Below are 41,129 nucleotides of genomic sequence, written 5' to 3' on the forward strand. Positions count from 1 at the left end.
TCTATACCGGAGCTCCGCTGCCTCGTCTCCACGACACGCTTGACGGCCTACCGAAACGCCTAACTGAACGGCGTTGCTTCTAGAACCCCCACCCCACCCCCGGCCCCGCCCCGTCGATCATGAAGTTGTTGCACCCTTATCGGCGTATCAGGGGCATTAACTTCATGATCGACGTCGGCGGCGGACGGGTGTGGGGATGGGGTGGGGGTGTTCTTGGGGGTGGGAAACCCGGGGGAGTTGGTTAGGCGGGGGTGCAGGTAAGGGTGGTGGTCGGGGGACTGCTTGAGGTGGTGGAGCTGAGGTAGCCCGCGGTGGTCGAGGTTCCCGGCGCGAGCTGGCCGTTGTAGGCGGCGTTCGCGACGGTCACCTGGCTACCCGACTGGGTGAGGGTGCCGTTCCAGACCTGGGACACCGTCTGCCCGCTGGCGAGCGTCCAGGTGACCCGCCAGCCGTTGAGCGCCGACGATCCGGAGTTGGTGACCGTCAGCCGTCCCTCGAACCCGCCCTGCCAGGTGTTCACCACCGTGTTGGTGACCGCGCAGGACGTCCCCGCCGGGCCCGTCGGCGTCGGCGTGGGAGTGGGGGTGGTCGTGGGCGTCGGAATGGGCGTGGGCGTCGGGTCCGCGGTCGGGCTCGGCGTCGGGGTGGGGGTCGGCGTCGGAGTGGGCGTGGTGCCGTTGGCCTGGAACTGCCACCAGTTGAGGTTGAACAGGGTGCCGCTGCCGCCGGTGAACCGCAGGTACAGGTCCTGGGTGCCGGTGGCGCCGGAGACCGGGCAGGAGACGGTCTGCCACGTCTGCCACGCACCGGTGCCGGGTACCGCGCAGCTGCCCACCCGGGTACCGGTCGGGCTACCGAGGCGCAGTTCGATGGTGCCGCCGGACGTCGCCGAGGCGACCCGCGCCGAGAAGGACGTCGCGCCCGTACCGAAGCCGACGCCCTTGACCTTGATATAGTCCCCGTTCTCGATCCACCCGACGTTCATCCCGCCCTCGCTGGCCGGCTCGGTCTCGATGCCGGAGCCCCAGGCGATGGTCTCGGCCTCCTGCCGCACGTACGGGTTCAGCGTGCCGATCTGCGGCGCGCCCGTCGTGGTCATGTTGATCGTCGGGATGGTGCCGTTGGTGTTGTACGTGAACTTCTCCACGGCCACCGAGCGGGTGTAACCGCCACCGCCCGGTAGCGCCCCGTTGTGGTAGAAGAAGTACGAGCCGCCGTTGAAGTCGATGACTCCCGGGTGGTTGGTGAAGCTCGCGCCCTGGCGGGGCATGACCGTGCCGCGATAGGTCCACGGGCCGGTCGGGCCGGTGGCGGTCGAGTATCCGATGAACTCGGAGCAGCACTCCGCCGCGAACACGTTGTAGTAGATGCCGTTGCGCTTGTAGACCCAGGGGCCCTCCTCGTAGAGGGTGGGCCGGCTCGCGTTGCCGCTGCGGGCGCCGAACCCGGCGGTGGTGAGCGGGATCTTGGTGGCGCTGCCGCTGTAGGAGATCACGTCGGCGTTCAGCCGGACGTACCACAGGTTCGGGTTGCCCCAGTACAGGTACGCCTGACCGTCGTCGTCGACGAAGACCGTGGGGTCGATCTCGCCGTTGCCCACCAGGGGACGGCCGATGGCGTCCCGGAACGGCCCGGTGGGGCTGTCGGCGACCGCGACGCCGATGGCCATCGAGTTGGTGGCCCGGGCGGTGACCGGCACGTACCAGTAGAACTTGCCGTTGCGGGCGACGACCTGACCGGCCCAGGCGTTGGCGCTCGCCCAACTGAAGGTGGCGACGCTCAACGGTGAGCGGTGGTCGGTCCAGTTGACCATGTCGGCCGACGACCACACCCGCCAGTCCTTCATGGTGAAGTACGTCGAGCCGTCCTCGTCGTGGCCGGTGTAGAGGTAGACCCGTCCGTTGTGGACCAGGGGCGCCGGATCGGCCGTGTAGATGTGTTGGACGATGGGGTTGTCCGCGCGGGCGGCCGTGGCCGGCATCAGCGTCGAGACGAGCAGCAGGCTGGCGAGCCAGGCGAGGCCGCGCCGGAGCCGGGTCTTGGTCCGCGGTGGCGGTGTGGGGCGCATCGGTACCTCCAGGGTGGGTCACGACGGGCGGGCGGCCCGCCGCGTGCGCTGGCGGCGTGTCGCGGGTGTCGTCGCGGGTCGCTCGGGTGGGCGCGGCGGCGGTGCCGCGAGCGCGGCAGGAGGGCCTCGGGTGTCCACCCTGGCTCCCGCGTGCGGCGGCCCGCCGTTGTCGACGGCGGTGGTCAACGTCCCTGAGGGGAGGCCCGGTCACCCACCAGCGGGCGTTGGTCATGCACTGCTCCATCGACCTCGGCGGATCGAGTGGAGCGGTGAAGCGTGCCCTTCGCCTCTGCGGCCCGAGGGTAGTCTGTTATCGCTAACATTCTCAAGCAATGGATGGCCCTGGATTTCTCGCCGGCGTCACGGACGGGTCGGCGTGGGGTCGCACCAGGGGTCGACGGAGCGGTCAGCGCTGCAACCGGGTGGGGCTCCCCGGTCCGCCGCGGCGCACGAGCCAGGCCTCCGTGATGTGCGTGAACATTGCCTGTGCGGCACCGTCCGGGTCGTGGGCGGCGATGCGCTCGTAGATGCGCCGGTGCCCCTGGTTCGACGCCACGCACATGGCCCGCTCGGGCTGGCCCATGTACCGGGCGGTGTTGACGACCTGACTCTCCAGGGACCGGACGACGCCCCGGGCGATGCGGTTCCCGGACGCCTGCATGACCGTGTCGTGGAAGGCACGGTCGTGCTCCTGGTAGGTGACGTGGTCGTCGACCAGCTCGTCCATGCGGTCCACCAGGGCGCGCAGTCGGTCGATGGTCGCCTCGTCGGCGAGGCGGGCGGCCAGGTTGGCCATGTCGGATTCCAGCACCCGGCGGGTGACCACCAGGTCGTCCAGGATCGCCAGGGTGTCGTCCTCGGCGATGGTCGCCGCGAGAACGAGTTCGTCGAGCATGTCCCACGACGAGGGCGGGGTGACGAGCGTTCCGCTGCCCTGGCGGACCTGCACGAGCCCCTTCTCCTGCAGGATCTTCACGGCTTCCCGGATGACGGTGCGGCTCACCGAGAAGGTCTCGCAGAGCACCGGCTCGGGGGGTAGCGGCGTGCCCGAGGGGTGTGCTCCCTGGACGATGCGGGTCACCAACTCGGCCGTGATCGCCTGGGCCAGATTCGTCGGGCGACGCGTCCAGGTCGGGGTCGCCGCGCCGTTGAGGGCCGACCGGTTCGATGTCGTCACGTTCACCTCCGCGTGGCCGCGGGAGCGGGCTCACGAGTCCGCACCAGTGTACGGGTAACCGTTGACGTCAGACGTCATACGAGTTACGTTCTCGTCAACTTTGCATCGACGGCCGTTCCCAGGCCACTCCCCATATGAAGGTGAGCAACGATGAAGCAACGAGCAGTGTGGGCCGCGGTCCTCGTTGCAGGGCTGGCCCTGACAGGCTGTGGAAGCGCGACAGGTTCGGGTTCATCCTCCGGAGGCTCGGACAAGAAGCTGGTCGTCTGGGACTGGAAGTCCGGCGAGGCCAGCTCCGCCCAGTACGTGGAGAAGGCCAAGGCCGACTTCGCCAAGAAGCACAAGGACGTGAAGGTCGAGTTCGTCGCCCAGCCGTTCGAGGAGTACTACACGCTGCTCGGCGCAGCCATCCAGTCGGGCAAGGGGCCGGACGTCATCCTGTTCAACGGCGGCGGCCAGATCCGCGACCGGGTCGACTCGCTCCAGCCACTGGACGAGTACGTCGGCGAGGACCGGCAGCGGCTGGCCGGCTGGGAGGCGTTCGCCAAGGACGGCAAGACCTACGCCGCCCCGGTGACGCTCCAGGGCCACCCGATCTACTACAACAAGACGCTCTACGAGAAGGCCGGTCTCGACCCGGCGAAGCCCGCCACGACGTGGCAGGAGTTCGTCGCCAACTGCGGTGTCATCACCAAGCAGACCGGCGCCAAGTGCTTCTCCGTCGGCAACAAGGAGGGCTACGGCATCCAGTTCTTCCTGTCGGCCATGGCATCGGGCGTGCTGACCCCGCAGGAGTACGACAACTGGATCGCCGGCAAGCGCGACTGGAACTCGCCGAACGTCAAGCGGCTCTTCGAGCTGTGGAAGGAGACCGGCACCGCCAAGCTGAACAACGACGGGGCCAACTCCACCGCCCTGTTCAACGACGCGTTCGCCGTCTTCCAGTCCGGCAAGGCCGCCCACATGATCGGCCTCATGTCGGACATCGGGCACTGGAAGGACTTCAACGAGTTCATCACGCCGGAGAAGCTGGGCGTGATGATGGCCCCGACGGTGACCAGCGGCGTGACCCCCAGCCTGCCGTACGACGGTGGCATCGGTTACGCGGTCGCCAAGTGGACCAAGGACCCGAAGGTGGCCGCCGACCTGGTGCGCTCGCTGAGCTCCACCGAGGCGCTGAAGGCGTTCTACGCCAACGCGGGCGCGATCACCGCGGACACGACCATCGACGTGTCGGCGAGCGGGCCGGCCGTCACCACAATCGTGGGCGCGCTCAAGACCGGCAAGCCGGCGGTGCACGTGGCGCTCTCCTCGAAGTCGCTCGACCTGATGGGCCGTCTCTCGCAGCAGTTGCTCAGCGGCTCGATCAGCGTGGACGAGGTCGTGAAGCAGATGGCCGCCTCGGACACGGCGGGCTGATCTCGTGACGATCGGCAAGTCGCTCCCGTCGGTCCGCTCGGCTTCGGCCGGGCGGGCCGGCGGGGTCCCGCCCTCCGTACCGCCGCGCGACCGCGCCGTCTCCCGGCGCGCCGCCGGCGGCCGTCGCGCCGAGCAGCTGGCGCCCTTCGTGCTGGTCGCCCCGGCCGTCCTGATCCTCGTGCTGCTGCGGCTGTACCCGTTGGCGCTGGGCGTCAACTTCTCGTTCACCGGCGACGGCGACCGCGACGGGGCGATGGTCGGGTTCGCCAACTACGTTGACCTGTTCCACGATCCGCTGTTCCAGCAGGCGCTGCGCAACGTGGGACTGCTGGTGCTGCTCCTGCCGGTGGCGGTGGCCATCCCGGGCCTGCTCGCCACGTTCATCTACCTGCGTGTACCGGGGCACCGCTTCTACCGCAGCGTCTACTTCTTCCCGGCCGTGCTGTCCCCGGTCATCGTCGGCGCGATCTTCAATCTGCTGCTCTCGTTTGACGGTCCTGTCAACGTTGTCCTGTCCACGGTCGGCATCGGGCCCGTGGACTGGCTCGGTGATCCCGACGTCGCCATGTTCGCGGTCGTCGGCGTCCACGTGTGGGCGACCTTCGGGATGGCTCTGGTTGTGTTCCTGGCGGGCTTCGCGACCCTGGACGCCGCCCTGCTGGACGCCGCGCGGGTGGACGGAGCGTCGCTGGCCCAGGTGATCTGGCACGTCATCATTCCGAGCCTGACCCGCACCATCCAGTTCGTCTTCGTGACCACGATGATCGGGATGCTGACGTCCATGTTCGGCCTGCTCTACGTCATGACCAGTGGCGGTCCGGAGGGCTCGACCTACCTGCCGGAGTACTACATCTGGATCCAGCAGGGGCGGATGAACCGCCCGGCGCTCGCATCGGCCGCGTCCACCGTTCTGTTCGTCATCATGCTCGTCGTCGGGCTCCTGCAGCTCAAGCTGCTCCGACGCGCGGGAAGGGAGGACTGATGTCCCGCGTCCGACTGGGCAGATGGTTGCTCGTGATCCCGATGGGGCTGCTCGCGCTCGCGACGATCTACCCCCTGCTGTTCACGGCGAACGTCGCCATGAAGACCCGCCGGGAGTACATCCTCGACCGCTTCTCACTGGCGGACTCCCTGCGCATCGAGAACATCACCACGGCGTGGACGAGCGTCGGCATGGGCCGGTACACCGTCAACTCGATCATCATCGTCGGCTGCGCGGTGTTCCTGCTGCTGCTGTTCGGGTCGATGGCCGGCTTCGCGTTGAGTCAACTGCGCTTCCGGGGCTCGACGGCACTGTTCATCGGCTGCCTCGCGGCACTCTTCATCCCGTTCCAGGTGATCATGGTGCCACTGGCCCGGGTGATGGCCGACAGCGGTCTGGTCGACACGTACCCGGGGCTGATCCTGGCGTACGTCGCGCAGTTCCTGCCCTTCACGGTCTTCCTGATGACCAGCTACTACCGGACCATCCCGGCGGAGATCGTCGACGCGGCCCGGATCGACGGCAACAGCGTGTACGGCGTGTACCGACGGATCATGCTGCCGCTGGGTGCTCCGGCGCTGCTGTCCGTGGGCATTCTCAACACGCTGTTCTGCTGGAACGACGTGCTCATCTCGCTGCTGCTGATGCCGTCGGCCGACCACCGGACCCTCATGGTCGGGGTGACCTCGCTGCGGGGTCAGTACTCCGAGGACATTCCGACCTTCGCCTCCGGGGTGCTCATCGCGGCGATCCCGGTCCTGGCGGTCTACCTGTTCCTTCAGCGCCAGATCGCCGACGGCGTCGCCGCTGGTTCCACGAAAGGCTGACATGCGCATCACCGGGTATCGAACCCTGACGACGGTCCAGGAGTGGGGCCGACCCGTTGGCGACGCCAACGGCGTGTTCCCCGACGGCGTGACGACGCTGCCGATCACCATCGTCGAGACCGACGAGGGGGTCGACGGCATCGGCCTCGGGCCGCACGTGGAGATCGACAAGATCTTCCCGGCCATCGAAGGGGAAGATCCCCGCGCGGTGTCCACCCTGTACGACCGGATGCTGCGGCAGACGTTCAAGGCCGGGCACGCCGGCCTGGTGTTCGGGACGATCGGCGCGCTGGACACCGCCCTCTGGGACATCAAGGCGAAGATGGCCGGCGAGCCGCTCTGGCGCCTGCTCGGCGGGCGGGACCGGCGCGTTCCCGCGTACGCCTCCGGTCTGGACATCGGGCTGACCGACGACGAGCTCGTCGCCGAGTACGAGGTGTACGCCGGGTACGGCCTGCGGGCCGCCAAACTCAAGGGCGGCCTCGACATCGAGCGGGACCGGCACCGACTCGGCCTGGTCCGGGAGGTGCTGACCGAGGCCGGGCACGGCCGACGGCCGGGCCTGATGCTCGACGTCAACGAGGCGTGGTCGCGCAAGCAGGCCGTCCGGCACGTGGCCGAGCTGGAACGCACCCTCGACCTGATCTGGATCGAGGAGCCGGTCCGCCGCTGGGACGCCGAGGGGCTGGCCGCCGTGGGTCGGGGCGTACGGGCCTCGATCGCCACCGGCGAGAACCTCACCGGGCTGGAGCAGTACCGCCCGCTGATCGCGGCGGGCGCGGTCGACATCGTGCAGACGGCCGCCGTCTGGGGGGTCACCCACTTCCTGCGGGTGGCGGCCCTGGCGCACGCCCACGACCTGCCGGTCAGCCCCATCGGCAACATCCCCGTCGGGCTCCTGCACGCCGCGACCTCGGTGCCCAACCACCTGGTCAGCGAGTTGCAGGATCTCCGCCCACCGAGGGGTATCGGCCTCGACCTGCACGTCGAGGACGGCGCGTTCGTCCTGGGTGAGACACCGGGCCTCGGGGTGCGGGTGGACGAGGCGGCGATCGCGGCCGCCGGACACCGTCCGGGCACCCCGACCGCCGACAGCCCGAACGTCCGGCCGGAGCGCGCCGGCAAGCGGCTGCTCGCGGTGCCCGAGCACCCGGTCGCCGCCGTGCCGGCCGGGGTCGAGGCCCTGCTCGTCGACGCGGTCACGTCCCCCAACGACGTGGCGCCGCTGCGGCACTGAGCAGGCACGGGCCGTAACCGCACTGGACCTCAATTGGTCGGATGATTACCGTGTCCGTGGCGCCGACACCGCGGACGCGGCTCCGGCCGCCCTGTCCCACGCACCGTACGTACCAACCACGTCGAGACGGAGCAGCAGTGAAGGCAGTTGTCTACAAGGGAGCACGGGACCTCGGAATCGAGGACCGCGCACCGGAACCGCCGGGCCCCGGCCAGGTACGGATCGCGGTGGCGTACACCGGGATCTGCGGTACGGACCTGCACATCTTCCACGGCGACATGGACGCCCGGGTCGGCGCGTCGGCGGTCCTGGGGCACGAGATGTCGGGGCTCGTCGCCGCGGTCGGCGACGGCGTGACCGACCTGCGGGTCGGGCAGCCCGTCACCGTCATGCCCACGCGCGCCTGCGGGCAGTGCCCGGCGTGCCGTCGCGGCCACTCGCACATCTGTCACGCGATGAACTTCCTCGGCATCGACTCGCCCGGGGCGATGCAGTCGTCCTGGACGGTGCCTGCCGACCTGGTGCTGCCGCTCCCCGACGATTTGCCGTTGGACCGCGCGGCGCTCGTCGAGCCCGTCGCCGTGGCGGTGCACGACGTCGGCCGGGCGCAGGTGGCGTCCGGTGAGCACGTGGTCGTCGTCGGCGGGGGCCCGGTGGGTGTGCTCATCGCCGCCGTCGCCCGCGAGCGGGGGGCCCAGGTCCTACTCGTCGAACCGGACGGTTTCCGGCGCGGAGTCGCGTCGGGCATCGGCATCGAGGCCCTCGACCCGGGGCCGACCGACGTGGTGGCGCTGGTCAACGAGCGCACCGGCGGCGCGGGCGCGGACGTCGCGTTCGAGGTGTCCGGTTCGGCCGCCGGCGTCGGCACGGCGGTGGACGTGCTGACCACCCGGGGCCGGCTGGTGATGGTTGCGATCCACCCGCAGCCACGTCCGGTGAACCTGCACCGCTTCTTCTGGCGGGAACTGGAGTTGCTGGGCGCGCGGCTGTACCGGCGCGAGGACGTCGTCGAGGCGATCCGGCTGGTGGCGGCGGGCGTCATCCCGGCCCAGGAGCTGATCTCCCGAGTGCTCCCGGTGGCCGGCGTCACGGACGCGTTCACGGCTCTGGAGTCCGGCGGAGGTGTCATGAAGGTGCTGCTCGACTGGCGGGAGGAGGAGCGATGAGCGTCCTGTTCGACCTGACCGGACGGACCGCTTTGGTGACCGGTGCCCGGCGGGGGATCGGCCTGGCGATGGCCGAGGCCCTGGCGTTGGCCGGCGCGGACATCATCGGGGTGTCAGCGCAGTTGGAGCCGGAGGGCAGTGAGGTCCAACGGCGCGTCGAGGCCGCCGGTCGCCGGTTCACCGGCATCCGGACCGACCTGGGCGACCGGGCCGCGGTGTACCGGCTGGCCGAGGAGGCCGAGGCGGTGGCGCCGGTGGACATCCTGGTGAACAACGGCGGCACGATCGCCCGGGCGCCGGCCGTGGAGCACCCCGACGAGATGTGGGACCGGGTGGTGCAGGTGAACCTGTCCAGCCAGTTCGTGCTGACCCGGGAGATCGGCCGGCGGATGGTCGACCGGGGTCGCGGCAAGGTCATCTTCACCGCCTCGCTACTGAGCTTCCAAGGTGGCATCAACGTCGCGAGCTACACGGCGGCCAAGTCCGGCCTCGCCGGGCTGACCAGGGCCCTGTCCAACGAGTGGGCCGGACACGGGGTCAACGTCAACGCGATCGCGCCCGGGTACATCGCCACCGACAACACCCAGGCGCTGCGCGACGACCCCGTACGCAACGACGCCATCCTGGGTCGGATCCCGGCCGGCCGGTGGGGACGCGCCGACGACCTGGCCGGCGCCACCGTGTTCCTGGCCGCCGCCGCGTCGGACTATGTGCACGGCACCGTCCTGCCCGTCGACGGCGGATGGTTGGGCCGATGACCGGGCCCACGCCGGCCGGGCGTCCCGGCATCATCGACGCGCACCACCACCTCTGGGTCCGTGCCCGGCACCCGCAACCGTGGATCGACCCGGACACGATGGCGGCGATCGACAACGACTTCACCCCGGCGGATCTCGCTCCGGCGGCGCGGGCCGCCGGGGTCACCGAGACCGTCGTCGTGCAGTCCATCGCCTCCGTGGCGGAGACGGAACACCTGCTGGGCATCGCGGCCGACGATCCCCTCATCGGCGGCGTCGTCGGCTGGGTCAACCTCACGGCCGACGACATCGACGAGCGCCTCGACCGGCTGCGCGCCACCCGCGGCGGGGATCGGTTGGTCGCCATCCGCCACCTGGTCCAGTCCGAGCCCGACCCGGCGTACCTCGACCGGCGCGACGTCCGGCGGGGCATCGCGGCCGTCGGGGCCGCCGGTCTCGCCTACGACCTGCTGGTCCGCGACCATCAACTGCCGGCGGCCACCCGGCTCGTCCGGGACCTGCCCGAGGTGTCGTTCGTCCTGGACCACCTCGCCAAGCCGGCACTCGGCAGGGGAGACCTGGGTGACTGGCCCGCCAACCTGCGGGCGCTCGCCGCCGAGCCGAACGTCACCGCGAAGCTCTCCGGCCTGGTGACCGAGGTGGACGGCTCGTCCTGGTCCGCTGCTGACCTGCGCCCCGCCATCGACCACGCGCTCGACGCGTTCGGACCGCACCGGCTCATGTTCGGCTCCGACTGGCCGGTGTGCCTGCTCGCCAGCTCCTACACCCGGTGGGTCGGCGTCCTCGCCGACCTGCTGGAACCGCTCGCCGACGAGGAGCAGGCGTCGATCTGGCGGGAGACCGCCGTCCGCGCGTACGGGTTGGGGCAGCCGTGACGGGCCGGGAACTGCCCCGGCGACCGGGCGTACGTCTCACCACGCTGGGCTTCGGCGCGGCGCAGGGCGGCAACCTGTACCGGACGACGGCGGACGACGAGTTCGCGGCCGCCGTCGACACCGCCTGGGACGCCGGCATCCGCTATTTCGACACCGCGCCGCACTACGGTCTCGGCCTGTCCGAGCGGCGGTTGGGGGCGGCGCTGCGGTCCCGGCCCCGCGACGAGTACGTGGTGTCGACCAAGGTCGGGCGGCTGCTCGTACCCTCGCCTGAGGGCGCGCGGGACCGCGACCCGGAGGGGTTCGACGTGCCGGCCGACCATCGGCGGCTCTGGGACTTCAGCCGCGACGGTGTCCTGCGGTCGTTGGAGGCCAGCCTGGAGCGCACCGGCCTGGACCGCGTGGACGTCGTCTACCTGCACGACCCGGACGAGCACTGGGAGCAGGCGGCGACCGAGGCGGTACCGGCGCTGGTCGAGCTGCGCGACCAGGGGGTCATCGGCGCGATCGGCGCCGGCATGAACCAGTCGGCGATGCTGGCCCGCTTCGTCCAGGAGACCGACATCGACGTGGTGATGTGCGCCGGCCGCTACACCCTCCTCGAACAGGGTGCGGCCGACGACCTGCTGCCGGCCGCGCAGGCCGCCGGGGTGGGCGTGGTGATCGCCGGGGTCTACAACTCCGGGCTGCTGGCCCGCGACCAGCCACCGGCCGACGCGACCTACAACTACCAGCAGGCGCCGCCCGAGGTGATCGAACGGGCCCGGCGAATCGCGGCGGCCTGTCAGGAGTACGGCGTCACGCTGCCCCAGGCGGCGCTGGCGCTCGTCCGCCGGCACCCGGTCGTGGTCTCGACGGTGGTCGGCCTGCGCGACGAGGCCCAGGTGACCGAGACCCTGCGCCGCTTCGACGCGGACGTCCCGGAGCAGCTCTGGGTGGCGCTGCGCGACGCCGGACTGCTCCGGTGACGGCACGCCGCTGAAAAGCCGGAGCGCCGGCCACCCGTCGTCAGGAGCGGGTGGCCGGCGCTTCGTTCACGCCAGGGCCGGTGGTCAGACCTGGGTGAACCGCCACTGCTGGTTGGCGGCGCTGTGGCAGCCCCACTGCAGCAGTCGGGCCCCGTCGGCGGTCGAGGCACCGTTGACGTCCAGGCAGAGCCCGCTCAGCGCGCTCTTGACCGTGTAGACACCGGTGGTGCTGGTCGCCGTCACGGTGAACTTCTGTTGGTTGGAGTTGTTGCAGGTGGTGTGTTGCAGGAAGGCGCCCTGCGCGGTCGAGCCTCCGACGACGTCGAGGCACTTACCGCTGTGCACCGCCTTGAGGTAGACGGCGCCGCCGCCGGCGTCCACCGCCTGCCACTTCTGGTTGTTGGCCCCGGTGGCCGCCCACTGCACGACCTGGGCGCCGTCGGCGGTGGAGACACCGCTGACGTCCATCAGCTTGCCGCTGTGTTGGGCCGTCAGGGTCCAGGTCTTCCCGGCCACGCCGGTGCCGGTGCCGGTGCCGGGGACCCCCACGCCGTTGCCGCCGAAGGTGAAGGCGTCGAGGTCGAACGAGTTGGACGAGCTGCTCCTGAACACCATGTAGAGGGTGTGCGTCCCGGACAGGGCCGCGACGCTCGTCGCAGCCGTGGACTGGTAGTTGTCCCAGCCTCCGGTGTTCGGCACCGACGTCGTCGCCAGCAGGGTGCCGGTCGGCGAGTCGGCCCGCAGCTCGATGCTTCCGCCGCCGCTGGGCGACGACAGCCGGTAGCTGACGGTACTGATGCCCGACAGGCTCATCGGGTTGAACGCCACCCAGTCGTTGTTGGAGATGTCGCCGACGCGCTTACCGCTCTCCGCGGCGCTCTGGTCGACGACCCGGACGCCGGACTGGCTGCTGAAGTACTCGGCCTGCTTGTGCTTCGGCTGCAGGATCGCCTGCGCGTAGCCGGTCAGCGGCGAGCCGCCACCCGAGCCGCCGTTGTCGGTGTAGCGGGCGTTGAGCACGTAGTACAGGTTCGCGCCTTCGGGGTGCCCACCGAGCAGGTCGGTGGAGATGGTCCCCGAACAGCCCGGGTACTCGGTGGTCTCGTGGGCGTGGTCGTCGTGGCCGAGGGCCGGGTTGACGAACACCTTGGTGCAGTCGATGGCCGCGCCGCCGGGGTCGGAGACACTGACCGTGTACGAGACCTTGTCGCCGAAGTTCAGCATGCCGCCGTTGGGCGGCACGTTGATGGTGACCACCGGGGCGGTGTTGCCGACCGTGATCTGCACGTTGGCGAAGCCGGTCTTGCCGGTGTTGTCGGTGACCTTCAGCTGTGCGGTGTAGTCGCCGTTGGCCGTGTAGGTGTGTGCCGGGTTGGCTGCCGTGGACGTACCACCGTCACCGAAGGTCCACTGGTAGCTGAGGGTGTTGCCGGGGTCGGGGTCGTTGGTGCCGGCGCTGCTGAACTGGACGGTCAGCGGGGCGCTGCCGCTGGTCGGCGTGCCGACGGCCTTCGCGATCGGTGACCGGCCGCCCTGGATGTAGTCGATCCGGTAGAGCCCGGAGTCGTTGTTGCCGCCGCCGAAGTTCGAGCCCCACTCCAGCAGGTACAGCGAACCGTCGGGGCCGAACTCCATGTCCATCGGCTTGTTGAAGTTGCCGCCGGGCAGGAACGGGTTGGTCCGGGTGACCGCCGTCGAGGAGTCGAAGTGCACCTCCTTGACGTAGTTGCGAGCCCACTCGTAGAAGAAGTGCACGCCGTCGTAGTACGGCGGGAACTTCGTCGCCGACGGGTTGTTCGCGTTGTACCGGTACACCGGGCCGCCCATCGGGGCCGACCCGCCGGAGCCCAGCTCCGGGAAGGTCGTCGAGGCCGGGTAGCCGTACCAGATGTTCGGCGAGACGATCGGCTTGAGGTTGACCAGGCCGGTGTTGTTGGGCGAGTTGTTGACCGGCGCGCTGCAGTTGAACTTCGCCCCGACCACACCGGTGTCCGGGTTGAACGGCGCGTACGGCTGGTTGTTGCCGTGGCAGAACGGCCAGCCGTAGTTACCGGCCGCCTTGATCACGTTCAGCTCGACGAGACCCTCCGGGCCGCGGTTGGTGGTCGGCGGATTGCGGTCCGGGCCGTAGTCGGCCAGGTAGACCCAGCCGGTGACCGGGTCGATCGAGAAGCGGAACGGGTTGCGGAAGCCCATGGCGTACACCTCGGGCTTGGTCTGCGCCGTACCCTGGGGGTAGAGGTTGCCGGACGGGATGGTGTACCCGCCGCTGGCCGAGGGCGTGATGCGCAGCAGCTTGCCGCGCAGGTCGTTGGTGTTACCGGCGGACCGGGCGGCGTCCAGGTTGGACTTGCCCGAGCGCCAGTCCAGCGGGGCGTACCCCTGCCAGTTGGGGTCGAGGTTGGGCGGCGTGTCGTCGCCGGTGCCGATGTAGAGGTTGCCGTCCGGGCCGAAGTCGATGTAGCCGCCGGTGTGCCCGGGCTCCGCGAAGGTCCGGTCCCGGTACGCGGGGATGTCGATGATCCGGGCTTCGGTGGACAGGTTGAGCGTGTCACCGGAGAGCGTGTAGCGGGACACCCGGTTGACGTCGGTCGAGCTGCTCGCGGGTGAGTGGTACAGGTAGACGTATCCGTTGCTGGCGAACGCGGGGTCTATCGCCACGCCGGTGAGGCCGTCCTCACCGCCGGTGTAGACACTCAGCGTGGCGGCGGTGACGGTGCTGTTCGTGCTCGGCTTGAAGATCTTGACCTGGCCACCCCGCTGGACGTACAGGACGCGGCCGTCCGGCAGCACGGCCAGCGCCATCGGGTCGGCGGTGTTGTCGTCGAGGGTGCGCTTCTCGAAGTTGCCCCAGACGGTGCCGCCGCAGTCGCCCGGCAGGTTGCCGGCCGCCCACTTGATGCCACCGAGGACGTGGTTGCGGAAGTTGGTCTCGCTGTAGGAGTCGATGGCGTGGCCCATCGCGGTGGCCCAGACCCGTCCGCCGCCGGTGTTGCGGCACCACGAGATCGGGTGGTCCGGACCCATCGCCCGTGAGCCCGGGTTGTAGGTGCGCTCGTCGGCCGTCACCAGCACGTGGACGTTGCCGCGCGGGTTGGTGTCGAAGTTGTACCACTCCTCGCTGCGACTCCAGCGGTCCGGCAGGCCGACCGTCGACGGGTGCTGTCTGTCGGCGACGATGGCGGTGCCCGCGAGGACTCCGGGGGAGTGCTCGGGCATGTGGGCGCCGCCGTTCATCATCTGGTCCCACCACGGGTACTCAGACTCGATGCCCATGTCGGTGGCGTTGTGCACGCCGACGATGCCCTTGCCGCTGGCGAGGTAGCCCTCGATGGCCTGGCGCTGGGAGGCCGAGGTCCAGACCATGCCGGAGGTCTGGAGCATGATGACGACGTCGAAGGTGGCGAGGTTGGTGGGCGTGAAGACGCTCGCGTCCTCGGTCGCCACCAGCTCGAAGTTGTTCGCGGCCGCCTGCTGCTGCAACATGCTGATGCCGGCGGGGATCGAGTCGTGCCGGTAGCCGGCGGTCTTGGTGAACAACAGGGCGCGGAAGGCCGGTGCGGCCGACGCCGGCGGGGCCAGGCCGAGGGCCACCAACAGGCCGACGATCAGTCCGATGATCATTGTGGGGCGACGCATGCCGTCTCCTAGGTCTGGGCGGGCAACTGGCGATTGCGAGCACGGGCCGACAGCGCGTCAGGTCGTGCCTGGGCGCGCGAGAGCCACGGGTGTGCTGGTCGCGGTCGTCGTGCCGTACGCCGAGACGGCAGTCAGCCCCGCTGGATGTCACACAGCGTGATGTGAGCTGTGATCTCGTCCAAGGTCTGCGAGGTCAGGATGAATCATCCATCGAGAACTGTCAATATAACGTCGAGCGTCTGATGTTACCCCCGGGTAGGGGCGGTCGGGCCTGACCCTTCCATGCCCGCACTCGTGCCGATCGAGTGCTGGGCCTGGCTGTCACCGCAGATCGAGGATTGCGGACCCGCATCCAAACATCTATCTTCATACGTGTGATGTTTCCTCGATGTCAAGGAAATGTTTGCACCATAAAAACGCAAGTTCTTCAGCAGGCTGCGAAAGTGCGTCACTCAGCGCGTCGAACGGCCTACCGGCGGCCGTGCTGACCTCGTCGATGACTACTATCTGTAAGGGCTATCGGGATGTCAGATCCACCACCGGCACCGCTGCTGGCCCTGCGGGGCATCGGCAAGTCCTTCCTCGGTGTACGCGTCCTCGAGGGCGTCGACCTCGACGTCGCGCCGGGCGAGGTGCACGCCGTCGTCGGTGAGAACGGCGCCGGGAAGTCGACGCTCATGAAGATCGTCTCGGGCGGGTACGCCCCGGACGGGGGCACCGTCGAGTTCGCAGGTCAACCGCGCGCGTTCCACGGCCCCCGGGACGCGCAGCGCGCCGGCGTCGGCATCATCCACCAGGAATTCAACCTGCTGCCCGAGCGCACCGTCGCGGAGAACGTCTACCTGGGCCACGAACCGGTCCGGCGTGGGTTGGTCGACCGCCGCGCGATGCTCGACCGCACCCGCGAACTCCTCACCTCGATCGGCGAGACCGCCCTGCCGGCCGACGCCCGGGTCGGGCGGCTCGGCGTCGCCCAGCAGCAGGTCGTCGAGATCGCCAAGGCGCTCGCCCTGGACGCGCGACTGCTCATCATGGACGAGCCGACGGCGGCGCTGGCCGACCAGGAGGTCGAACTGCTCTACGGGCTGGTGCGCCGTCTCCAGGAGCGCGGCATCGGTCTGCTGTACGTGTCGCACCGGCTCACCGAGGTCTTCGACCTGTCCAGCCGGATCACCGTCCTCAAGGACGGTCGCCGGGTGACCACCGTGGACACCGCGAGCACGACCGCCGACGAATTGGTCCGGCACATGGTCGGCCGCGAGCTGTCCAGCTATTACCCCGAGCGGGCCGGCCCCGACGACCGTGGGCCGGTACGGCTCACCGTCCGCGGCGGGGGTAACCGCAAGCTGCGGGGAGTGGACCTCGAGCTGCGCGCCGGCGAGGTGCTCGGCGTCGGCGGCCTCCAGGGCTCCGGACGATCCGCGCTCGCCCGGGCGCTCTTCGGCGTGGCGCCGTTCACGACCGGCTTCGTCGAGCTGGACGGCGAACCGGTGCGGCTGCGCTCGCCGCGCGCCGCCATGCGGGCCGGCATCGCGTACGTGACCGAGGACCGCAAGGGCGAGGGCATCGTGGCACGGCAGTCGGTGCTCGACAACGCTCTGCTGGCCAGCCGGGCCGCCTTCGCGACACGGTCCGGTCGCGCCGCCCGCACGGCACGGGTACGCGAACTGCTCGCCGCCGTGGAGGTCCGCGCGGCCGGCGACGACCAGGAGATCCGCTTCCTCTCCGGCGGCAATCAGCAGAAGGTCGTGCTGGCCCGGTGGCTTGCCCTGAAACCCCGGATCCTGATCTTCGACGAGCCGACCCGGGGCATTGACGTGGGGGCGAAGTCCGCCATCCACGACCTCGTCCGCCGCCTCGCCAGCGACGGCGCGGCGGTGCTGATGATCTCGTCGGAGCTGCCGGAGCTGCTCGGTATGAGCGACCGGATCGTCGTCCTCCGCGATGGTCGGATCGCGGGCGAACTGCCCGCCGGCGCGACCGAGGAGGACGTCGTCGCCCTGGCCGTCGGCACCACCACGACCACCGTCCGGGAGGCTGTCTCATGACCGCCCTGTCGCTGCGTCCCGCCCGCCGTGCCGTGCCGGGCGTGTACGTGGCCCTTGCCCTCACCCTCGTCGTCGGCTGGCTGATCGTCATGCTCGACGGCGGTCAGCTCTTCAATCAGTCGACGACGGTGAGCCTGCTGCACGTCGCCGCCGGCCTCGGGCTCGTCGCCGTCGGGCAGACCCTGGTCATCCTCGGTGGGTCGCTCGACCTCTCCGTGGCGTTCGTGATCAGCCTCAGCACCCTGGTGGCGGCCGAGGCGATGAACGGCAGCGACGGCGCCCTGCTTCCGGCGATCGGGCTGGCGCTCGCGGTCAGCGCCGGCGTCGGACTGCTCAACGGGCTGCTCGTCACCAAGCTGCGGATCAACGCGTTCATCGCGACCCTCGGCGTCGGACTGCTGCTCAAGGGCTACCTCGACAACGGCTACGACGGCCCGGCCGGCGAGAGCGCGCCCGCTCTCGTCCAGACGCTCGGCTATCAGCGGGTCGGTCCGGTGCCGGTGTCCTTCCTGCTGCTGCTCGCCGTGACCGCGGCGGCCTGGTTCGCCCTCTCGCGTACCCGGTTCGGCCACCACCTGGTGGCCGTCGGGGGCGATCCGGAGGTCGCCCGGCTCTCCGGCGTCCGCAACGACCGGGTCCTCGTCACGGCCCACGTGCTGTGTTCCCTCTGTGCCGGGCTGGCCGGCGTCTATCTGGCCAGCCGGCTCGGCTCCGGCGCCCCACGGGTGGGCACCGAAGGGCTCTACGACCTGGAGTCCATCGCCGCGGTGGTCCTCGGTGGCACCGCCCTCGCGGGCGGGCGCGGGGGCGTCCTCGGCACGATCGGCGGCGTGCTGCTGCTCGCCAGCATCGACGCGGTCTTCAACCAGCTCGAGGTCGACGCGTTCTTCAAGCAGGTGATCCGTGGCGTGATCATCATCGCCGCGGTCGCCGTCTACGCCCGACGGGCCATGCGAAAGGCGGGGTCCTGACCATGCGGGTCGCCGAGCGCCGTCCGCTCACTTTCCGGATCCGCCCCGACGGGATCGCGCCGATCGCCGCGCTCCTGGCGGTGCTGCTGATCATCATCGCGTTCGTGCAACCCGACTTCCTCGCCCCCGGGTCGCTGATGTCGTTCCTGGGTCGCTCCGCGCCGATTATCCTGCTCGCCGCCGGTCAGTACTTCGTGATCGTCAGCGGGGAGTTCGACCTCTCGGTGGGCTCCCTCGTCACGGCGCAGGTCGTCGTGGCCGCCCGCCTCATCGACAGCGACCCGTCGCGCACCTGGCCGGTGGTCGCGTTGCTGCTCGTCGGCGGCGCGTTCGTCGGGCTGGTCAACGGTCTGGTCACCACGGTGCTGCGGGTGCCCTCCTTCATCACCACCCTGGGCATGTTCCTGATCCTCGTCGGCGCCGTGTACCTGTGGTCCGACGGCGCGCCGAAGGGCGGCCTCTCCGAGGAGTTCCGCCGGTTCGGTCGACGGGCCATCGAGGACGTGCCGCTGCTCGGCCGGATCCCGTACGCGCTGCTCGTGCTGGTGGTCGTCGCCGCGATCGCCGTGGTGCTGACGCGTTCGGACTTCGGCCGCACGCTCGTCGCCGTCGGGGACAATCCGCGCACCGCCGAGTTGAGCGGCGTACGCGTCGGTCTCACCAAGACGATCGCGTTCGTGCTCAGCGGTGTCGCGGCAGCGGTCGCGGCGATCCTGCTCGGCGGGTACAGCGGTGTGTCGTTCCAGGCCGGCGTCGGCCTGGAGTTCGCCGCGATCACCGCCGTCGTGCTTGGCGGGGTCGCCCTCGGCGGCGGTCGCGGTTCGGTCGTCGGGGCGATGCTCGGCGCACTGACCCTCGAGACGCTCTTCGCGCTGATGAACTTCACCGGCGTCTCCGGTGCCCTCAGATCGACCGTCCAGGGCATCATCATCCTGCTCGCCGTGGCGGTCTCGGCTTCGCGTTCCTCCTCCTCAAGATAAAGGTGATTCGATGAGACGATCCATGACCGCCCTGGCCGCGGCCGGTGTGCTGACGCTGGCCGCCGCCGGGTGCGCCACGGACGAGCCGACCGCGTCCCCGTCCGGCAGCGCGTCCGCCGCCCCTGGGTCGGGCACCGGGGAACAGTCCAAGTTCTTCGTGCAGGCCGACTACGACAACGAGCTGGCGCTGCTCGACGCCGCCCCGACGGGCCCGGCGGACAAGCCGTGGGAGCAGGTGCTCAACCCGAAGATGGTGGACACCGCCAAATTCAAGAAGGCCGGTCCGCACAAGATCTGCTTCTCGAACGCGGCGCTGAACAACCCGTGGCGGCAGGTCGGGTTCAAGACCATGCAGGCCGAGGTCGAGGCGCAGCGTTCCCGCATCAGCGAGTTCGTGCACGTCGACGCCGAGGGCAAGGACCAGAAGCAGATCGCCGACATCAACGATCTGCTCGGCAAGAGCTGCGACGCGCTCATCGTGTCGCCGAACACCACCGCCACGCTCACCCCGGCCGTCGAGGCTGCCTGCAAGGCCGGCCTGCCGGTGGTCGTCTTCGACCGGGGCGTCAACACGACCTGCCCGGTGACGTTCATCAACCCGGTGGGTGGCTACGGCTTCGGCCACGTCGGCGCGAAGTTCGTCAGCCAGAAGATGAAGCCCGGCGGCAAGCTGCTGGCGCTGCGCATCCTGCCCGGCGTCGACGTGTTGGAGACCCGCTGGTCGGCCGCGAAGATCGCGCTGGACAAGGCGAAGGTCGACGTCGTGGGCGTGGAGTTCACCGACGGCGACCCCGCCAAGACCAAGAAGATCGTGAACGACTACATCCAGCGGTACGGCAACATCGACGGGGTCTGGATGGATGCCGGAGCGGTCGCCGTGGCGGCGGTCGAGGCGTTCCAGGACGCCGGCAAGCCCGTGCCGCCGATGAACGGCGAGGACCAGCTCGACTTCCTGAAGCTCTGGAAGGACAAGCAGCTCACCGCCATCGCGCCGACCTACCCGACGTACCAGTGGCGGACGCCGATCATCGCGGCGCTGAGCATCCTCGACGGTACCCAGGTCTCCAGCCCGTGGAAGCTGCCGCAGCCCACGATCACCCAGGACAACCTGGACCAGTACCTCGACGCGAGCATGCCGCCGCTGCACTATGCGATGTGCGGCTGCCGCGACCTGCCCGGCTATCCCCAGCGCTGGAAGTAGGTCGCGGTGTACGCCATTGGCGTCAACCCCTGGGTGTGGGCCTCGCCGGTCGACGACGAGGCCCTCGCCCGGTTGATCCCGCGGATCGCCTCGTTCGGGTTCGACGCGGTCGAACTGCCGATCGAGCAGCCCGGCGACTGGGATCCCGTCCGCACGCGGGACCTGCTGGCCGAGCACGGCCTCGCCGCGGCCGGGGTCTGCGCGGTCACCCCGCCCGGGCGGGACCTGGTGGACACTACGCCGGCCGTCGTCGAGTCGACCGTCGCGTACCTCATGGGGTGTGTGGCGAGCGCGGCGGCGGTCGGCGCGCCCTGCGTCGGCGGCCCGGTGTACGCGGCCGTCGGACGTACCTGGCGGATGTCGACGGCGGCCCGCGCGGCCTGCTACGCCGACTTCCGGCGGGCGCTCGCGCCGGTCGCGGACCGGGCCGGCGAGTGTGGCGTGAGCGTCGGTGTCGAGGCGCTGAACCGCTACGAGACGAGCGTGGTCAACACCGTCGAGCAGACGATCGAGATGATCGACGGCCTGCCCCCGAGCGTCGGCATCATGATCGATACGTACCACATGAACATTGAGGAGGCAGACCCTTACGCGGCCCTCGCGCTGGCCGGTCCGCACATCAAGCACGTCCAGGTCAGCGGTACCGATCGGGGCGCTCCCGGCACGGACCACTTCGACTGGCCCCGCTTCTTCTCCGTCCTGCGGGGCACCGCCTACCGAGGTGCGGTCTGCATCGAGTCGTTCACGGCCGACAACGCGACCATCGCCACCGCGGCGTCGATCTGGCGGCCCCTGGCCCCCACCCAGGACCGCCTCGCCGTCGACGGCCTGCACCACCTCCGCAAAGTCGTCGCCTGACCGGGCGTCGGCACGCCCATTTTGTTAGCGCTAACCCCACCACCCCACCTCTACCCCCCAGGAGACCGTCCCGTGTCCGTCTCATCCATCGCTGTGGCGCGCAGGCTCCTCGCCGGCGCCGCCACGGCGGCACTGACCGCTCTGGTCGCCATCACCGCCTCGGCCACACCGGCCGCCGCGGCGACCACCACCCTCTACGCGTCCCCGTCCGGCGGCGGCAGTACCTGCTCCGCCAGCCAGCCGTGCTCGCTGGCCGGCGCCCAGGCCGCCGTCCGGACGCTCAACAGCTCCATGTCCGGCGACATCGTCGTGGAACTGGCCGACGGCGTGTACCGGCTCACCTCGCCGCTGCGGCTGACCGCCGCCGACTCCGGCACAGGCGGCTACCAGGTGATCTGGCGGGCGGCCGCCTCGGCCCGCCCGACGATCAGCGGCGCGCGGGCGGTCACCGGCTGGTCGCTCGTCGACTCCGCGAAGAACATCTGGCGGGCCAGCGTCCCCACCGGGCTGGACAGCCGCCAGCTCTACGTCAACGGCGCCATCGCCACCCGGGCGCGTACCGCCGTCAACCGCGCCGACTTCACCTTCACCACCAGCGGCATGCGGTTCAGCAACAGCGCGCTGAGCTACCTGAACAACGTCGGTAACCAGAGCCGGGTCGAGGTGGAGAGCGTCGGCTCGTTCACCGACCGGTACTCGCCCGTGCAGAGCATCAGCGGGAACTTCCTGACGATGCAGCAGCCGGCGTGGAACAACAACACGTTCGGCTTCGACACCCTGTCCCGTCCGCACCGGGCCGGCCCGTTCTACCTGGCCAACGCGTACGAGTTCCTCGACTCGGCGGGGGAGTGGTATCTCAACCCGGGCAGCGGGCAGCTCAACTACATCCCGCTCGCCGGGCAGAACATGAACAGCGTGAGCGTGGAGCTGCCGCAGCTTCAGTCCCTGGTCAACGTGGGCGGCACGTACGACGCGCCCGCGCACCACATCTCGTTCAGCGGCATCACCTTCACCGGTACGAGCTGGCTCGGCCCGAGTAGCAGCAACGGCTTCGCCGACCAGCAGACCGGCGCCCACATCGTCGGCACCTGGGCCCGCCCGTCCGACGCGTTGACCTCCTGCCAGGAGGGTTGCCCGCTGTTCGAGGCCACCCGGCCGAGCTGGGCCCAGATGCCCGCGGCCGTGCAGGTGTCGGCCGCCAACACCATCTCCTTCAGCGACTCCCAGTTCGTCAACCTGGGTCAGACGGCCATCGGCATCGGCAACGACGCCAACGCCCACGCGAGCGGTGTCGGCCTGGGCACCAGCAACATCACGGTCACCCGTTCCGAGATCGCCCGCAACTCGGCCGGCGGCATCGTGGTCGGCGGTGTACGCGCCGACGCCCACCACCCCGGCGACCAGCGGATGGTCAACCGGAACGTCACCATCAGCAATAACCGCGTGCACGACCTGGGCGTGGAGTACCGGGGCGTGGTGTCGATCCTGACCACCTACGTCAACACCTCGCTGGTCTCGCAGAACGAGGTCTACAACATGCCGTACACCGGGCTGTCGGTCGGCTACGGCTGGGGCGCCAACGACGCCGGTGGCAGCCAGCACTACGCCAACCGGGGCCTCTACAACTACCAGCCGCGCTACTCCACGGCCACCACCGCGTCGAACAACCAGGTCATCGGCAACTACGTGCACGACGTGATGCAGCAGATGACCGACGGCGGGTGCATCTACACGCTCTCGGCGAACCCGGGCGGGACGATCAACCAGAACTACTGCCTGCGGACGAACGGCTGGTTCGGGCTCTACTTCGACGAGGGCTCGCGTTACTACACCGCCCGCAACAACGTGTTCTCCTCCACCGGCACCTGGGCCACCGCGAACTACTACTACGCGGAGAACATGGGCAACTTCACCGTCACCAACAACTGGTCGACCAACGGCAGCACCAACGTGACGAACGGCGACCGGGGCAACGTGGTCAACAGCAACGTCACGGTCTCCAACGGGAACTGGCCGTCCGGCGCGCAGTCCGTGATCGCGGCGGCCGGCGTCCAGAGTGGCGGCAGCACCGATCCGCAGAGCGGGCAGATCGTGGGCGTCCAGTCGGGCCGCTGCGCCGAGATCGGCGGATCCGTCACGACCAACGGCACGCAGGCCCAGCTCTGGGACTGCATCAGCGGGGCCACCAACCAGCGGTGGACGGTGACCGCCAGCCGGCAGCTCATGGTGTACGGCAACAAGTGCCTGGACGCCTCCGGCGCGGGCACCGCCAACGGCACCAAGGTGGTGATCTGGGACTGCAACGGCCAGGCCAACCAGCAGTGGAACGTCAACGCCAGCGGCACGATCACCGGCGTGCAGTCGGGCCTCTGCCTGGACGCGAACGGCGCCGCGACGGCGAACGGCACGAAGCTCATCCTCTGGTCGTGCAACGGCGGCACCAACCAGCAGTGGCAGTTGCGCGGCTGAACCAGGGCTCGTCCCGGCAGGCGGTCCCCGTCGGTCACCCGAGACCGACGGGGGCTGCCCCTGCCCGTCGACCGCCGGCCGAGCCCATCCTCAATACGTCGAGACATGGAAGCAGTTGAATTCGTCGAAACGGCTCCGTAATATGACCGGCGTCTGCTGTTAACGCTAACAGTGGTCGTGCTCATGACGGAGCCCGCCTCATCCGGGCGGCCGTCCTCCGTGGATGGCACTATCGAAAGGACGCTCCCGTATGAAGCGAATCCGAGCCCGTCACTGGGGGCGGGCAGCGGCGGCCGGGCTCCTCGTGGCCGCCGCCCTCGTGGGCCTGCGGGCCCCCGGGGCCCAGGCGCTGGAGAACGGCGTCGCCCGGACACCCCCGATGGGGTGGAACAGCTGGAACTCCTTCGGTTGCAACATCAACGAGGGGTTGATCCGGCAGACCGCCGACGCGATGGTCAGCAACGGAATGCGCGATCTCGGCTACCAGTACGTCGTGGTCGACGACTGCTGGTTCAACCCGAACCGCGACAGCTCCGGCAACCTCCAGGGCGACCCGACCCGCTTCCCGAGCGGAATGAAGGCGCTCGGCGACTACCTGCACGCCCGGGGGTTGAAGTTCGGCCTCTACCAGGTGCCGGTGGACAAGACCTGCGCCCAGTACTTCAACAGCTACCCCGGCGCGACCGGCAGCCAGGGTCACGAGGCGCAGGACGCCCGGCAGTTCGCCGCCTGGGGCGTCGACTTCCTCAAGTACGACTGGTGCTCGCCGAACGGCAGCATCAACGACCAGGTCACCACGTTCGCGAAGATGCGCGACGCGCTGGCCGCGACCGGCCGGCCGATCGTCTACAGCATCAACTCCAACAGCATCCACGCCAAGACCGGCCCGCAGCGCAACTGGGGCGACGTGGCGAACATGTGGCGCACCACCGAGGACATCACCAACGCGTGGGACACCGGCCAGACCAATGGCTACCCGATGGGCATCCAGAACATCATCAACGTGACCGTCCCGCTGGCCTCGTACGCGCGCCCCGGTGGATTCAACGACCCGGACATGATGGAGGTCGGCCGGGGCGGTATGAACGACACCGAGATGCGCAGCCACTTCGCGATGTGGGCGATGATGGCCTCGCCGCTGATCGCCGGCAACGACGTCCGCAACATGAACGCCGCGACGCAGACGATCCTCAAGAATGCCAACCTGATCGGCATCAACCAGGACGCCCTGGGCTTGCAGGCCGGCCAGGTGTCGTTCGACGGCACCCGTCGCGTGCTGGCCAAGCGGCTGGCCAACGGTGACGTCGCGGTCGCGCTGTTCAACCAGAGCGGTTCGACGACGACGATCTCCACGACGGCCGCCGCCGTTGGCAAGTCCGGCAGCTCCTTCACCCTGGTGGACGCCTGGAACAACACCACCAGCACGAGCACCGGCTCCATCTCCGCCAGCGTCCCGGCGCACGGCACGGTGGTGTACCGGGTCAGTGGCGGCGACACCAGCACCCCGCCGCCGACCACGCCGCCGCCGACCACCACGCCGCCGCCGACCACCTCCTTCGCGCTGGCGAGCGTTGCCTCCGGCCGCTGCCTGGACGTCCCGCAGAGCAACACCACCAACGGCACCCAGCCGGTGATCTGGGACTGCAACGGGGCTGCCAACCAGCGGTGGACGGCCAACGGGCAGATCCTCCAGGCGCTCGGCAAGTGTCTGGACGCACCCACCAACGCCAGCGCCGGCAGCAAGGTCCAGATCTGGGACTGCAACGGCGGCGCCAACCAACGGTGGACGTTCAACTCGAACGGCACGATCAGCGGAGCGTCGTCGGGCCTCTGTCTCGACGTCAACAACAACGCGACCGCCAACGGCACCACGGTGCTCCTCTGGACCTGCACCGGGGCCTCCAACCAACGCTGGACCCGGCGCTAGCCACACCGCGCTGACAGCTCGACAGGTCCGGTCCGGGGCGGCACGGCCCCGGACCGGACCTGTCGTCGTCCGGCCCGGTGAAGCCGGGCGCGGACGTGTACCGGTGCGGGCCCGCCCCGTGGAGGGCGTACCCGGATCAGGAGGCGGGAGGCGCGAGGGACCGGCGTCGGCGCAGCGGCATCGCGACGAGCGACGGTTCGGCGGCCCCGCCGTCCAGGAGCAGTTCGACCGCGCGCCTCCCCATCTGCTCGTGCGGTAGCGCGGTGGTCGCGAGGCTGGGACGTAGCCAGGCGGCGATCGGATCGTCGTCGAACGAGATCACCGAGATGTCGTCCGGGACGGTCAGGCCCGCCTCGCCGAGTGCCTGGTAGGCGCCGAACGCCAGCCGGTCGTTCATGCAGATGATGGCGCTTGGTCGTTGGGGCCGGTTCAGCAGGGCGCGGGTGGCGGCGTAGCCGTGCTCGGGCAGCCACTCGATGCAGAAGGACTCCGCCAGGAGGGTGACGCCCGCGTCGCTCAGCGCCTGCTGGATGCCGTGCAGGCGGGCCCGGGCGGCGAGGGAGATCTCCTGGTCGCCCTCCTTGATCCGGTTGCGGCCGATGAGCCCGATGGCGTCGCGGTGGCCGTACTCCAGCAGGGCGGTGGCGACCGCGCGACCGGCCCGGTCGTCGTCGGGAAGCACGCAGGGCAGGTTGTCCGAGCTGGTGGCGTTGAGCAGCACCACCGGGCCGCCGAGGATGGCGGGGGGCACCGTGAGCCGCCGGGTGGCCATCGCCGCGTAGATCACCCCGTCGACCTGCCGGTCGAGCATGGCCTCGATGGCGTACTGCTCGAAGGTGGCATCGCCCTGCGTCTCGGTGATGAGCAGCACGTGGTCGCGTTCCCGGGCCGCGTCGAGTGCGCCGCGGATGAGGCCGCCGGCGAAGCGGGTGGTGGCGACGATGTCGGAGACGAACGCGATGGTCGCGGTCTTGCGGGTACGCAGGCTGCGTGCCGCCAGGTTGGGCCGGTAGCCCAGCTCCTCGGCGGCGGCGAACACGCGCTGGTGTGCCTCGGCCGAGAGCCGGGTGCCCTCCCTGCCGTTCAGCACCATCGACGCGGCGGTCTTGGACAGCCCGGCCCGCCGTGCGACGTCGGCCAGGGTTGCTCTGTTGCGGCCCATCAGTCCTCCGAATCAGGCGCGGCGCCACGGGCTCCCGCTCCCGCCCATCATGATGCGTCGGCGCTCGGAGCCCGGCCCCGGTCGGGTCGGGCGTGGTGTGAACCCGATGTTTCCGGACCGTTGCCAGGTTGTCCTTGACAGCCTCCGGTGTCACGCGCATGCTCTGCTAAATCAGTTTAGCGGCCACTTTTGGCGCGTCGGAAGACGCCGTCGGTCGCCTGCTGAGTCGGTACGCGAGCGCGGCGGCGCGAGGTGGTCACGGTGTACGTGTCGTGGCTGCCCGCCCGTCGCGAAGGTCCCGGTGGAGCCGTCGCGCGGCCGTGGGTCGTGGGACGCGCGGAGGAACATAGGAGTCATGACATGGCACATACGCTGACGACATTCCCGCGACGCGGCGCGCTGGTCCTCGGACCGCTGCTGGTGCTGGGGCTCGCCGCCACGGCGTGCAGCGCGCCCGGAGCCGACCGGTCGTCGACCGCCGGGCCCGACGCCGCCGTCAAGACGGACCTGGGCACCGAGCCGGTCACTCTCCAGATGTACGCGGAGACCGGCTTCCCGCTGGCCAAGGCACTGGCCGACGAGTTCTCCAAGCAACACCCGAACGTCACGTTCAATATCCGCGAGGACCAGTTCACGGTCATCGTGGAGAACGCACCGCGCGTGATGGCCTCGGACAACGCGCCCGACATCATCCGGCTTCCCACGATGGTCGACCTCGTGAAGGACGACCTGCTCAAGAACCTCGACCCGTACGTCACCGCGTACGGCTGGGACAGGTTCCCCGCCTCGCAGCTCGTGCAGTTGCGCGTCGGCGACGAGACGCGGGGCGTCGGATCGCTCTACGGCATGGGGCTCGGCTACAGCGTCACCGGAGTCTTCTACAACAAGAAGCTGGCCGCCCAGGTCGGCATGTCCCAGCCGCCGGCCACGGTCGCGGAGTTCGAGCAGCTGCTGGCGAAGGCGAAGACCAGCGGGGTCCAGCCGATCATGCAGTTCAACAAGAACACCGCGGGCATCAACTTCCCGCACCAGGCGCTGCAGAACCAGTTCGGCGACCCGGCCCAGGTGGCCGACTGGATCTTCCAGAAGCCGGGAGCCACCTTCGACACGCCGGCCGCGCTGAAGGCCACCCAGACCATCCAGAAGTGGGCGCAGGCCGGCTACTTCACCAAGGACGCCAACGCCCTGGACTACGCGGGCATGGTCGGGCAGTTCCAGAAGGGCAACGGCCTGTTCATGTTCAACGGCGACTGGGAGTCGGCGAACCTCGACAAGACGATGCCCGGCAACGTGGGCTTCTTCCTGTTCCCCGGCGAGGCCCCCGGCGCCAAGCACGTGGCGATGTCCGCCCCCAACACCTTCGGGGTCTCGGCCAAGGCCAAGAACCCGGACGCCGCCGCGTTCTTCCTGAACTGGGTCCACACCAACGCCAAGGCGCGGGAGATCGCCGTGACGGTCGGCGGGTCCAGCCCGGGCGGCCCGAGCGACCTTCCGGTGCCGGCCGCCGCCCCGAACACCGTGCTGGCCGAGACCCTCAAGGCGGCGCAGCAGCTCGGTGCCGAGAACGGCGCGGTCGACTTCACCGCGAACGCGACCGGCGGCATCTTCGCCGCCGCGATCACGCCCGAGATGCAGAAGCTGGTCGCCGGCCAGCAGACGCCCGAGGGGTACGTCAAGGCGGTCCAGGCCGAGTACGAGAAGGAACTGTCCCGATGACGTCTGCCCTCGGCAGCGCACCACCAGGGCGGGACGGCCGGGTGTCGTCCGTGGGTCGTCCCGCCCGTCCCGCGGCCGCGCGGGCCCACCGACGCCGGTGGGCCCGCGCGGCCGGGACCGGCTGGTTGTTCGTCCTGCCCGCCTTCGTGATGTACGCGGTCTTCGTCCTGCGGCCCCTCGCCCTGACCGTCCAGTACTCGCTCTACGACTGGAACGGGATCGGGGTCGCCCGCTGGGCGGGCCTGGACAACTACGTCACGGTCTTCACCGACAGCGACCTACTGAAGATCATCTCCAACGCGATCATTCTGATCGTCTTCTTCAGCCTCATCCCGGTCGCGCTCGGGTTGCTGGTGGCGAGCGTGGTCCGCCGGATCACCACCGGCGCGTTCGGCACCGTGGTCCGGACGATCCTGTTCCTACCCCAGGTCATTCCCCTGGTGGCGGCCGGCATCGCGTGGAGTTGGCTGCTCTCGACCAACGGGCTGGTCAACCAGGTGCTGCGCGCCGTCGGGCTGGGTGGCGTGGCCCGCGCCTGGCTGGGCGACTTCGACACCGCGCTGCCCGCCGTCGGGGTGATCGGGGCGTGGGTCCTGCTCGGCCTCTGCACGATCCTGCTGGTGACCGGGATGAGCAAGATCGATCCCGCGCTCTACGAGGCCGCCCGTCTGGACGGCGCGGGCCCGGTCCGCGAGTTCCTCGCGGTGACCCTGCCCAGCCTGCGTCAGGAGATCGGGGTCTGCCTCACCGTCACGATCATCGCCGCGTTGGCCAGCTTCGACATCGTCTACATCTCCACCAGCGGCGGACCGGGACTGCAGACCACCGTCCCCGGTCTGGAGATCTACCGGCTGGCCTTCTCGCAGCGTCAGGTGGGGTTGGCCTCGGCGCTCGCCGTCGTACTGATGTTCCTGGTGCTGGCCTTCGTGCTGCCGATCCAGCGACTGACCCGGGGGGAGAAGCCGTGAACCTGAGCCGACGTGAGCAGCTGACCGGTCGGGTCTTCCTGATCGCCCTGATCCTCGTAACCCTGCTGCCGTTCGGGAGCATGCTCTCGGCTGCCCTGCAACCGCGCGGCACCGTGCCCGACGGTCTCGCCTGGCCGTCGGACCCGCAGTGGGGCAACTTCGCCGACGCGTTCACCGCCGCCAACATGGGCGCACTGCTGCGCTCCAGCCTGCTCATCGTGGCGGGCGTCGTACCGGTGTCCGTGCTGATCGCCACCATGGCCGGTTTCGGGCTGGGTCAGTTGCGGGTGCCCGGCGGCCGGCTCGTCTTCGGTCTGCTGCTGCTCGGCCTCACGCTGCCCTTCGAGGCCGTCGTCACCCCGCTCTACTACCAGATGCAGGACCTCGGCCTGCTCAACACCCGGTGGGCCATCATCCTGCCGCTGATCGGCCTCTACATGCCGTTCGCGGTGTTCTGGATGCGCGCCCACTTCACCAACGTGCCGGTCGAGCTGTCCGAGGCCGCCCGGGTGGACGGCAGCAGCACCTGGCAGCTGTTCTGGCGGGTCCAGGTGCCGCTGGCCCGCCCGGCCATCGCCTCGCTGACGATCCTGATGTTCCTCTGGACGTGGAACCAGTTCCTGCTCGCGATCGTGCTGGTCGACGACGCCACCAAACGCACGATGGCCGGAGCGCTCGGCGCGTTCCAGGGCCAGTGGGGCACCGACCTGGTGCTGCTGTGCGCTGGCTCGCTGCTGATCCTCACACCTACCCTCATCGTGTTCCTGATCTTCCAGCGACAGTTCATCAAGGCCCTGATCCAGGGCTCACTGAAGGGATAGGCAGTGGCCACGCAGCCGCAGATCCACGGCGACGTCGACGAGCGCTACGGGCGCGTCGCCGACGCGTTCCGCGACAACTTCACCCTCCGCGGTGAGGTCGGCGCCGCGGTCACCCTCTACGTGCGCGGCCGCAAGGTCGTCGACCTGTACGGCGGGCTGGCCGACACCCGCACGGGGCGCCCCTGGACGCCGCACACGCCGGTCGTCGTCTTCTCCTGCACCAAGGGGATCCTGGCGATCTGCGCGTACCTGCTCGCCCAGCAGGGACGCCTCGACCTCGACGCGCCCGTGACGCGTTACTGGCCGGAGTTCGGTCAGCACGGCAAGGCGGACATTCCCGTGCGGTGGCTGCTCACCCACCAGTCCGGCCTGCCGGCGCTGGACCGGCCGCTGACCCTCGACGAGGTGCTCGCGTGGGACCCGGTCATCGCGGCGATCGAGGCGCAGACCCCACTGTGGCAGCCGGGTACGGCGCACAGCTACCACTCGATGACCTACGGGTGGCTCGTCGGCGAGGTCATCCACCGAGTCACCGGTCAGCTCCCCGGCGCGTACTTCCGCGACACCGTCGCCGGCCCGCTGGGACTGCGTACGTGGCTCGGGCTGCCCGCCGCCGAGCGCGACGGCGTCGCCTGGAATCTGGCCCCACCACCGGACGCCGATCCGTTCGTCGACCCGGTCGCTGAGCGGGGGATCACCATGGGCGGCGCGTTCGCCTTCCCCGCCGACGCCGACGGTCTGGTCAGCTTCAACGACCCGGACATCCAGGCGGCCGGCATTCCGGGTGCGGGTGCGGTGAGCACCGCGGACGGCCTCGCCCGCCTCTACGCGGCCTGCGTGTCCGACGTGGGCGATGGACCCCTGCTCACCGGGGCGTCGGTCGACGACGCGGTCGTCGTCCGCTCGCGGGGGCAGCAACGGCACGGCCCGCCCGACACCGGCCAGCGCTGGGGCACCGGCTTCCTGCTGCACTCCGAGCCGGCCCGGCCGCTGCTGGGGGAGCGCAGCTTCGGCCACGACGGGGCCGGCGGCAACCTCGCCTTCGCCGACGCGTACCACGAGGTGGGGTTCGGTTACGTGGTCAACCAGATGTACGGCGCGGGCGACGAGCGCGCCAACCGGCTCGCCGCCGCCGTCCGCTCCTGCCTCGACGCCTGAGGCGGGCACAGGCGAGCACCCCCGGAGCAGCGCGGTCATCCGCGTCGCCCCGGGGGTGCCCAGGGGGTGAGCTGAGAGGGGACGGGTCAGCTCGCGGTGCAGGTCGGAGTGGCGGACGGGCCGGCGCCGGTGCCCTGGAAACCGAACTCCGTGCTGCCGCCCGCGCCGATCTGGCCGTTGTAGTCGACGTTGCGGAAGTCCACCGCGCCCGAGGAACCGCTGGCCTGCGCGCTCCAGGTGTTGGTGACGGCGGCGCCCGAGGGCAGCGTGATCCGGACCGACCAGCCCCGGACGGCCGTCGAGCCGGCGTTGACCTTGACCGTGGCGACGAAGCCACCGTTCCAGGAGTTCAGCGACACCGAGGCGGTGCAGCCGCTACCGGTGGGCGGAGGAGTGGTCGGCGGAGGAGTGGTGGGCGGAGGAGTGGTGGGCGGCGGCGTGGTCGGGGTGCCGGTGCCCGCGTTGAGGGCGTTGAGGACGGAGGTGTACGCCGCCTTCTTGTTGCCCGACCGGTCGAACAGCAGCGGGTTGTCGTTACTGCGCCACGAGTCGCTGTCCCGGACCCCCCACACCGTGATGCCGGTGCAGCGGGGGATGGCCATGCAGGCCCGGGTCACCTGGGCGTAGGCGTTGGCCTGGTTGGAGCCCTGTGCGATGTCCAGCTCGGTGATCTGGACGTCGACGCCGAGGTCGGCGAAGCGTTGCAGGTTGGCCTGGTAGTCACCCGGCACTGTGGTGCCCAGGTGGGACTGGAAGCCGACGCAGTCGATCGGTACGCCGCGGGACTTGAAGTCGCGCACCATGTTGTAGATGCCGGTTGACTTCGCGTTGATGCCGTCGGTGTTGTAGTCGTTGTAGCAGAGCTTGGCGCCCGGGTCGGCGGCGCGGGCGGCGCGGAAGGCCACTTCGATCCAGTCGTTGCCGGTGCGCTGCAGGTTCGAGTCACGCCGCCCGCCGGAGCCGCCGTCGGCGAACGCCTCGTTCACCACGTCCCAGGCGTAGATCTTGCCCCGGTAGTGGGTGGCGACCTGGGTGACGTGGTTGATGGCGGCGTTACGCAGCGCGGTGCCGGACATGCCCTGCGCCCAACCCGGCTGCTGCTGGTACCACAGCAGCGTGTGGCCGCGGACGATCATGCCGTGCGACTGGGCGTGGGCGACGATCTGGTCCCCGCCGCTGTAGTTGAACCGACCCTGCTGGGGCTCGGTGGCGTCCCACTTCATCTCGTTCTCGGGAGTGAGCTGGTTGAACTCCCGGTTCACGATGCCAGCGAACTGGCTGTCGGACAGCTTGAAGGCGGGTACCGCGGCGCCGTAGTAGCGGCCCTTCTCGGCCGACGAGGCGCCCAGCGTGGTGCCGGCGTTGGCGGTCGAGGTCACCGCCACCGTCGCGGCGACCGCCGCGAGGGTGGCCGCAAGCGGCACCAGCACCCGACGGCCCCGGAACCGGGGTCGCGGTGCGCGTTCGTCGGGGATCTTGTCCATGGTCCTGCCTTTCGACAAATGGTGGCGGCGGAGTCGAGGTCGGGCTGCCCGCCCGGCAAAGGGCTGCCGGGGGTCGTACCGGGCGAGATTCGGCGGTGCCCGGGACGGTCCGACGGGTCGACAGCGGTGCTACCTGCGGGGTAAACGTCACGATGGACTGCCGCGTGCGCGGACGCGGGAATGACGTACGCCGGACAGGTGTGACTCGGACAGCTCACCGGCCGTCGACCGGGTCGTGGGACCCGATGCCCTTCGAGGTGCCGGTGGTTCCGAACGGGAGGGACGTGCCCTCGACTCCTTGGCGGAACATAGCATGTTATCGATAACATGCTCAAGGCGACCGGTGGCCGTGCGGCAGACCCCGCCGCTGACGACGTCGGTGGCCGTCCCGGACCGGAGGCGGTCAGCGGGTTTTTTGGTCGGACGTATCGTGCCCGAAGTGCGAATAACGATGCCACAACATGCCGGTAAGACCTTGGCAACACGAGTGTGACCATGGCAAGGTAACGCCTGATCATTGCAAACATCTGATCTATCGTGCGGGCAATGCGGGGCGTGGCTCGTGCGTGACTTCCTGGGGAGGTCCGGTTGCGAGCGAGAGCGTCAATCACCGGCGGCGGCGCGTGCCGAGCCGGGAGAGACACAGTGGACGACGGTCGGGCCCGGCGATGAGCGCCGTCGAGGCGACCGATCAGGCCCACAGCGGCGCGCTCAGCGACTGGTTGCGCGAGCGGATCTCCCACGCGCTGTCCGAGTTCACCGCCGCGACCGCGCTCGTCGTCCTGTTCGTCGCGCTGAGCTTCGCCAGTCCTTACTTCCTGACCGCGGACAACCTGTTCAACATCGGCGCGCAGACCGCGGTGATCGCCATCATCGCCGCCGCGCAGACGATGGTCATCATCACCAAGGGCATCGACCTGTCGGTCGGCTCGGTCGCCGCGCTCGCCGGCGTGGCGGGCGCGATGGTCGTACGGGACCTGGGTTTTCCGCTCCTCGCGGCCACGGCGGTCGCGATCGGTGTCGGCGCCCTGGCGGGTCTGCTGAACGGGCTGCTGGTCACCGTCGCCCGGATACCCCCGTTCATCGCGACCCTGGGGACGATGTCGGTCGGCCGAGGGCTGGTCTTCATCATCACCGGCGCGGTCGGCGTCTACGGGCTGCCCAAGTCGTTCCAGCTCCTGGGCAACGGCGAGATCATCGGCATTCCGTTCGCCGTCGTGATCACCGCCCTGGTCGCCGTCGGGGTCGCCTTCCTGCTCTCGCAGACCCGTTTCGGGCAGTACACCTACGCGATGGGTTCCAACCTGGAGGCGGCCCGCCGCTCGGGCATCCCGGTGGGCCGCTACCTGACCTACGTGTACGTCCTGGCGGGTGTCCTGGTCGGCCTCGGCGGCATGATCGCCGCCTCCCGGGTCAACTCCGGGCAGCCGAACTACGGCATCTCGCTGGAACTCGACGTCATCGCCGCCGCGGTCATCGGCGGCGCCAGCCTGTTCGGCGGGCAGGGCCGGATCGTGGGGACCATCATCGGCGCCTTCCTCATCGCCCTGGTCCGCAACGGCGCCGTCCTGCTCGACATCAGCATCCACTACCAGCAGGTGATCGTCGGCCTGATCATCTGGGCTGCCGTCTACTTCGACCAGTACCGCCGTCGGCGGCTGGAGTCACGGGGCTGACATGCCGTTCCCGCAGCTCAACCGAGGAAGGACGCACACCATGGCACACACCACCACTCGCCGACGTCCAAGAGGCCACTTCCTGCGTGCGCAGGCGATCATCGCCGCCGCCGCCGCGGCCGCTCTGCTCAGCGCCTGCGGCGGGGTCGAGGTCCGCGACGGAGGCGACGGCGCGACCAAGGACGCCTCCGGGCCGTTGAAGCTCGCCGTCGTGCCCAAGGCCGTCGGGGCCGACTACTGGAACACGGTGAAGGCGGGCGCCGAGTGCGCCGCGCAGCGCGCCGGTAACGTCACCGTCCAGTGGGACGGGGTGACCACCGAGACCGACGTCGAGGGTCAGGTCAACCTGATCCAGAACTTCGTCACCAAGAAGGTCGACGGGATCGTCTACGCGGCCACCGACTCCCGCGCGTTGGCACCGGCCACCGACCAGGCGATCGGCGCGAACATCCCGGTCGCGATGATCGACTCGGGCACCAGCCCGCAGCCGTCGAGCGTGCCGCTCTTTGCCACCGACAACAAGGCGTCGGCCGTCGAGGCGGCCAAGCTGCTCGCCACCGAGCTGGGCCCCGGCAACCACGACGTGGCGCTGGTGGAGTTCCAGCCCGGCTCGCAGACCAACACCGAGCGGGTCGACGGCTTCAAGGAGGGCCTCAAGCAGTTCCCCAACCTCAAGCTGGTCGGCCAGCAGCCCAGCCGCAGCGACGTCAACGAGGCGCGGCGGGTCACCGAGAACATCCTCACCGCGAACCCCAACCTCGCCGGCATCTTCGCCGCCAACGAGCCGAGCGTGCTCGGCGCCGCGCAGGCCATCCAGGCGGCGGGCAAGTCCGGCAAGGTGGTCATCATCGGTTGGGACGCCGCCCCGGACGAGATCGCCGGACTGCGCAACGGCCAGATCTCGGCGCTGGTCGTGCAGAATCCCTTCAAGATGGGCTACTTCGGCGTCGACAAGATGGTCAAGCACCTCCGGGACAAGGCGCCGCTGGCGTCGGCGGACACCGGCGTCACCTTCGTCACCAAGAAGAACATCGACTCGCCGGAGATCAAGGCGGTGCTCGAGCCCAGCTGCGCCAACCCCCCGGTGCAGTGATGGCGACGACCTCCGCGCCGACGACCGACAACGACCAGCGGCGGTCTCCCGAGGAGCCGCCGGTGCTCGAAGCCCGGGGGATCGTCAAACGGTTCGGCCACGTCGAGGCGCTGCGTGGCGCCGACTTCACGGTCCATCGGGGCGAGGTCGTCGCCCTCATCGGTGACAACGGCGCCGGCAAGAGCACGCTGGTCAAGACGCTCTCCGGCGTGCACGCGCCGGACGAGGGCGAAATCCGGATCGGCGGTCGCCCGGTCCACTTCGCCACTCCGGTGGACGCCCGGCGCGCGGGGGTGGAGACGGTCTACCAGGATCTCGCGGTCGCCGACGACCTCAGCGTCGCCGCCAACCTCTACCTCGGGAGGGAGATCCTGCGGTCCGGGCCGCTCGGTCGGCTGGGGCTACTCGACAAGCGCGCCATGCGGCAGGGTGCCGCCGCGGCCCTCGACGAGTTGGGCGTACGGATCCCACGGGTCACCACGCCGATCGCGATGCTCTCCGGCGGGCAGCGGCAGTGCGTCGCGGTGGCGCGCGCGATCATCTGGGCGACGAACGTGGTCATCCTCGACGAGCCCACCGCGGCGCTGGGCGTCGTGCAGACCGAGCGGGTGCTGGACGTCGTACGGCGGGCTCGTGAGGCGGGCATGTCGGTGGTGCTGGTGAGTCACAACATGCCGCAGGTTCTGGAGATCGCCGACCGGGTGGAGGTGCTGCGTCTCGGCCGGCGGGCGGCCCGGCTGCGCGCCGACGAGGTCAGCACCGACGATCTGGTCGCGGCGATGACCGGAAGCAAGGGCTCGGAGCGGGACGAGCGGTGACGGCTCTCGCCCGCCCGTGAGCGCGCGCGGTGCACCGGGAACGGTGCCACCGACGAGCGGCACGGGCGGGCGATCAGTCGACGGCGCCGGTCACCCCTCGTCGGGCAACCCCTGGAGCGACTCCTCCACACCGATCAGGTGGTTGGCCATCCGGGTGCGGGCCCGCTCCGGGTCGCGCGCCCGGAGGGCCTTCAGGATCGCCACGTGCTCGTCGTGGGTACGCCGGTCCGCGCCCTCCTCGTGCAGGCTCCGCCAGAGCCGCCCGCGCAGGGTGCGCCCGGCGAACGCCTCGATCAAGCCGATGAGCACCGGGTTGTCGGCGTGTGCGGCGATGATCCGGTGGAACGCGATGTCGATTTCCATGATGCGCTCGTGGTCCTGCGGTGACCGGCCGGCGATCCGGGCCGCCTCGTCGAGCAGTTCGGCGGCCTGCGCCAGGGCCTCGTCGGTGATCCTGGTCGCGGCCAACCGGGCGGCCTCGCACTCGAGCAGGCGGCGGACGGTGTGGATGTGCCGTCCGTCGCCCTGCCCCTGGAAGTCGACCACGAAGCCCATCGGGGCCAGCAGTTGCGGCGCGTCGAGGTTCGTGACGTACGTGCCGTCCCCCTGGCGGATGTTGACGATGCCGAGGATCGACAGCGCGGACATCCCCTCGCGCAGCGAGCCCCGCGAGACGCCGAGGGATTCGGCGAGGTCCTTCTCGATGGGCAGCCGGTCCCCGGGCTTGAACGTCCCTTCCAGGATCATCCGCTTGATGCCGTTCACGACCTCGTCGGTGCGGGACATGACACCTCCTAGCGGCCGGCGGGGGTGGCGGCTCCACCCGCGATGACGTACGGCTCCGGAGATGACACGGTAGCCGCCTCGGCCGAGGCCCAGTAGCGGCCGTCCGGGAACCGGTACCGTTCGATCGACTCGGGGTGCATGCGGGTGGAGTAGCCGGGCGTGTCGGGCAGGACGTATCCGCTGCCCCAGCCGGTGTTCCGGATGACGCACGGATCGGTGAAGTGCTCGTGCAGGTGGTCGACGAACTCGGTGACGCGGCCGGTGAGATCCCCCGACACCGCGACGTAGTCGAGCACCGACACGTGTTGGACCATCTCGCAGAGCCCGACGCCGCCCGCGTGCGGGCACACCGGGACGCCGAACTTCGCGGCGAGCAGCAGCACCGCGACGATCTCGTTGACGCTGGCCAGCCGGCCGGTGTCCAACTGGCAGAAGTCGATGGCCTCGGCCTGGAACAACTGCTTGAACATCACCCGGTTGTGGCAGTGCTCGCCGGTGGCGACGCCGACGGGAGCGACGGCGCGGCGTACGGCCGCGTGGCCCAGGATGTCGTCCGGGCTGGTCGGCTCCTCGATCCACAGTGGTGTGAAACGGGCCAGCGCCTTGACCCACTCGATGGCCTGGTCGACGTCCCACACCTGGTTGGCGTCGAGCATCAGGTTGCGGTCCGGGCCGAGGATCTCCCGGGCGATGGTGCACCGGCGGATGTCGTCGTCGAGGTCGGCGCCCACCTTGAGCTTGACGTAACCGTAGCCGGAGTCGACGGCCTCCTGGCACAGTCGGCGCAGCTTGTCGTCGCCGTACCCGAGCCAGCCCGCCGAGGTGGTGTAGGCCGGGTAGCCGGTACGTGCCAGCTCGGCGAGGCGGTCGGCCTTCGTGCTCTGCTGGGCCCGCAGGATGTCCAGCGCCTCGTCCCGGGTCAGCGCGTCGGACAGGTAACGCAGGTCCGCGATGTCGACGAGTTGTTCGGGGGACATGTCGGTGAGCAGCCGCCACAGCGGCTTGTCGGCCAGTCGCGCGACCAGATCCCAGGCCGCGTTCAGCACGGCCGCCAGGGACAGGTGGACGACGCCCTTCTCCGGGCCGAGCCAGCGCAGCTGGGTATCGGAGGTGAGCAGGCGGTAGACCGCGCCCATGTCGGCGGCCATCGTGGCGACGTCCAGGCCGACCAGGCGGTGGGCCTGGTGGGCCGCCGCCGCCACGACGATGTCGTTGCCCCGACCGATGGTGAAGGTGAGGCCGTGGCCGGCCAGCGGTACGCCGGCGCTGTCGACGCCGTCGGTGTGCAGGATGACGTAGGCCGCCGAGTAGTCGCCGTCCTTGTTCATGGCGTCGGACCCGTCAGCGGTCAGCGAGGTGGGAAAGCGGACGTCCTCGACGGTGACGCCAGTGATCTGCGGCATGCGCTCCTCGCCCGGCTCGGCTAAAGATCAGATGATCATTCGGAGTATACGGAGGGCGGTTTGGATGCGTCAACGACGCCGTCGGGCCTATACGCATAGACATCGAACGTTTCCTCGTGCTTCCCGCGACGGACCGCGCCGCTTGCTCGGCGGCGGCTCACGCCGTTGCGGTCCCGGTGCGGTAAGGGAACCTGTGAGTTGCGGGGAAGGTTCGACGTTCACAATCGCGGCCGGTTGAACCGACACGGCGAGCTGCCACCATCGAATCGATACATCACATCTTTCGACGAGCGGACGCCGGACGTGCGGGATGCCGGTGAGCGCGGCGGAAAGCCGACGTCTCCGCACGGTACAACTGTCTGACGCACCAGACCCGCGACACCATGGAGAGAAGATCGGAGCCCGACCGTGGCCGAGACGACCCTGCGACCGATGAGCCCCGGCGACGCGGACCGCGTCCTGGCGATCTACCAACTCGGCCTCGACGGCGGGGACGCCAGCTTCGAGGTCACCGCACCGACCTGGGCGGCGTTCGACGCCAGCCGGATCGCCGCGCACCGGTTCGTAGCGGTCGCCGACGGCCTCGTCCTCGGCTGGGTCGCCGTCACGCCGACGTCGAGCCGCCCGGTCTACGCCGGCGTCGTCGAGCACTCCGTCTACGTCGACCCGGCGGCTCAGGGGCGCGGGGTCGGCCGGCTGTTGCTCGACGCGCTGATCGCCTCGACCGAGGGCGCCGGCATCTGGACGATCCAGTCCGGCATCTTCCCCGAGAACACCGCCAGCCTGGCCCTGCACCGACGGGCCGGCTTCCGTGTCATCGGCGTACGCGAGCGGATCGGCCGCCACCACGACCGCTGGCGCGACGTCGTCCTGCTGGAACGCCGTAGTCCCACCGTCGTCTGACCGGAACCCGTCCGCGCGCGGACACCCCCGCGGCGTCCGCCCGGCACCGGGTCCGCGGCCGCCACCACCGTCATCGTCGGCTGGCGCAGGCGACGCAGGTACGCGCCGACGGGCGGGCCGCGAGCCGTTCGGCGGGGATCGGGCGGGAGCACCGTTCGCAGACGCCGTAGGTGCCCGCCGCGACGCGGCTCAGCGCCTCGTCGAGTCCGGCGACGCGTCGACGGGCCGCGGCCAGCACGGCGCTCAGTTGTGCCCGCTCGAACGCGATCGTGCTGCCCTCGGGGTCGTGTTCGTCGTCGGCGTTCGAGGACCGGGACGCCTCGAACAGGCTCCGCAGGTCGCCCTCGAGCGCGGCGATCTCGGCGGTGGTCTCGTCGCGTCGGCGGTGCAGATCCGCACGAATCGCGCTGGGCTCGGTGTCCATGACGGTTCCACGCTACGCGCGCGGAACGATCGTGGGGTCAGCGTTCGGAGCGCACCTGGACGCGATGCGGCCGACCGTGCGCGTCCTCCCGGTCGATCCGTAACTCCCGCTCCAACTCGCCGATGACCGCGCGCAGGTCGTCCAGCCGCTGGGTGAGCGCGATGCGGTCCACCTCGTCGGGGATGCCGTCACCGTCCTCGTCGTAGCCGGGGGCCAACCGCTCGGTCATCTCCAGACGACGTGCCTCCTCCATCGAGTTCACGATGACCGCGATGAGGATGTTGAGCAGCAGGTTGACGGTGATCACCACGTAGCTGACGTAGTAGAGCAGCGTCCACGGCGAGATGGCCAACCCCTGCTCGATGAGGTCCGGCAGCGTCTCCAGTGACAGCAGCACGAACAGCGTCAGCAACGACCTGCCGATGTCCCCGTACTCGTCGGGATACCGGTCGCCGAAGATCAGCCAGCCGGCCATCCCGTACACGTAGAGCGTCACCACGGCCAGCGCGAGGAATCCGGTGACGCCGGGCAGACTGCGCCACAGCGCGGAGACGATGGTCCGCAGGCCCGGCGAGAACCGCACCAGCCGGACCATCCGGGCGACCCGCACCACGCGCAACAGCGCCGCGTCGCCGTGCAGGCCCGGAACGAAGATGGCGGCGATCACGAGGAAGTCGAAGACGTTCCAACCGTGCCGGAAGAAGTCCTGTGGACGCCGGCCGTACGCGGCCAACCGGACGCCGATCTCGATGGTGAAGACGGCGCGGAAGAACAGCTCCAGCCCGTGCAGCGCGCCGGTCGCGGGGAACAGCCCCTCGTGCGTCTCCAGCCCGAGGACGATCCCGTTGGCGAGGATGACGACGACGATGCCGATCTCGAAGGGCCGCGAGCCGGCGAGCCGTGCGCAGGCGTCGGCCAGCGGATGTCGACGACCGTCGGGACGTGAGCGGTCACCTCGCTGAGCGGGAGCGGACGGTCCGCTCACCGGGCGGCCGATCCGTAGGTGGGTGCCGAGGTCGCCGCGCGGGCCCACCTCCGGTCGTCGTGGCGGGGCGGAACCATGGCGACCACCCTAGATGATCGATTCCAAGGGATGTGGGACCGCAAGTAGACGCGAGGGCGTCCATGATCGGCGTTGTCTAGGCAA

The 41,129-nt window shown here is 69.9% G+C and carries 32 protein-coding genes; 23 read left to right on the forward strand and 9 right to left on the reverse strand.

Features of this window, described 5'->3' with window-relative positions:
• Positions 1-241: 241 nt before the first annotated feature.
• Together ACLQ25_RS26365 and ACLQ25_RS26370 are read right to left on the reverse strand one after the other, a co-directional pair.
• Entirely contained in the window at positions 242-2,068 is a 1,827-nt protein-coding gene (locus ACLQ25_RS26365) for a family 43 glycosylhydrolase (protein WP_425733482.1), read from the reverse strand.
• A 406-nt stretch (positions 2,069-2,474) separates the two neighbouring features.
• Entirely contained in the window at positions 2,475-3,245 is a 771-nt protein-coding gene (locus ACLQ25_RS26370; RefSeq protein WP_425733483.1) for a FadR/GntR family transcriptional regulator, read from the reverse strand.
• Between the two features lie 150 nt (positions 3,246-3,395).
• On the opposite strand from ACLQ25_RS26370, the gene ACLQ25_RS26375 reads away from it, so the two are divergent.
• The 8 genes from ACLQ25_RS26375 to ACLQ25_RS26410 all read left to right on the forward strand — a co-directional run bounded on the left by ACLQ25_RS26375 (position 3,396) and on the right by ACLQ25_RS26410 (position 11,477).
• A complete protein-coding gene (locus tag ACLQ25_RS26375) occupies positions 3,396-4,664 on the forward strand; it encodes an ABC transporter substrate-binding protein (protein ID WP_425733484.1) in 1,269 nt (422 codons plus the stop codon).
• 4 nt (positions 4,665-4,668) lie between these two features.
• The gene (locus ACLQ25_RS26380) at positions 4,669-5,646 is read left to right on the forward strand and encodes a carbohydrate ABC transporter permease (RefSeq protein WP_425733485.1); all 978 of its coding nucleotides are present in this window, start codon (positions 4,669-4,671) and stop codon (positions 5,644-5,646) included.
• Positions 5,646-6,473: a carbohydrate ABC transporter permease gene (locus tag ACLQ25_RS26385; protein ID WP_425733486.1), complete on the forward strand. Its 828-nt coding sequence runs from the start codon at positions 5,646-5,648 to the stop codon at positions 6,471-6,473. Before ACLQ25_RS26380 ends, ACLQ25_RS26385 begins: the two co-directional genes overlap by 1 nt.
• 1 nt (position 6,474) lies before the next feature.
• On the forward strand, positions 6,475-7,710 hold the full coding sequence (locus ACLQ25_RS26390; protein WP_425733487.1) for a mandelate racemase/muconate lactonizing enzyme family protein: 1,236 nt from the start codon (positions 6,475-6,477) through the stop codon (positions 7,708-7,710).
• Between the two features lie 137 nt (positions 7,711-7,847).
• Entirely contained in the window at positions 7,848-8,876 is a 1,029-nt protein-coding gene (locus ACLQ25_RS26395) for a zinc-dependent alcohol dehydrogenase (protein ID WP_425733488.1), read from the forward strand.
• Complete coding sequence (locus ACLQ25_RS26400) at positions 8,873-9,634, forward strand: SDR family NAD(P)-dependent oxidoreductase (RefSeq protein ID WP_425733489.1); 762 nt, start codon at positions 8,873-8,875, stop codon at positions 9,632-9,634. The genes ACLQ25_RS26395 and ACLQ25_RS26400 overlap by 4 nt, the downstream gene beginning before the upstream one ends.
• On the forward strand, positions 9,631-10,509 hold the full coding sequence (locus ACLQ25_RS26405) for an amidohydrolase family protein (protein WP_425733490.1): 879 nt from the start codon (positions 9,631-9,633) through the stop codon (positions 10,507-10,509). The genes ACLQ25_RS26400 and ACLQ25_RS26405 overlap by 4 nt, the downstream gene beginning before the upstream one ends.
• Positions 10,506-11,477, forward strand: coding sequence for an aldo/keto reductase (locus ACLQ25_RS26410; RefSeq protein ID WP_425733491.1), 972 nt, complete (start codon positions 10,506-10,508; stop codon positions 11,475-11,477). Before ACLQ25_RS26405 ends, ACLQ25_RS26410 begins: the two co-directional genes overlap by 4 nt.
• Positions 11,478-11,561: 84 nt before the next feature.
• Here the strand turns inward: ACLQ25_RS26410 and ACLQ25_RS26415 are convergent, their stop codons facing one another.
• Positions 11,562-15,116 (reverse strand): ThuA domain-containing protein, encoded by a 3,555-nt coding sequence (locus ACLQ25_RS26415; RefSeq protein ID WP_425733492.1) that lies wholly within the window; start codon positions 15,114-15,116, stop codon positions 11,562-11,564.
• Positions 15,117-15,640: 524 nt separating this feature from the next.
• On the opposite strand from ACLQ25_RS26415, the gene ACLQ25_RS26420 reads away from it, so the two are divergent.
• The 7 genes from ACLQ25_RS26420 (at position 15,641) to ACLQ25_RS26450 (ending at position 25,570) form a co-directional block, all read left to right on the forward strand.
• On the forward strand, positions 15,641-17,164 hold the full coding sequence (locus tag ACLQ25_RS26420; protein WP_425733493.1) for a sugar ABC transporter ATP-binding protein: 1,524 nt from the start codon (positions 15,641-15,643) through the stop codon (positions 17,162-17,164).
• Positions 17,161-18,135 carry an ABC transporter permease gene (locus ACLQ25_RS26425; RefSeq protein ID WP_425733494.1) on the forward strand — a complete coding sequence of 325 codons (975 nt, stop codon included), beginning with the start codon at positions 17,161-17,163 and terminating at the stop codon, positions 18,133-18,135. The genes ACLQ25_RS26420 and ACLQ25_RS26425 overlap by 4 nt, the downstream gene beginning before the upstream one ends.
• A 2-nt stretch (positions 18,136-18,137) precedes the next feature.
• Entirely contained in the window at positions 18,138-19,115 is a 978-nt protein-coding gene (locus tag ACLQ25_RS26430) for an ABC transporter permease (protein ID WP_425733495.1), read from the forward strand.
• A gap of 10 nt (positions 19,116-19,125) precedes the next feature.
• Positions 19,126-20,316: a substrate-binding domain-containing protein gene (locus ACLQ25_RS26435; RefSeq protein WP_425733496.1), complete on the forward strand. Its 1,191-nt coding sequence runs from the start codon at positions 19,126-19,128 to the stop codon at positions 20,314-20,316.
• A 6-nt stretch (positions 20,317-20,322) separates the two neighbouring features.
• Positions 20,323-21,174 (forward strand): sugar phosphate isomerase/epimerase family protein, encoded by an 852-nt coding sequence (locus tag ACLQ25_RS26440; RefSeq protein WP_425733497.1) that lies wholly within the window; start codon positions 20,323-20,325, stop codon positions 21,172-21,174.
• Between the two features lie 72 nt (positions 21,175-21,246).
• Positions 21,247-23,643: an RICIN domain-containing protein gene (locus ACLQ25_RS26445; protein WP_425733498.1), complete on the forward strand. Its 2,397-nt coding sequence runs from the start codon at positions 21,247-21,249 to the stop codon at positions 23,641-23,643.
• A 250-nt stretch (positions 23,644-23,893) separates the two neighbouring features.
• Positions 23,894-25,570: a glycoside hydrolase family 27 protein gene (locus ACLQ25_RS26450; protein WP_425733499.1), complete on the forward strand. Its 1,677-nt coding sequence runs from the start codon at positions 23,894-23,896 to the stop codon at positions 25,568-25,570.
• Between the two features lie 136 nt (positions 25,571-25,706).
• Here the strand turns inward: ACLQ25_RS26450 and ACLQ25_RS26455 are convergent, their stop codons facing one another.
• Positions 25,707-26,732 carry a LacI family DNA-binding transcriptional regulator gene (locus ACLQ25_RS26455; RefSeq protein ID WP_425733500.1) on the reverse strand — a complete coding sequence of 342 codons (1,026 nt, stop codon included), beginning with the start codon at positions 26,730-26,732 and terminating at the stop codon, positions 25,707-25,709.
• Between the two features lie 360 nt (positions 26,733-27,092).
• Here ACLQ25_RS26455 and ACLQ25_RS26460 point away from each other — a divergent pair, with 360 nt between their 5' ends.
• From ACLQ25_RS26460 to ACLQ25_RS26475, 4 genes are read left to right on the forward strand one after another with little or no spacing between them, the layout of a single operon-like run.
• Positions 27,093-28,448, forward strand: a complete 1,356-nt coding sequence (locus tag ACLQ25_RS26460; RefSeq protein ID WP_425733501.1) for an ABC transporter substrate-binding protein — start codon at positions 27,093-27,095, stop codon at positions 28,446-28,448.
• Positions 28,445-29,416 carry a carbohydrate ABC transporter permease gene (locus tag ACLQ25_RS26465; protein ID WP_425733502.1) on the forward strand — a complete coding sequence of 324 codons (972 nt, stop codon included), beginning with the start codon at positions 28,445-28,447 and terminating at the stop codon, positions 29,414-29,416. Before ACLQ25_RS26460 ends, ACLQ25_RS26465 begins: the two co-directional genes overlap by 4 nt.
• Positions 29,413-30,237: a carbohydrate ABC transporter permease gene (locus ACLQ25_RS26470; protein ID WP_425733503.1), complete on the forward strand. Its 825-nt coding sequence runs from the start codon at positions 29,413-29,415 to the stop codon at positions 30,235-30,237. Before ACLQ25_RS26465 ends, ACLQ25_RS26470 begins: the two co-directional genes overlap by 4 nt.
• Before the next feature lie 3 nt (positions 30,238-30,240).
• Positions 30,241-31,395 (forward strand): serine hydrolase domain-containing protein, encoded by a 1,155-nt coding sequence (locus tag ACLQ25_RS26475; RefSeq protein ID WP_425733504.1) that lies wholly within the window; start codon positions 30,241-30,243, stop codon positions 31,393-31,395.
• 86 nt (positions 31,396-31,481) lie between these two features.
• Here ACLQ25_RS26475 and ACLQ25_RS26480 read toward each other — a convergent pair whose 3' ends face one another.
• Positions 31,482-32,879, reverse strand: a complete 1,398-nt coding sequence (locus tag ACLQ25_RS26480; RefSeq protein ID WP_425733505.1) for an endo-1,4-beta-xylanase — start codon at positions 32,877-32,879, stop codon at positions 31,482-31,484.
• Between the two features lie 668 nt (positions 32,880-33,547).
• Between ACLQ25_RS26480 and ACLQ25_RS26485 the strand changes: the two genes are divergently transcribed.
• The 3 genes from ACLQ25_RS26485 to ACLQ25_RS26495 are packed head-to-tail and all read left to right on the forward strand — an operon-like array spanning position 33,548 to position 36,466.
• Positions 33,548-34,555 carry an ABC transporter permease gene (locus ACLQ25_RS26485; protein ID WP_425733506.1) on the forward strand — a complete coding sequence of 336 codons (1,008 nt, stop codon included), beginning with the start codon at positions 33,548-33,550 and terminating at the stop codon, positions 34,553-34,555.
• Positions 34,556-34,595: 40 nt separating this feature from the next.
• Positions 34,596-35,648, forward strand: coding sequence for an ABC transporter substrate-binding protein (locus ACLQ25_RS26490; RefSeq protein WP_425733507.1), 1,053 nt, complete (start codon positions 34,596-34,598; stop codon positions 35,646-35,648).
• Positions 35,648-36,466 carry an ATP-binding cassette domain-containing protein gene (locus ACLQ25_RS26495; protein ID WP_425733508.1) on the forward strand — a complete coding sequence of 273 codons (819 nt, stop codon included), beginning with the start codon at positions 35,648-35,650 and terminating at the stop codon, positions 36,464-36,466. Before ACLQ25_RS26490 ends, ACLQ25_RS26495 begins: the two co-directional genes overlap by 1 nt.
• A gap of 90 nt (positions 36,467-36,556) precedes the next feature.
• On the opposite strand, the gene ACLQ25_RS26500 is transcribed toward ACLQ25_RS26495, so the two are convergent.
• Together ACLQ25_RS26500 and ACLQ25_RS26505 are read right to left on the reverse strand one after the other, a co-directional pair.
• A complete protein-coding gene (locus ACLQ25_RS26500) occupies positions 36,557-37,252 on the reverse strand; it encodes a FadR/GntR family transcriptional regulator (RefSeq protein ID WP_355050045.1) in 696 nt (231 codons plus the stop codon).
• A gap of 8 nt (positions 37,253-37,260) precedes the next feature.
• A complete protein-coding gene (locus ACLQ25_RS26505) occupies positions 37,261-38,655 on the reverse strand; it encodes an enolase C-terminal domain-like protein (RefSeq protein WP_425733509.1) in 1,395 nt (464 codons plus the stop codon).
• A 408-nt stretch (positions 38,656-39,063) separates the two neighbouring features.
• On the opposite strand from ACLQ25_RS26505, the gene ACLQ25_RS26510 reads away from it, so the two are divergent.
• Complete coding sequence (locus ACLQ25_RS26510; protein ID WP_425733510.1) at positions 39,064-39,558, forward strand: GNAT family N-acetyltransferase; 495 nt, start codon at positions 39,064-39,066, stop codon at positions 39,556-39,558.
• 70 nt (positions 39,559-39,628) lie between these two features.
• On the opposite strand, the gene ACLQ25_RS26515 is transcribed toward ACLQ25_RS26510, so the two are convergent.
• Positions 39,629-39,982 (reverse strand): TraR/DksA family transcriptional regulator, encoded by a 354-nt coding sequence (locus ACLQ25_RS26515; protein WP_425733511.1) that lies wholly within the window; start codon positions 39,980-39,982, stop codon positions 39,629-39,631.
• Between the two features lie 37 nt (positions 39,983-40,019).
• The gene (locus ACLQ25_RS26520) at positions 40,020-40,967 is read right to left on the reverse strand and encodes an ion transporter (RefSeq protein ID WP_425733512.1); all 948 of its coding nucleotides are present in this window, start codon (positions 40,965-40,967) and stop codon (positions 40,020-40,022) included.
• Positions 40,968-41,129 lie beyond the last annotated feature (162 nt).

This window comes from Micromonospora sp. DT44 (assembly GCF_049841635.1).
Classification (GTDB): Bacteria; Actinomycetota; Actinomycetes; order Mycobacteriales; family Micromonosporaceae; genus Micromonospora.

Excerpts from the sequence above, each read along its gene's own strand:
- ACLQ25_RS26515 (WP_425733511.1), bottom strand. The coding sequence starts at position 39,982 with ATGGACACCGAGCCCAGCGCGATTCGTGCGGATCTGCACCGCCGACGC.
- ACLQ25_RS26450 (WP_425733499.1), top strand. The coding sequence starts at position 23,894 with ATGAAGCGAATCCGAGCCCGTCACTGGGGGCGGGCAGCGGCGGCCGGG.
- ACLQ25_RS26435 (WP_425733496.1), top strand. The coding sequence starts at position 19,126 with ATGAGACGATCCATGACCGCCCTGGCCGCGGCCGGTGTGCTGACGCTG.
- ACLQ25_RS26400 (WP_425733489.1), top strand. The coding sequence starts at position 8,873 with ATGAGCGTCCTGTTCGACCTGACCGGACGGACCGCTTTGGTGACCGGT.
- ACLQ25_RS26365 (WP_425733482.1), bottom strand. The coding sequence starts at position 2,068 with ATGCGCCCCACACCGCCACCGCGGACCAAGACCCGGCTCCGGCGCGGC.
- ACLQ25_RS26415 (WP_425733492.1), bottom strand. The coding sequence starts at position 15,116 with ATGCGTCGCCCCACAATGATCATCGGACTGATCGTCGGCCTGTTGGTG.
- ACLQ25_RS26480 (WP_425733505.1), bottom strand. The coding sequence starts at position 32,879 with ATGGACAAGATCCCCGACGAACGCGCACCGCGACCCCGGTTCCGGGGC.
- ACLQ25_RS26485 (WP_425733506.1), top strand. The coding sequence starts at position 33,548 with ATGAGCGCCGTCGAGGCGACCGATCAGGCCCACAGCGGCGCGCTCAGC.
- ACLQ25_RS26490 (WP_425733507.1), top strand. The coding sequence starts at position 34,596 with ATGGCACACACCACCACTCGCCGACGTCCAAGAGGCCACTTCCTGCGT.
- ACLQ25_RS26430 (WP_425733495.1), top strand. The coding sequence starts at position 18,138 with ATGCGGGTCGCCGAGCGCCGTCCGCTCACTTTCCGGATCCGCCCCGAC.
- ACLQ25_RS26465 (WP_425733502.1), top strand. The coding sequence starts at position 28,445 with ATGACGTCTGCCCTCGGCAGCGCACCACCAGGGCGGGACGGCCGGGTG.
- ACLQ25_RS26505 (WP_425733509.1), bottom strand. The coding sequence starts at position 38,655 with ATGCCGCAGATCACTGGCGTCACCGTCGAGGACGTCCGCTTTCCCACC.
- ACLQ25_RS26460 (WP_425733501.1), top strand. The coding sequence starts at position 27,093 with ATGGCACATACGCTGACGACATTCCCGCGACGCGGCGCGCTGGTCCTC.
- ACLQ25_RS26500 (WP_355050045.1), bottom strand. The coding sequence starts at position 37,252 with ATGTCCCGCACCGACGAGGTCGTGAACGGCATCAAGCGGATGATCCTG.
- ACLQ25_RS26375 (WP_425733484.1), top strand. The coding sequence starts at position 3,396 with ATGAAGCAACGAGCAGTGTGGGCCGCGGTCCTCGTTGCAGGGCTGGCC.
- ACLQ25_RS26390 (WP_425733487.1), top strand. The coding sequence starts at position 6,475 with ATGCGCATCACCGGGTATCGAACCCTGACGACGGTCCAGGAGTGGGGC.
- ACLQ25_RS26420 (WP_425733493.1), top strand. The coding sequence starts at position 15,641 with ATGTCAGATCCACCACCGGCACCGCTGCTGGCCCTGCGGGGCATCGGC.
- ACLQ25_RS26455 (WP_425733500.1), bottom strand. The coding sequence starts at position 26,732 with ATGGGCCGCAACAGAGCAACCCTGGCCGACGTCGCACGGCGGGCCGGG.
- ACLQ25_RS26425 (WP_425733494.1), top strand. The coding sequence starts at position 17,161 with ATGACCGCCCTGTCGCTGCGTCCCGCCCGCCGTGCCGTGCCGGGCGTG.
- ACLQ25_RS26495 (WP_425733508.1), top strand. The coding sequence starts at position 35,648 with ATGGCGACGACCTCCGCGCCGACGACCGACAACGACCAGCGGCGGTCT.
- ACLQ25_RS26405 (WP_425733490.1), top strand. The coding sequence starts at position 9,631 with ATGACCGGGCCCACGCCGGCCGGGCGTCCCGGCATCATCGACGCGCAC.
- ACLQ25_RS26385 (WP_425733486.1), top strand. The coding sequence starts at position 5,646 with ATGTCCCGCGTCCGACTGGGCAGATGGTTGCTCGTGATCCCGATGGGG.